The following is a 57,671-nucleotide window of genomic DNA, read 5'->3' on the forward strand; positions in this document are numbered from 1 at the left end:
CACATAGGACGGGCGCACCACCAACGGGTAGCCAATTTTGCTGGCCGCACGAATTGCTTCGTCTTCGCTGCGCACGGTGGCGTTTGGCGGCTGACGCAGGTTCAAGCGCTCAACCATTTGCTGGAAACGCTCACGGTCTTCTGCACGGTCGATGGCGTCCGGGCTGGTACCGATAATTGGCACACCAGCAGCTTCCAAGGCACGCGCCAGCTTCAGCGGAGTCTGGCCGCCGTACTGAACGATCACGCCTTTAGGCTTCTCGACACGCACGATTTCCAGCACGTCTTCCAGGGTCACCGGCTCGAAGTACAGACGATCAGAAGTATCGTAATCGGTGGAAACGGTTTCCGGGTTGCAGTTGACCATGATGGTCTCGTACCCGTCTTCGCGCAGGGCGAGAGCAGCGTGTACGCAGCAGTAGTCAAATTCGATGCCCTGGCCGATACGATTAGGACCGCCACCCAGGATCATGATCTTGTCGCGACCCGACGGCGCCGCTTCGCACTCTTCCTCGTAGGTGGAGTACAGATAAGCGGTGTCGGTGGAGAACTCGGCCGCGCAGGTATCCACGCGCTTGTAGACCGGGAAGATCTCCAGCTTGTGGCGATGAGTGCGCAGGTTCTTCTCGGTCACACCCAGCAACTTGGCCAGGCGCTGGTCGGAGAAGCCCTTGCGCTTGAGGCGGAACATCATGTCGCGGTCGATGCTGGCCAGACCCAGGGTCTTGACCTTCTCTTCTTCCTTGATCAGATCTTCGATCTGCACCAGGAACCACGGGTCGATCATGTTCATGCCGAAGATGTCTTCGACACTCAGGCCGGCACGGAACGCATCAGCGACGTACCAGATCCGCTCGGCACCCGGCACGGTCAGTTCGCGCTTGAGCACGCTCATGCTTTCCGGGTTGCTCAGATCGAGCTTCTCATCCAGGCCGCACACGCCGACTTCCAGGCCACGCAGGGCTTTCTGCAGCGACTCCTGGAAGGTCCGGCCGATGGCCATCACTTCGCCCACGGACTTCATCTGGGTAGTCAGGCGCGCATCCGCTTTGGCGAACTTCTCAAAAGCAAAGCGCGGCAGCTTGGTCACCACGTAGTCGATGGAAGGCTCGAAGGACGCTGGGGTCTTGCCGCCAGTGATGTCGTTCGACAGTTCATCCAAGGTATAACCCACGGCCAGTTTGGCAGCGACCTTGGCGATCGGGAAACCCGTGGCCTTAGAAGCCAGTGCCGACGAACGGGAAACACGCGGGTTCATTTCGATCACGACCATACGGCCAGTGTTCGGGCAGATCCCGAACTGAACGTTGGAACCGCCGGTTTCTACACCGATCTCGCGCAATACCGCCAGGGAGGCGTTACGCAGGATCTGATATTCCTTATCGGTCAGGGTCTGCGCTGGCGCCACGGTGATGGAGTCACCGGTGTGCACGCCCATCGGGTCGAAGTTTTCGATGGAGCAGACGATGATGCAGTTGTCTTTCTTATCGCGAACAACCTCCATCTCGTATTCTTTCCAACCGATCAAGGATTCGTCGATCAGCAGCTCTTTGGTCGGCGACAGGTCCAGACCACGGGCGCAGATTTCTTCGAATTCTTCACGGTTGTAGGCAATACCACCACCGGTGCCGCCCATGGTGAAGGACGGACGGATGATGCATGGGAAACCCAAGGTCTCGAGGACCGCATTGGCTTCCTCCATGCTGTGGGCGATACCGGAGCGCGGGCAGGCCAGGCCGATGGACTTCATGGCCTTGTCGAAGCGCGAGCGGTCTTCGGCTTTGTCGATGGTGTCGGCATTGGCGCCGATCATCTCTACGCCGAACTTCTCCAGAACGCCTTCGCGCTCCAGATCCAGGGCGCAGTTCAGGGCAGTCTGGCCACCCATGGTCGGCAGCAACGCGTCCGGACGCTCTTTCTCGATGATCTTGGCAACCGTCTGCCATTTGATCGGCTCGATGTAGGTCGCGTCAGCCATCGCCGGGTCGGTCATGATGGTGGCTGGGTTGGAGTTCACCAGGATGACGCGGTAGCCCTCTTCGCGCAGGGCTTTACAGGCCTGGGCGCCGGAGTAGTCGAACTCGCAGGCCTGGCCGATCACAATCGGGCCAGCGCCGAGAATCAGGATGCTTTTTATGTCTGTACGTTTTGGCATGGGTTTGTCACTCAAATCCGCAGGTCAGTCGGCAAGCCGTCTTGAACAATCTTTAGAGAGCCCGCGAGGGCCACCGGGTTTCGGGGCCGCCCGCAGGCTGCTCAGTCAGCGTCGCTTGGCCATCTCATTGATGAAACGGTCGAACAGCGGCGCTACGTCGTTCGGGCCCGGGCTGGCTTCAGGGTGGCCCTGGAAGCTGAACGCGCTCTTGTCGGTGCGCTCGATGCCTTGCAGGGAACCGTCAAACAGCGACTTATGAATCGCGCGGACGTTGGCCGGCAAGGTGGCTTCATCCACCGCAAAACCGTGGTTCTGGCTGGTGATCATCACGACACCAGTGTCCAAGTCCTGAACAGGGTGGTTGGCGCCGTGGTGGCCGTGCCCCATTTTCAGGGTTTTAGCACCGGAGGCCAGAGCCAGCAGTTGGTGGCCGAGGCAGATACCGAATACCGGAATCTCGGTTTCCAGTACTTCCTTAATGGCCTGGATGGCGTAGTCGCAAGGCTCAGGGTCACCCGGGCCGTTGGACAGGAACACGCCGTCCGGTTGCAGAGCAAGCACGTCGCTGGCTGGGGTTTGCGCAGGTACCACGGTCACGCGGCAGCCACGCTCGACCAGCATGCGCAGGATGTTGTACTTGACGCCGTAGTCGTAAGCGACCACGTGATAAGGCAACTCGGCAGCATCGATGGTCGCATGGCTATCTGTCTTCAAATCCCAGACCGTGGAGCGCCATTCGTACTTCTCTTTGACGCTGACAACTTTCGCCAGGTCCATGCCCTTCAGGCCAGGGAAGCCTTGTGCCGCGGCGATCGCCGCCTCTTCGGAAATATTGTCGCCGACCATGATGCAGCCGTTCTGCGAGCCTTTTTCACGCAGGATGCGCGTAAGGCGACGCGTATCGATACCAGCGATCGCCACCACATTGTTGGCTTTGAGGTAATCGGACAGTGACATCGTGTTGCGCCAGTTGCTCGCAACCAGTGGCAGATCACGAATCACCAGCCCCGCCGACCAGACACGATCAGACTCGACATCTTCCGGCGTAGTACCGGTGTTGCCGATATGTGGATAGGTCAGGGTAACGATCTGTTGGGCGTAGGAAGGATCGGTAAGGATTTCCTGATAGCCGGTCATGGCAGTGTTAAACACTACCTCTCCAACGGTTTGACCGTCGGCTCCAATGGCTTCGCCGCGAAAAATGCTGCCATCAGCAAGGGCGAGTATGGCTGGCTTAGTCAAGAAGACCTCCCGTAAATAAAGCCTGAAAGGGCGATCGCAGGTTGTAAAAAAGCGGAGTGACGTATGGACACGTCACCCCGCTTGTTCACTGAATTATTCTGCGCGCTTTTAGTGGACACACTAAAGCTGTAGCTTACAGAAAAAGGCTTTTTGGGTCCACCGCTAATGAGCCTTAAAGGCAGGGGAATGCGACAGGACGTCGCTTAGCGGGTAAAAACGGGGGCTCAGGATAATCCTGAGCCCCCGTTTTGGCTACTGATTAGTGCAGATCCAGCACGTCTCGCATGTCGTACAGGCCAGGCTCACGCCCCTCCAGCCAGAGCGCGGCACGGACCGCCCCCTTAGCAAACGTCATACGACTGGAAGCCTTATGCGTGATCTCCAGGCGTTCGCCTTCGGCCGCGAATAGCACGGTGTGATCACCAACGACGTCCCCACCACGAACAGTCGCGAAACCGATGGTGTCGCGCGCGCGCTCACCGGTATACCCCTCGCGCCCGTACACCGCGACTTTTGACAAGTCACGACCCAGCGCATCAGCGATAGCCTCGCCCATACGCAGCGCAGTACCCGAGGGCGCGTCGATTTTGTGACGATGGTGGGTCTCGATAATCTCGATATCCGCCTCATCACCCAGCACTCGCGCCGCCATGTCCAACAGCTTGAGCGACAGGTTCACACCGACACTGAAGTTGGCGGCAAACACCATAGGGATCTCATTGCCTGCCTCCACCAGCAACTGCTTTTGCTCGGCACTCAACCCCGTAGTGCCAATGACCATAGCCTTGCCTGCCTTGCGACAGAACGCCAGATTCTTGAGCATCACCTCGGGTAGCGTGAAATCGATCAACACATCGAACTCATCGGCTACCTGCTCCAGGCTGCCCGACAACGAAACGCCGATACGCCCCAATGAGGCCAACTCACCGGCATCCGCGCCGATCAAAGTGCTGCCCGGGCGAACGATCGCCGCCGTCAGCCCGGAGGCCGGAGAGCGCAACTGCACCGCTTCAACCAGCGTCTTGCCCATGCGCCCGGCAGCGCCCATTACGGCTATACGTCGCATACTCAATTCCTTACAGATCGCCGAAGAAGCGCTTCACGCCTTCGAAGAAACCAGTGGTTTTCGGCGAATGGGTATCATCGCCTTCCAGCGAGCTACGGAACTCTTCGAGCAGCTCACGCTGACGACGCCCCAGATTGACCGGTGTTTCCACCGCCACACGGCACATCAAGTCACCCGCACCGCCGCCACGTACCGGCGCAACGCCTTTGCCGCGAATACGGAACTGTTTACCGGTTTGCGTGCCTTCAGGGATCTTGAGCTTGACGCGACCATCCAGCGTCGGAATCTCCAACTCGCCACCCAGCGCCGCATCGACAAAACTGATCGGCACTTCGCAGAACAGATGCTTGCCGTCGCGCTGGAAGATCGCATGCTCACGCACGTTGATCACCACGTACAAGTCACCCGTTGGCCCTCCCTGGGTGCCAGCCTCACCCTCACCCGACAGGCGAATGCGATCACCGGTATCCACACCCGCCGGCACTTTCACCGACAAGGTTTTGTACTCTTCGACACGACCTTCGCCATGACAGGAATCGCATGGATCGGAGATGATCTTGCCCTGTCCATGGCAACGCGGGCACGTCTGCTGCACCGAGAAGAAGCCTTGTTGCATACGAACCTGGCCAATACCACCGCACGTAGGGCAGGTGATGGGCGAAGAGCCTTTCTTGGCGCCCGAACCGTCGCACGGCTTGCAGTTGACCAGCGTTGGCACACGAATATTGACGCTGGTACCGCGAACCGCTTCTTCCAGGTTCAGTTCCAGGGTGTAGCGCAAGTCGCTGCCGCGCTGCGCACCGCCACGCTGACCACCGCGGCCGCCGCCAAAGAAGTCGCTGAACACATCGCCGAAAATATCGGAGAAGTTCTGCCCACCAAAACCGGCGCCGCCGCCCCCCATGCTTGGGTCGACACCGGCATGGCCATACTGATCGTAGGCTGCACGCTTATTGGGATCACATAGGCATTCGTAGGCCTCATTGGCCTCTTTGAACATTTCTTCGGATTCTTTGTTATCCGGATTACGGTCCGGGTGGTGCTTCATCGCCAGACGACGGTAAGCCTTTTTCAGCTCCGCCTCGCTGGCACCACGCTCCACACCCAAAACTTCGTAATAGTCACGCTTTGCCATAAGTCTTTGCACTCTTAAGGACGTTCAGCCAGGCCCTCCTGAGCCTTGCCGAACTCGTTGAGCCCCAATACAGGCCCGGACCCAACTCACGTCAATTCAACGATCCTGGTCATCACTGCTTTCAGCCAGGCGCCCGGCCAAAAACGCGGCATTAAACCCTCGGAAAGCAGGAGCATCCCCGATCACACCGCCAGCATCCGACTGTTGTCGCACACTGTAAAAATTCGCATACCCCAGACACGCCAACGCGGGAGCTAGCTCCCGCGCGGCGACATCCTACCAGTCACCGCTTGAAAGCGGTCAACCGGGCGACCAAGTTACTTCTTCTGGTCTTCTTTAACTTCTTCGAACTCAGCATCGACAACGTCATCATGCTTGGCTTCTGGTTCTGCCTGTTGTGCAGCACCGTCTGCCGGCTGAGCTTGCTCGGCGTACATCTTCTGAGCCACTGGCGCAGAGACTTTCGACAACTCTTCAATCTTGGCTTCAATGGCGGCCTTGTCATCGCCTTTGACGGCGGCTTCCAGGGCAACCACGGCAGCCTCGATTGCAGCTTTCTCTTCAGCCGTTACTTTTTCGCCAGCATCCACGACCATTTTGCGGGTCGAGTGCACCAGAGCATCGCCCTGGTTACGAGCACCAGCCAACTCAGCAAACTTGGCATCGGCGTCAGCATTGGCTTCAGCATCACGAATCATCTGCTGAATTTCTTCATCAGACAGACCGGAGTTGGCCTTGATCGTGATCTTCTGCTCTTTGCCGGTCGCCTTGTCTTTCGCACCTACGTGCAGAATGCCGTTGGCGTCGATGTCGAAGGTCACTTCGATTTGTGGCACACCACGAGGCGCTGGTGGAATATCAGCCAGGTCGAACTTGCCCAGAGACTTGTTCTGAGAGGCTTGCTTACGCTCACCTTGCAGCACATGAATAGTCACGGCGCCCTGGTTGTCATCGGCAGTCGAGAACACCTGAGATTTCTTGGTAGGAATCGTGGTGTTTTTCTCGATCAGCGCGGTCATCACGCCACCCATGGTTTCGATACCCAGGGTCAGCGGGCTGACGTCCAGCAACAGCACGTCTTTCACATCACCGGCCAATACCGCGCCCTGAATCGCAGCACCCATGGCAACCGCTTCGTCCGGGTTGACGTCTTTACGTGCTTCTTTACCGAAGAACTCGGTGACTTTCTGCTGCACCAGCGGCATACGAGTCTGACCGCCCACCAGGATCACGTCGTTGATGGAGCCAACGTCGATGCCAGCGTCTTTCAATGCAATGCGGCAAGGTTCGATGGTACGCTGAACCAGGTCTTCAACCAGTGCCTCCAACTTGGCGCGAGAAATCTTCACGTTCAAGTGCTTAGGACCGGTAGCATCTGCTGTGATGTACGGCAGGTTAACGTCAGTCGACATGCTCGACGACAGCTCGATCTTGGCTTTCTCGGCAGCTTCTTTCAGACGCTGCATCGCCAGCGGATCACCTTTAAGGTTCATGCCGCTTTCTTTCTTGAATTCGTCAACGAGGTAGTCGATCAGACGAATGTCAAAGTCTTCACCACCCAAGAAGGTGTCACCGTTGGTAGCCAGCACTTCGAACTGGTGCTCGCCATCGACTTCGGCAATCTCGATCACCGATACGTCAAAGGTACCGCCACCCAGGTCATAAACGATCACGGTGTGATCGCCTTTGGCCTTGTCCATACCGTAAGCCAGAGCAGCAGCGGTCGGTTCGTTGATGATACGTTTTACGTCCAGACCTGCGATGCGGCCGGCATCTTTGGTCGCCTGACGCTGGCTGTCGTTGAAGTAAGCCGGAACGGTGATCACCGCCTCGGTCACAGCTTCACCCAGATAGTCTTCGGCAGTCTTCTTCATCTTTTTCAAGACTTCAGCCGAGATCTGCGGGGCGGACATTTTATTGCCGTTCACTTCAACCCAGGCGTCACCATTGTCAGCCTTGGCGATTTTGTAAGGCACCATCTTGATGTCTTTTTGCACGACTTCTTCGTCGAACTTACGACCGATCAGACGCTTTACCGCGTACAGAGTGTTATGCGGGTTAGTCACCGCCTGACGCTTGGCCGACTGACCGACCAGGATCTCGCCGTCATTGGCGTAAGCGATAATCGACGGCGTGGTACGCGCGCCTTCGGCGTTCTCAATAACTTTGGCCTTGCCGTTTTCCATGACCGAGACGCACGAGTTGGTGGTCCCCAGGTCGATACCGATAATTTTGCCCATGATTTACTCTCCCGAAACTTGAATTTTGTTGCCGCAGCAGTTTTGGCTAACTGCGGTAGCACTTAAACGCTTGACTTATAAATGGGGGCCTTGCGGCGGATTTCAAGCCTGCTCATCAATAGAAGGTGCAACGGGCGCTGGCGCCTTGCTTACCACCACCATTGCCGGGCGCAGCAAGCGACCGTTGAGCAGGTATCCTTTCTGGAACACCTTCAACACGCTGTTGGGCTCAAGGTCGTGGCTTTCTTGCATGGCCATAGCCTGATGATGCTCAGCGTTGAACGGCTCACCGCCTTGCGGATCGATAGCTTCCAACTGATACCGTTTGAGCGTGTCCTGAAACATCTTCAGGGTCAGCTCAATGCCTTCGCGCATCGCACGGATGTTTTCATCATCCGGATTGGACAGCTCCAGGCCGCGCTCCAGACTGTCGATAATCGGCAGCAGGTCGCTAGCGAATTTTTCCAGCGCGAATTTATGCGCTTTTTCTACATCCTGCTCGGCACGGCGGCGGACGTTCTGCAGATCAGCGGCAACACGCAAAGACTGATCCTGCGCAGCGGCCAATTGCTCTTCTAGCACTTGCACACGAGTTGCCAGTTCATCACCGACAGCCGAATTGGCGTCTGGAGTTTGCGTATCCTGCGTCTGTTCGTCAGCCATAGATTCTCTCCTTTCAAAATCATGCGCGAACTCAACTCGCGCTTCTGTTCCGGTATATGGGGCCACAATTTCCAGGTTCAAGGGCGCAAGCATGACCAAAAGTCACGCAGAGGGTCAGGATTAATTCCTGCCCGCAAATTCCCGATTGCGCTAAAAACAGTATGGATCCAAGCAAATCGAACTAAGCATCAGGATTGTCACCTCCTGACAAAACACTGTATAAATAACCAGACATAAAGCCTGGGAGCGGCCATCATGCTCGTGCACCTGTCCGTACATAACTACGCCATTGTTGAACATCTGGATCTCGAACTGGATCGCGGAATGAGCGTAATCACAGGCGAAACCGGCGCCGGCAAGTCGATCATGCTAGACGCCCTGGGCCTGACCCTGGGCGATCGCGCCGACAGCGGCGTAGTGCGCCCAGGCGCAGAAAAGGCCGATATCCTGGCCACTTTCGACTTGGCGGATATTCCAGAAGCTGAAACCTGGCTGGCTGAGCGCGACCTTAGCCATGAAGGACCGTGCATCCTGCGACGGGTCATCACTGCCGAAGGGCGCTCACGCGGCTATATCAACGGCACGCCCTGCCCGCTTGGCGACCTGAAAGCATTGGGTGAATTGCTGATCGATATCCACAGCCAGCACGAACATCAGTCTCTGCTTAAAACCGACACACATCGGCGCTTGCTCGACGAATACGCTGGCGCCACCGATCTATCCAGGCAAGTGCAGCTTGCTGCGCAACGCTGGCGCCAGACACGCCTGGAACTGGAACGACTCTCCAATTCCGGCGATGAGCAACGCGCTCGCCATCAGTTACTCAGCTATCAGTTCGAAGAGCTGGAGAGCCTGGGTCTTGGCGAAACGGAGCTGGAGCAGCTTGAACAGGAACACAAGAACCTCACCAATGCAGAAACCCTTCTGGGTATCTGCCGTCAGGTGGTGGAGCAATGCAGCGAAAGCGATTCCGGAAATGTGCTCAACGCGCTCACGGCCAGCCTCAACCGCCTGTCCAGCGTGAATAACGCCTCGGGTTCGCTGAGCGAAGCGACAACCCTGCTGACCAGTGCGCAGATCCAGGTTGAAGAAGCAGTCGGCGAGCTGAATAGGTTTCTGGACCACTTCGATGCCGATCCGGCGCGCCTGCAGGAAATAGAAGAACGACTGGACACTATTTATACCCTGGCCCGCAAACATCGAATCCAGCCCACTGAACTGGCGGCGATGCAGCAGAAATTGCTGGATGAAATCGAAACCCTGAATGCCAACGATGAATCCATTGAAAGACTGGGCGACGAACTGGCCTCCTATGCTCGGCATTATCAAGAGAAAGCCCGCGAACTGAGCGAGTTACGCCAGCACGCAGCCACAAATCTTGCTGGGGCTGTTGAGCAAGAAATTCAGCGCCTGGGCATGCCCGGCGGACGCTTCACTATTGAGTTGCGCACCAATACCAGTAACGAATTGCAGCCCCATGGCCTGGAACAGGTAGAACTGCTGGTCAGCGCCAACCCGGGGCAACCTCTCAAAGCGCTGGCAAAAGTCGCCTCCGGGGGCGAGCTGTCGCGAATCAGCCTGGCTATCCAAGTGATTACCGCACAGACCTCCAGAGTACCCACGCTGGTATTCGACGAGGTGGACGTAGGCATCGGCGGGCCAACGGCGGAAATTGTCGGCCAACTGTTGCGCCGCCTGGGAGAGCGAGGCCAGGTACTCACAGTGACGCACTTGCCGCAGGTCGCGGCGCAAGGGCATCAACATTTGTTTGTACACAAGGTCAGAGGCAGCGATGCAACACGTACAGCTGTGTCCAGATTGAACAAGTCAGAACGCGTGGAAGAAGTGGCTCGCATGCTGGGTGGGATAGACCTGACCAAAGAGTCTCTGGCGCATGCGAAGAAGATGGTCGTAGCCGCCAAGGCATGAACCGGAATTTTCTTGCAAACAGCACGAAGGCGACCCAAGGGTCGCCTTCGTGCTGTTTGCAAAGTACATCTGTAGCGTTTTTTTACTTTTTCTTACGGATGTACAACACAAGATTATGGTCAACCAGATCGAAGCCATGTTCTTCAGCGATTTCATGCTGAAGCTTCTCGATTGCCGGGCTGGTGAACTCAATAACCTCATTGGTATCGAGGTCCACCATATGGTCGTGATGACCACCGTCAGCCAGTTCGAACACTGCATGACCGCCGTCGAAATTATGACGAACCACCAGCCCTGCGGCTTCAAACTGGGTCAGCACACGGTAAACCGTGGCCAGGCCAACGTCCTCATTAGACTCCATCAGCGCCTTATAAACATCTTCAGCACTCATGTGGCGCTGCTCGGCAGAATCGAGCATTTGTAGAATCTTGACTCGTGGCAGAGTCACTTTGAGACCGGCTTTGCGTAGTTCGCTATTTTCAACCATGGTTAGCTTTCTCGCGGATGCTGCTTCGCAGCTTCTCTTAATACGGGTATGATCGGCGTTTACGTTGTCCCAGCCAAGATAGTGGAAGTCGCCCACCGATGCAAAACACCAAGCTCTTGCTAACCAGTTTCACCTTTGTGGGACTGCTCGCACTCGCCGGTTGTTCATTCCCCGGGGTTTACAAAATCGACATCCAGCAGGGCAATGTCGTCACGCAGGACATGATAGACCAGTTACGCCCCGGAATGACCCGACGGCAAGTACGGTTTATTATGGGCAACCCCCTGCTGACCGACACTTTCCATGCCGATCGCTGGGATTATCTCTACAGCATTCAGCCGGGTGGCGGTGAACGCCAGCAGGAGCGCGTCAGCGTCATTTTTAATGGCAATGACCAGCTTGTCAGCCTGTCCGGTGACTTCATGCCCGGCGTAAGCCGTGATGAAGCCTTATTGGGCAAAGACAACGACACGAATGTGACGGCTCCCGCGCAAGAAGGCGAAAAGCAGAAGTCGGAGGTCCCCGCAAAGCCGGGTTCCTTGCTGGACAGAATCCAGAAGGATGTCGACGGCGTGGAAACCGTTCCCGTCCCGACACCTCAGCCGCTGGACACCAGCCCACAATAAAACTGTGCGGCACACGAAAAAAAGCCCGGCATGCCGGGCTTTTTCGTATCTGCCGATTAGCGGAGCTAAGTATTCTGCTGCCTGGCAAGCGCTGCCTTGGCTGCACGCAACCTACGCACTTCCTTGGGATCAGCCAACAAGGGACGGTAAATCTCAACTCGATCGCCCGCTTGTACAACACGCACATCAGCGTCAGAAATAGCCTTACCGAATATCCCTAATGGACAAGTCGCCGGATCAATACCGGGGAACTGCTCCAGAACTCCCGAGAGCTGTACCGCCTTGCGCACACTCGTGCCCAAGGGCACGGCCACGGCAAGCAAGACCTGACGATCGACAGCGGCGTGCACCACTTCGATTTCAACCATGCAGCTGCTTAGCCCGCTGACAGAATGCATCCACCAAGGTATTGGCCGCCTGATTGAATAACGGCCCAAGCGTCGCTCGTACGATGGGTCCGGCATAATCAAACGACAAATCCAGGCTGATTTTGCAGGCCTTGTCCGTCAATGCTTTAAAAATCCATACGCCATGCAACTGGGTGAATGGGCCTTCCTGCAAATTCATTTCGATGGATTTACCCGGCACCAATACATTGCGCGTAACGAAGTGCTGACTAAGCCCCCCCTTGGCCACGCCCACGCTGGCGACCATGTGCTCAGCACTGCTTTCAAGCACTTCGGCAGTTGAGCACCAGGGCAGGAATTCCGGATAACGCGCCACGTCGTTGACCAGATCATAGAGCGCCTGTGCCGGATAGGGCAGCAGCGCCGAACGTTGAATATGCGTCGTCATGTGTGCGTTATTTCCACAGCTGAGCGGCAAACATCGCGAAGGAACAGCCCGATCCGCGAGAGAAAAAAACCAAAGAACTGCCCGCATTGTCCGGGATTCGTCCAACACGCTCAAGCACGCAGGTTGACCGTAGCCGCCAGGCTCGCAACTGCCTATAATGCCGCCCCTATGGCTAAACAAAAGAAACACCCCACAGGGACCATCGCGCAAAATAAAAAGGCGCGACACGATTACTTCATCGAACATCGTTTCGAGGCTGGTCTGGTCCTGGCCGGCTGGGAAGTAAAGAGTCTGCGTGCCAGCAAACTGCAGCTGGTCGACAGTTACGTACTGCTCAAGGATGGTGAAGCGTGGCTGCTGGGCAGTCATATCACCCCGCTGACCACCGCGAGTACTCATGTGATTGCCGACCCGGTACGCACCCGCAAGCTACTGCTCAACGCCCGCGAGCTGGACAAGCTTGCTGCGGCCGTGCAGCAGAAGGGCTATGCCTGCGTCTGCCTGTCCTGGTACTGGAGCAAGCACTTGGTCAAGTGCGAAATCGCACTGGGCAAGGGCAAGAAGGAATACGACAAGCGCGACACCGAACGCGAGCGCGACTCCAATCGCGAGCTGCATCGCGCGGTACGCAACAAGGGCAAGGAAGAATAACCTTGTAACGATGTAGCCTCGGCCAGCACCCGCGGCTACATCCCTTTGCGTCGCTCCGCACGTGCCACGCGCTGAACCTCCTGACGAACTTCCTCCAACACTTCCTGCACGTACAACAAGTGTCGTGTAGAAACCTCCCTTGCCTGCTCGGCCCGCCCCTCGATGATCGCTAGGTACAAATCCCGATGCTGATTGATCAGCATGTCACGGGTTTCTGTACGTTGCTGATACATGCCACCGATATTAGTCACCACGTTACGCTTGAGCAGATCGAACAAACCTCGAATCGTGTGCAGCAGCACCGCGTTATGACTGGCCTCGGCAATAGCCAGATGAAACCGAGCATCCGCCGCCCCCTCCTCGGCCCGGCTGACTTCATCGACGCGCGTGTAGCAGTCCTGCAAAGCTTCAAACGCGGTAGTCAGCCGTTCCCGGTCGACTTCGGTAGCACGCAACGCCGCGTAATACGCGCATGACGCCTCCAAAGTCTGGCGAAACTCCAGCAAGTCACGCTGGGCTTCTGGATTGTTCTCCAGTAGATGCAGGAGCGGATCGCTGAAAGTCGAACCCAAAGAGTCGACGACGTAGTTGCCGCCCCCCTGACGACTGACTAACAAACCTTTGGCCGCCAGCTTCTGGATAGCCTCGCGCAACGACGGACGCGAGACTCCGAACTGCTCAGCCAAGGCACGTTCAGCCGGCAACCGCTCGCCGGATTTCAACGTACCCTCAAGGATCATTCCTTCAAGCTGCTCAACAATATCGTCAGACAGACGGCGCTGCCGCACCTGATCAAACGCCATAACTCACTCTCCACCATCCCGACCACCCGCCGGGCCCTCTATTCTGGCCTATCGCCGCCGTTCCAGCACCCATCAGAGTGCCTTCGATTTTGCCGCTCAGATCCCCTCAGCCATCCCACTACGACCAAAGTTTTGCAGGCGGCAAATTGACACATCCCACGAAGGCTTTTAACCTAGCTCACATCGATTGTAAATTGGTATTACCAATTATCCATATCGACAAAAAAGTGCCTGACCAACAACAATTAGGGGCCACCCCATATGCAAACCTGGCAACAGCTTTACAGCCCACTCGGCAGCCTCGGCTTGTCCGCTCTCGCCGCAGTCATCCCGATCGTATTCTTCTTCCTGGCCCTGGCAGTGTTCCGCCTCAAAGGGCATGTGGCCGGCAGCATTACCCTGGCACTGTCGATCCTGGTGGCGATTTTTGCTTTCCAGATGCCGGTCGATATGGCTTTCGCCGCTGCCGGTTACGGGTTCGCCTACGGTCTGTGGCCTATCGCGTGGATCATCGTGGCGGCCGTGTTCCTCTACAAACTCACGGTCAAGAGCGGCCAATTCGAGATTATCCGTAGCTCGGTTCTGTCGATCACCGACGACCAACGCCTGCAAGTGCTGCTGATCGGCTTCTGCTTTGGCGCCTTTCTGGAGGGAGCAGCGGGTTTCGGCGCACCAGTGGCCATCACCGCCGCGCTGCTGGTCGGTCTGGGCTTCAACCCGCTTTATGCCGCTGGCCTATGCTTAATCGCTAACACCGCCCCCGTCGCATTTGGCGCACTGGGCATCCCCATCATCGTGGCCGGGCAAGTGACGGGCATCGATGCGTTCAAGATCGGCGCCATGACTGGCCGCCAACTGCCATTGCTGTCGCTATTCGTACCGTTTTGGCTGGTATTCATGATGGACGGTCTGCGCGGCGTGCGTGAAACCTGGCCAGCAGCCCTGGTTGCGGGTTTGAGCTTTGCAATCACCCAGTACTTCACCTCCAATTTCATCGGCCCGGAACTGCCAGACATCACTTCGGCGCTGGCCAGCCTGATTGCCCTGACGCTGTTCCTGAAAGTCTGGCAACCCAAGCGCACCGCTGGCGCGCAAATTGCCGGCGCCACCTCAAACACGGTAGTGACTGCAAGTGCCGGCGGCTTTGGCCAGCCGCGCAGCACGGTCGCATCGCCGTACAGCCTGGGGCAGATTTTCAAGGCGTGGTCGCCGTTCCTGATTCTCACGGTGTTGGTGACGATCTGGACCCTCAAACCGTTCAAGGCGATGTTCGCCGCCGGCGGCTCGATGTACAGCTGGGTGTTCAACTTCGCGATTCCACATCTGGATCAACTGGTGATCAAGGTCGCCCCCATCGTGACCAACCCCACCGCAATCCCGGCGGTGTTCAAGCTGGACCCGATTTCAGCCACCGGTACGGCGATTTTCTTCTCCGCGCTGATCTCGATGCTGGTGCTGAAGATCAACGCGAAAACTGGTCTGACCACTTTAAAAGAAACGTTTTACGAACTGCGTTGGCCAATCCTGTCCATCGGCATGGTGCTGGCATTTGCTTTTGTCACCAACTATTCCGGCATGTCGTCGACCATGGCGCTGGTATTGGCCGGGACAGGGGCAGCTTTCCCGTTCTTCTCGCCATTCCTCGGCTGGCTGGGGGTTTTCCTGACAGGCTCCGACACCTCGTCCAACGCACTGTTCAGCTCGCTGCAAGCCACCACTGCCCACCAGATCGGCGTCAACGACACGCTGTTGGTTGCCGCCAATACCAGCGGTGGCGTTACCGGCAAGATGATCTCGCCACAGTCGATCGCCGTGGCCTGCGCCGCTACCGGCCTAGTCGGCAAGGAATCCGACCTGTTCCGCTTCACCCTCAAGCACAGCCTGTTCTTTGCCACCATCGTGGGCTTGATCACGTTGGCACAGGCCTATTGGTTCACCGGTATGCTGGTGCACTGAGACCTGCACGTAATAGGGTAAGAACCGACGCCGGGTAACTATTCCGGCGTCCGCTATTTCTGGAGGACGAATGAGTCTGCCTGCCGCTTTCCTTAATGACGTCGCACAGCTGATCCCACCAAACCGACGCTTCGACGACCCGCTGTCCACCCTCGCGTTCGGAACCGACGCCAGCTTTTACCGATTGATCCCACAACTGGTGATCCGTGTAGAGTCCGAAGACGAAGTCGTGACGCTGCTGCAATGGGCCCAACGCGACCATGTACCCGTTACTTTTCGCGCCGCCGGCACCAGCCTGTCCGGGCAAGCGATCAGCGACTCGGTGCTGATCGTACTGGGCGACAACTGGAACGACCGCGAAATTCGTGGACAAGGCACGCAGATCCGTTTGCAGCCCGGCGTGATCGGCGCGCAGGCCAACGCCTGGCTCGCGCCGTTCGGGCGCAAGATCGGTCCGGACCCGGCATCCATCAACGCCTGCAAGATCGGCGGTATTGTTGCCAACAACGCCAGCGGTATGTGCTGCGGCACCGCACAGAACACTTACCACACCCTGGCGGGCATACGCTTGGTGTTGGCCGACGGTAGCCGTCTGGATACGGAAGACCCTGTCAGCGTCAGCGCTTTTCGCGCGCAACACGGCGCACTGCTGGAGCGCCTGGCAACACTGGGGCGCGAAACGCGGGCAAATACCGAGTTGGCGGCGAAAATTCGCCATAAGTACCGCCTGAAAAATACCACCGGCCTGTCACTTAACGCTTTGGTGGACTTTGACGACCCGCTGGAAATTCTCAGCCACCTGCTGGTGGGCTCCGAGGGTACGCTGGGTTTCATCAGTGCAGTGACCTACAACACCGTGGTCGATCATCCGAACAAGGCGTCGGCATTGATTGTGTTCCCGGATGTGGAGACCTGTTGCAACGCCGTCACCGTGCTGAAAACTCAGCCAGTCTCGGCCGTAGAGCTACTGGACCGCCGTAGCATGCGTTCGGTGCAGAACAAACCCGGCATGCCCGCGTTCGTACAACACCTATCGGAAAATGCCTGCGCACTGCTGATCGAATCCCGCGCGGCGACTTCCTCGCTACTGCAGGAACAACTGGCACTGATCATGGCGTCCCTGGCCCGTTTTCCTGTGGAAAAACAGGTCGACTTCACCGAAGACCCCGTGGAAAACGCCCGCCTGTGGGCCATTCGTAAAGACACCTTCCCCGCCGTCGGCGCCGTACGCAAGACCGGTACTACGGTGATCATCGAAGATGTGACCTTCCCGGTCGAGCAATTGGCTATCGGCGTAAACCGCCTGATCGAACTGTTCGACAAACATCACTATGACGAAGCGATCCTTTTCGGACACGCGCTGGAAGGCAATCTGCACTTCGTGTTCACTCAAGGCTTCAACAGCAGTGAGGAAGTCGCACGCTATCAAGCGTTTATGGATGACGTCGCGCAGTTGGTTGCAGTGGAGTTCGGCGGTTCGCTCAAGGCCGAACACGGCACCGGGCGTAATATGGCCCCATTCGTCGAGCTGGAATGGGGCAGCGATGCCTATCAGTTGATGTGGCAACTCAAGCGCCTGCTCGATCCCAACGGCATTCTCAACCCGGACGTGGTGCTCAGCGAAGACCCGCAGATCCACCTCAAGCACCTCAAGCCGCTGCCCGCCGCCGATGAGTTGGTGGATAAATGCATCGAGTGCGGATTCTGCGAGCCGGTGTGTCCATCCAAAGGGCTGACACTGAGCCCGCGCCAGCGCATTGTGATCTGGCGCGATATACAAGCCAAGAAACGCGCCGGGGTCGATACCACCGAACTGGAAACGGCATACCACTATCAAGGCATCGACACCTGCGCCGCAACCGGCCTCTGCGCCCAGCGCTGCCCTGTGGGAATCAATACCGGCGATCTGGTGAAAAAACTGCGCGCCAGGAACGCCGACCGTACGAAAACGGCCGAATGGCTGGCCACCCACTTCTCCACTGCGTTGCAAGGTGCGCGCTTTACCCTGCATGTGGCGAATGGCGCCCGCATGCTGCTGGGCGCGCCGCGCCTGGCCAAGCTGTCTGCCACAGCAACCCGTTTGTCGAAAGGGCAAATCCCTCAGTGGACCAATGCCATGCCCCAGCCGGAAAAAGCCATTCGCTTCAGTCCCCCCGTAACTGACGATCGGCCCCGCGTGGTCTACCTTGCGGCATGCGTGTCGCGGGCAATGGGCCCAGCTGCCAGCGATAAAGAGCAGATGTCGCTGTACGACAAAACCCGTGGCCTACTGGAAAAAGCCGGTTACCAAGTGGTTATCCCAGAGAATCAAGACAACCTGTGCTGCGGTCAGCCATTCGCTTCAAAAGGCTACGCCGAACAGGCCGAACACAAACGCCAGGAACTGATCGGCGCCCTGCTCCACGCCAGTCGCGGCGGCCTGGACCCCATCTACTGCGACACCAGCCCCTGCACCCTGCGCCTGGTGCAAGACCTGGGCGAAACCCGCTTGGACCTCTACGACCCGGTGCGGTTTATCCGCACCCATCTCATGGATCGACTGGATTTCACACCGCAGGAAGCACCGATCGCGGTGCACGTCACCTGCAGCACCCAACACCTGGGCGAAAGCCAGGCGCTGATTGAACTGGCCCGACGTTGCGCCAACACCGTGATCATCCCGGAAGGCATTCATTGCTGTGGTTTTGCCGGTGACAAGGGCTTTACCACGCCGGAACTCAATGCCCATTCGCTGCGCTCACTCAAGGACGCGGTGCAATTTTGCAGCGAAGGCATTTCCACCAGCCGCACCTGCGAGATCGGCCTGAGCCAACATGGCGGCATCGATTATCACGGACTGGTCTACCTGGTGGACCGGGTCACCCAGGCCCGTGCCCATTAACGCTGCAAAAAAACAGAACCCCTGCGCGTTGGCGTAGTCAGCTGAATAGGCCTCGACAATCGAGGCCCTCACTGATGTCGCTGGCAGCCGTACGCCAGCAGCGTCGAGCCCTTTTGCGCAAGGAGATACCCGATGAAGCGTTCCGCTCTAGCTGGCTTGTTCATGACTGCTGCGATGCTGGCCTCTCCCGCCTTTGCCGCCGGCGACAAAGACCTATGCCAGATCAACTTGGATAAAATCAATAACGGTAAAGCGTTACTCGCCACCGACTCCAGTGGCAAAAGCGGCGAAATCGACACCGCCGTGGCCCAGGCTAAAGCGGCCCACGCCGCAGGCGATGACAAGAAGTGCATCGAGATCACCTCCAAGACGCTGCAAGACCTGCAAAACAGCGAGAAAGGTGGCGAGTAAGCGTTAAGGCCAACCTTCGGGTTGGCCTTCCGTGACGGTTTGGCGTACACTGCACAGGCTTGTCACTCACTACGAAACAACGAGTTACAAGCACGGGGCCGTTTAGGATTCGACGCCGGTTGCGAAACTTTAGGTGCATGCCGAGTTGGTAACAGAACTCGTAAATCCACTGTTGCAACTTCTTATAGTTGCCAATGACGACCAATACGGTGCTGCTCTCGCTGCTTAATTGCAGCTGACATGCACTCCTGGTGCCTTCGGGCCCAGCAATCATCAGGGGATGTCTGTAAACCCAAAATGATTGTCATATAGAACAGAATCGCCGTGCAGTACGTTGTGGACGAAGCGGCTAAAACTTACACAACTCGCCCAAAGCACCCTGCCCGTCGGGTCGCCAAGGGTTAACTTAATAGACACGGCTACGCATGTAGTACCGACAGCGGAGTACTGGCGGACGGGGGTTCAAATCCCCCCGGCTCCACCACTTTTACATCTAAAGACGTCCACGGACGTCTTTTTTTGTGCCTGAAATCCAGTGAATACAGGGGTTTAGAGTCCACAAGCGTCCACCAGCATCCGTGACCATCTACGATTTCGTGTATTCCAAGTGGTATTCCAAGCCCTCACCTGCTATTTTTTGGAATACATAAACAGCACTGGAATACACCATGGGGGCCCAAGCCACGCGCCTTTCAGACGTAAAAGTCAAAGCCGCGAAGCCAAAGGAAAAGGACTACATACTCACCGATGGCAACGGCCTTCAGATGCGAGTGAGAATCAATGGATCTAAGCTATGGAATTTCAACTACATCCAACCTGTGACGAAAAAGCGGATAAACATGGGATTGGGCACCTTTCCTGAAGTGAGCCTAGCGCAAGCACGTAAGAGAACCGTTGAAGCGAGAGAGCTTGTCGCCCAGGGGCTGGACCCTAAAGAGAAACGCGACGCCGAGCGGCACGCGAAAAAAGCAGCCACGGAACACACTTTCGAAAATATCTCGGCAGCGTGGTTCGAGCTCAAAAAGGATTCAGTCACCCCTGCGTACGCCGAGGATATTTGGCGCTCTCTCACGCTGCATGTCTTCCCTGATCTGGCCACCACCCCAATCTCTGCTATCACGGCCCCTAAAGTCATAAATTTGCTTCGCCCCCTCGAGACGAAGGGCAGTCTCGAAACCGTTAAACGTCTAACCCAACGTCTCAATGAGATCATGACCTATGGTGTCAATTCGGGATTGATTCACGCGAATCCGCTCAGTGGAATCCGCTCCGTCTTCAAAAAGCCCAAAAAGAAAAACATGGCGGCCCTTGCGCCCGATGAGCTGAAAGAGCTCATGGTGGCAATTGCCAATGCCAGCATAAAAAGAACTACGCGCTGCCTAATTGAGTGGCAACTTCACACCATGACTCGGCCAGCCGAGGCTGCCACTTCCCGCTGGGCTGATATCGACTTTGAAAAGAAGATCTGGACGATACCGGCGGAGCGCATGAAGAAACGTCGGATACACATCATTCCGCTCACGGAGCAAGCTCTGGCGCTCTTGGAAGCGATTAAGCCCTATAGCGGACACCGGGAGTACGTCTTCCCTGCAGACCGAAACCCGCGCACCCACTGCAACAGCCAGACGGCCAATATGGCGCTGAAGCGTATGGGTTTCGAGGGGCGCCTGGTAAGTCACGGCATGCGCTCAATGGCGAGTACTATCCTCAATGAACACGGTTGGGATCCTGAGCTAATTGAGGTTGCGTTAGCCCACGTCGACAAAAATGAGGTACGGAGCGCGTATAATCGAGCGGACTATATCGATCGCAGACGGCCGATGATGGCCTGGTGGAGCGAACACATCCACGGTGCGGCCACCGGCAGCCTTTCGGTTTCAGCAACAAATGAAAATAGGGACCGAAAAGTCGTTTCTATACGCTGAAACTGGAACCGGTGGCAATCAAGAGCCTGGATTTTGGAACGTGAAGCGCCATCGGTCCTTCCATCACTTGCTGACCCTCTCAACATCAGATGTCATTTTTGCATACATCTTCTCGAGCAATGGCTCGACGATGAGCTCCGCCTCAGCCCAATGATCTTCCCGGAGCATTGAGTACGGCACATCTAGGTGGATCTCTTTGTCGAACGGAAAGTCCGTTTCGGTCTCTAATCCAACGATTAGCTGCATGTCATCTGGTAACTCTTTTGCGATGAACTGAAGCACCGCCGGCAGGTTGACGTCGTCCTGAGCCTGTTGGTTCGGCGAGTCGATCACCACCGGCACGTCGAAAGTCCCCGTTACACCTTGGCACGTTTGCCAGAGTGCTGCGTAGTAAGCCAAAATTGATCGAGGGCCTCCGCTTCCTGATAGATCTGGACGTCCAGCAAGCTTCATCTTAGATGCGTCTACTGCGGGAAGTTGCAACGCGACGCGCCCAGACAAGTAGTAGGATCTGAACTTTTCCAATATCGCTCTCGTTCTTTTCGGCGCACGGAGTAACTTCATTTTTTCATCTAGAGCATCCAAGGCCCCCAGGGCCTTATCGATCGCGCCTTGCAGAAGTTTACGCTCGGCTTCGAAAGCCGCGACTGCGCTTTCCGCTCCAATGCTCTCAACGACATCCTGAAACTTTAATTCTCCTTTGCGGGTATCCAGTAGCCTAGAAATTCGCTGATAGCTCTCGTCTAGGGTATGGAGCTTGGCTAACGTGGCGGCGTATCGATTCCGAACCTCGTTCGCGTCATCTCTGAGGCGCCCTGCGAGCTCTCGCAGCACGCGTGCATCCTCAGCGAATTGGAGCAAATCATGAAACGACTTAGTGTGTTCTGCATTACAGGTTGGGCAAATCAGAGGTTCCGCCCCTTCAGCCCGTAGGTATTTTGCGTCATGACCATATGCCGCCAGAGCGTCATCTGCCAATCGAATCTGTTGCTCAAGACTGGAAAGCAGATCTTGCTCACGAACGGCAGCACTCCGTAGCATCTCCTGCCTCTGATTAAGCTCAGTCACCTCGTGGGTCAGCAGCGCAATTTCATCGGCAAAGTTCTCAGGGTTGAGTTTGGGACCAGATAAGGGCAGCGTTCGACTGAACCGCTCCATAGTGCGCTCTAGAAGTTTGTATTCTCGCCGATGATCCTCAAGCGCTTTGGATTCTTGAACTCTCTCGGCTCTGGCCCGGTAGTACTCCGGCGGACATACGCCAGTGAAGTACTCCAAGATTGCACTCCAGGGAGAGCTGAACCTTTGAAGGCCGCTAAAGGTGTTCCAGCCGGACTGCCAACTGCCGTCCTGATTTACGTAGAACGGCAAAAAAAAACATGCGGGGTCCGCCGGTTTAATTGCCGACTCTCTTTTATCGGTAAACACCAAATTAAAATCAGTAATGCTGCAGAATGCCTCGGACCACTCTCCGAATTTAGAGGTGGCCACGATCATCTCCTGATTTGCGTTGAAAAGTGCGCGTCGCCCATTCTGGTGCAGTGCGAAGAAATGACACCCCCCAATGGAGAACTCCAGGAGAGAGGCGGCATTTTCATCCCACGACTCTAGCTTTCCCTGGGGCTTGGCACCAAGTGTCTCAAAAATGCTTCGAATCAGACTCGTCTTGCCAGTGTAGTTCCTCCCCCTCAACAGGTTTTTCTTCGGGTGGAAGCCCACGTGTCTCGCCTTCCTGTCGCGGTGCGAGAGCAGCCAGATGTTTTCGAATCGAAAGCTTTTCATAGTTCTTAGTTCTCAAGCTACGAACGAGGAGTCTCAGTTCGGGTCCACGCATTTTTTAATAGCCCTCATTGCAAAGCGCGCGAGTAGTTCGGCATCGCGAAAGCTAGTGAAATTCTTTTTCAGCTCGGCTAAACATGCCTCGAAGTACGGCCGCAAATGCGGTCCGGCCGCATTGACATCGAGCCAGCTGTCACAGAAATTGTGAACAGATCGCACATCGGGAGGTGTTGTGCCTGCTAGTTGCTCCCGAACCACGCGCGCAGCTTCCGCTCGCACCGCGGTAACCAACATGAAGTCCATTCCTTCGGTTTGTAGTTGCGTGAGCCAGACACTCAGATAGGCCGAATAATCTGGAATTGCCTCAAGTGCCCCCATTGCGGATACAAATTCATGCCTCGCGAACCCACGCTGCTTAATGAGCTCTCCGAAAGACGAACAAGTATCAGTGTGGCGACCTAGAGGCGAAATCTTCGTTACGAGGGATTCGACGAACGAAGCTGCTTGGCCCGCATGAGCAGGACTGCGCTGCATCAATAGTTCTAGCGCAACCTTGATGACGTAGCTACTGGGCTCATCAGGGTGGATAGCAACTCTCTTCAGCATAAGCTTCGTCAAATCCGGAGCAGGCGAGCCGCTCGCATTTAGCGAACTCAAAGCTTGAGACAACAAATCTGCATGATCAGGAGCAAAATCCGCGAGCGAGCAAGGCATCGACGTCGCTGCATTCCCCCCCGCTGCAAGGGGAATGTCACAGCCAGCGTTCGAGATAAAGAAGGCCTGAACAGGTAACTTATCGAAAGCTGCGAGGCTGAGCTGAAGCTTACCAAGGGCACTGTCGGCGACTTTTTCAAACTTAGGTAATACCGACTTCGCTGAAGCTGCTGGGTTCTTCTTTTTCGGAGGCAATGTTGTCCCAGTGAGTACGGACCAGCTCCACTCTCCCCGATCTTTCTTTTTTACCTGGTAAACGCGCGCACGCGACGGGGTGTCTGACGAGTCCAGCTCAGTGACATCCTGCACCGTTTCGAAAAGCAGCAAGAAATCAATCTCGCCCGCCTGCTCCAGCTCCACCATTCTGAGCACGGCCCACCACCGCTGAAAGTCCACACCTTTAGCACCGTGGCCACCACCTGCCTCTGTGAGGCCCGGTTTATTCGCGACGAGGAGTAACTCTGCGGCGCCAGCTGAAATGGTCAAGGCATGCTCCCTATGCACTTTCGCCACCTAGGATGGCACCTTGTCATCATCATTCACATTGCGGTCGCTGTAAAGGTGCCCGCCTTCTACTCCGCAAGATGTGTTGCCCGTTCGCTTACTCTTCGGTACTCGCTAACGAGAGGTGATTGACCGCAAGCGAGGTGCAAAATCCTCGAATGCAATTCGGCATAGATCGGGCACGCCTTCGGGAGGAAGGCGTGCCCGAGAAGGTCAATCTGCAAGTGATGCGCCAGCTTGCCGTTATCTGCAAGCTGGCGGTAGCTACTACCGTACTATTTGATAGCCGGACGAATCTCGCCGATTTACTTCCAAGCTTTCAAATTTAATACACGCAGCGACGTCAACATAAGTGCACTCATTTTTACTCATCATGGGTACTCGAAATCGCTGCTGCTTTACAGCACTTTTATAAACTCTGCGATAGCTATAACCGCCCCCTCCTCTTCCGGCTCAAGTACCAATGGTTGGTACTCCGGATTTAGTGGCTTGAGGGTAATACGCTCGTGCTGCCATTCACCGTCATCACTGGCAGTTTTTTCACTGGTATAAACCTTCAGAGTGTACTCACCAGCAGTTTCAGTGTCGGCCACACCAGCATGCCTGACCAGCAGCTTTCGGCCCTGGCGGCTACCAGCCGGCACCGGCCGGAACAGGCAGTAACTACCATCAGGCACCAAGGGTTCCATGGAGCGACCTTCCACCTGCGCCACAAACATGCCCGGCTCCAACTTGCCGTCATCCAACGCGACCCAATCTTCAGCATGTTCGGCCAGCGCAGTCAGCCCGCCCTGCTCTTGACTCCAGGCCCCAGCAGCGACCTGCAGGCCAACCAAGGGAACGCAGTTGTGGTATGGCACAAAGCCCGCGTCTTCCGGGGCTAGGGTTTTGAATGGCAATACTTTGGCACGGTATACAGCCGCTCCAGACTTTGGATCAGACGCCAAATCAAACCAGTCATCACTGGCCGCCAACTCCTTGGCCTTCGCCTTGCCGATCACTGCTCGCGCAATGCGGCGCATGTGCTCACGCATCACAGTCTTGTCATACAGCTCCTGGAACTGGATTTCGATCACCTCGTAATCTGTATTCAGCAACTCCTGACGGATCTGACGATCCTTGGCGGCTGTTAGGGCATTGCCGTGCAGGTGCTCGCTCATGCCATCTAAGTAGATGCAAACGCCCTCGTACTGATCGTTGGGCTCGTGGAAATACACGTCCGGACGGGTCGTGATGCCACCGAATAGCTGAATCGGCCGCTCAGTCTCAAACGCAGCCATGCCTGCCGCCTTCAGCATTGCCACCAGCTGTTGCTCAGGGGGATTACCCGGTTGCTGAGTCAGTGTTTCATCCGGCAATACAGGTGCCAATTCATGGGCAAAGTTCAGGGTGCTTCCCCAGTTGTTGAACACTTCAAGCGCGGTATGGCGATTCAGTTTGTCATGATAGAAAGAGTTGCGGAAATGCTGCAGACAGTCCACACAGGATGACTCACAGGCAGACGGACACTCCTCGGCCAAGCGCCTTGTCGCACTCACCACATCCGGCCAGTGCTCCAGCAACTGTTCCAGCAGGCCCGAGCCACCCGGCATGGGGTCATACAGCAACGCATCTACCGACTCACTGCCCGGTTTGCCAATCACCTGCACCTGCAGATCGGATATTTCCATATCCAGCACGTCGGCAGCCCCCTGACGCAGCGACTCCATGACGCTGTAGGCAGTTCCCTGGGAGGCGCAGTCCTGTAGTACTAGTGCATCGGCTACCACCTCGGCGTAGAAAGCGATGGTCTGAACGGGACGGCCACAGCGTTCGATATGATGCTCATTAAATTTATCCAGCTCCTGCTGGCTGCTCATGGCCGAGCGACTAGCACCACACACCAGGCACAGCGGATATCCCAGCAACGCCCCGGAACGCACTTGCGAAGCCGCGCCAACATTTATCAAGCGCATGTGCATGCCATGCTTTAGTTGCAACTGCGCTTTGCCCCACTCATAGACTTTACCGCCGGAGTGCCGCCCTTGGTCTTGGGCAAAGACTGCCACCGACATCTGGAAGCGGTAGTCCTCATCGTCCGAAATGTAGGAATGATGGGGTGCATCCACATCGCAGATGGCTACACCCGGAATTTGCGTGACCGACATGGAGCTGGCTTCACTGCCAGCCTTAGTGTTCGGGCCAGTTTCCTGGACTGACTCACTTGCCACATCCACAGCAAATACCAGAGGCTCTTCCGGGACTAGATGAAAGTGACGGGGCACAAATTTGTGCGCATTGGCGTAGATCAGGTTACCAGGCACATATTCGCGAACAGCCAGAGCAGTGTTACGGCGTAACTCCCAGTCACTGATATCGCTGCTGTGACGAGGCGCTACATGGGTCAGGGTTACCGCACCGCTATCCAGTCCATAACCCGGCAAAAAGCCCTCAGCCGCCAATACGCCATAGGTATTGGTGTCATCAAAACCCTCTGCTTGGCTACGATTGCGCTTGGCCTCGCCTTTTAGTTTTTTTACCAACCGTTCGCAGCGGGCGCGCAAGGCCTCTTCATCGGCGTCCAGTGCGCCCTTGCCAGCGGCCACCTTGCGCAACCGCTCCAACTGCCCCAAAGCCCACTGCAGGCGCTGGAATAGACGATTGATTACCCCCTGGAGCTGCTCAGCAAAACTACCAATGAGCACCTCCAACTGGCCACAGCTTACTACCTCGCGGTCACTGGTCGGCCACCCCTGGTGGAAGGCTTTGATCACAGCATTTAAGAGTACTGCTTTATGCTGCGCTATCTGCTGGCTCAATGCTTCAACCGTTAGAGGCTCAGCCCTCACCATGCCATCAGAGGTAAACAGATAGGGTCTGATTTGAGGTGGCAAGCAGGCAGACAAGGCCTCCTGTAGCGCAGCGGCCTGTTGTCCAGGCAGACAGTTACTACGCAGCATCTGCAGCAGCGTGGTCAGTACCGTAGCATTCACGTGCTTGGCAACCATGACGGGGTTGCGCAGGTTGAAGCTTGGGGGCTCCACCAACCCCTCGAGCATCTTCAGCGGTTGATTGAAGTAGGCTCGGTCGTGACTGGTTGTGCGTGCATAGGTCAGATCCAGCGCCATGCGGAACTGACGCCCAGCACGACCAGCCCGCTGCCAGTAATTGGCCGGTAAAGGCGGTACGTTGCGCATCAAGACTGCATCCAGCGAGCCGATGTTCACGCCCATCTCAAGCGTGGGTGTACACACCAGGGTATTGATGCGCTCGCTCTCGCCCTTGAAGGCGTTTTCGATGCGTTCACGCTCCGGCCCCGGAATCTGCGCAGAGTGCTCACGGGCACGGAGCATGGAAAACTCCTGATCCAGCAGCAGCAGGTCGTAGTTATCCGGATTTTCGGCCTCGAATACCAGCTTGCCACTACAGCGCCAGGCCATACAGGTCATACCGGGGTTGACCCGGGCATGCAGCCGCCGGCAGGTCTGGCAGCGATACATGCCTGACGCAGGCAACAGCATCATGTGATCCACATGCATCTGCGTGGCTCCGTGACAGCCTGGCAGGTTATTTCCGCGCGCGCCCTTGAACTGCACCTGCGTCAACAACTCCAGCTCATCGGTACAGAGCCGCCAAACATCATCCAGAAACGACTGAACGTGATCTGGATCCACTCCCCAACTCACAGCCGCCTGTTTGGCGGAACTGTCGTAACTGCTGAACCACTGCTTGATACGTCCTTTGTCATGCTGACCATCGCGCTCAAACACCAAGCCTTCCGGCACACCACGCATGATCGGCAGATAACCGCGCAGTACTTCCTTTTCACCGTCCAGCCAGAATTTGGAAAACATGCGGGTCACAGGATCAAACAGCATGCGCCTGGAACGAGCTGCATCCAGCAACGAGGCAATACCGTCGCGCAAGTCCGCCGGTGAGCAGCCCAACGCCCTTGCCCACTTCTGAATAACCGGCAGTGCTTCATCCAACCCCAGATACTGGATCTTCAAACGCCCCAACGGTTCCAGACCGGTGCTTTGCCGCGCTCCTAACGTCAGCTCACGCAGCACCTGGGCACGCAAAAACCACTTGCGCTCCTCGGCATGCGCCAGACTGGTTTCCGATTTGGGTTCAACCCGCCAGACTTCCGGGATCAACGCCCGGGACAGTTCATCATCGGCATCCAGAAACTTGTCCAACCACAACACCAGGTCACTGACCGAGACGGCACCTTCGCGCAGTTTCTTGTAGATCAGCTCCCTGAGACGATAACGACGAGAGCGATCCTGCATCCACCCGGCCTGGAAAGCGGCATCCTGGCGGTTGTCTGCGAACACCAGCAGGCGCTTGCGCTCGGCACGGTGGATCATGCTTTGGGCCAGTACATGCACATCAGCCACGCCCGTCGCGCGTACTGGACGGGCCGGTTCGCGGTAACTGCCGCTCACCCGGCGACCATGGGCGCCGCAGGATACACAGCGGGTCAAACGTCCAATGTGTTCTTCTTTCTGCTGTACGAAATGCAATGCTTTGAGGGTCTTATTGCGGCCACAACCAACACACTCAGGACCCTGCCGGTCATGCGTGGTGCCGCAATAACGGCAGACGAAGAGCACCTCAGTGCGCGAGGGCTCTTCCTCACCATCGGAGCCTACCTGATGATCCAATGAGACAGCACGCACGCCCCCCAACGGAATGTCCTGCGCACGCCACACACGACTCTTGCCCTCGGCCGAGCCACCGCCAGGCGCATCACCGGTGTAATTGAAGTCCTCCAGCCCATGCTCGAAGTAGTGCTGGCCACATGTCGTGCAGCTCGACAGTGGGAAGGTTTTCAGTTCCGGATCACGCCCGTCACTCGCAGCCAGTGCATCCTCAGCCGACAGCCACAGTCTACCCAGCTGCCCTAGCCCTTCTTCAAAGGTCACTACCGCGCCGCTAACGCCGCGCACAAACCCGTGTACCACCGGTCGCAGCAACGGCCGGTCGCCATTACGGGCCGCAGCCCCCAGAGCCAGCCAAATGAGGATTTCCTCTTCGGTGATCGGGCGTCCCAGTTTGTCGTTCAGCTCTTCCAGCAAGGTAGCCACGGCTCGCGGACGGCGCAGCACATCGGCGATTTGAAACACCACCTCGTTATGGCTGAGCCACTGGTTCAGCGCCTCACGCCAGTTGTCACCGGCCATGCGCATGCCGCTGGTGGTCTGGAACCAGATGCGGAACGCCTGCAAGTCGGCGGGCTCGACCTCGGTTCGGTCCAGCGTGCCGAGCATTTCCAGCACGGTTTTCAGCTGCATGGCCTGATCGCCATTGAAGGGCGCGCTGACAGTGCGCGGCTCGCCCCAGATGTCCTCTTCGTAGGCTTCGCCGATCAGCTCGACATTCTGGCCATCAACGCCAAAGAAGCGACTAGCAAACTCGCGGCCGGCTTCGATACCGCGGCGCGGGTCAGCAATGGTGGCGGAGGTGGCGACACAGGTGGTGCTGTTTTCGTCCTTGCCGCAATAGGCACGCAAACGGCGAATCAGGCAGGCGGTTTCGGCGCCACCAGCACCGGTAAAGGTATGCGCCTCGTCGAATACCATGAACTCCAGCAGTGAATTGTCGAACAGTTCCAGGTCCTGCTGTCGGGTCAGCAGCAGCTCCAGCTGCTTGACGTTGGTCAGCAGAATGCGCGGCTGCTGGCCTGGTGTGCGCATGGCCTCACGGCTCACCCGCTCCTCGGCCGGATGCAAGGCGACATCCATTTTCTGCTGCTGCATTTGCTGTAGCTTGCTGCGGTAATCAGCCACCGTGCTGCCTGACGGGAGGCGAACGCCATTGATATCCGCCTCCGTGCGCGGGGTCTTGCCCACATACATGCCAAAGGTCACACCGGTGCCCACCAGTAGCTCGCGCATACGCTGTAACTGGTCTTCAGCTAGGGCGTTCATGGGGTAAACGATTACCGCCGTCACTCCCGCCTCGGCCCCCTCGTCCCGTAAGTGCAGGCAACGGCTGATGATCGGCAGTAGAAAGGATTCAGTCTTGCCCGAACCTGTACCGGTGGCCACCAGCGTGGTGCGGCCGGCCTTGATGGAGCGGAAGGCCTTTTCCTGGTGCAGGTAGGCGCCCGGATAGGGAGACAACTGCCGGATGTGCGGGTGCAACACGCCTTCGTTGACCAAATGCTCCAGACTGGCGCCTTTCATAAAGGTGCGCGACAGGGAGATAAATGGCCCTTTCATCAACGGCGTATTGCGGGTGTGCTCAAGGTTGAGCAGTTCACGCATCTGCCGGTACAGACTCTCATCGGCAAAAGCATAGGTGCTGAGCTGGTAGCGCAGAAAGTCGCTTACGACGTCTTCGGTATAAGTAATGGGATTCAGCATCAGAACAGTGCTCTCTGCGGTGATTCTGTTTTATATGGCGCCCGCTCATCAGCAACCCCGTCGGCGTGCTCCGGTTGCGGCAATGGCACGATGCGGCGGATCAGTTCGGCATGGGCCGCACACTCCTGCCAGGAATGCTCCACATCTTCGCTCATCTGCCAGTCGAAAAAACGCGGCCCAAGGCGCGAGGTCACTGGCTGGTATTCCTGCGCGCGATCATCGTGGCCCAAGCCATAGTCGGCCAGGCGCAACTGTTCGGGGATCATCCAGCCTTCGCCATCGTTCTGCGCGAGGAAGGCATCTAGCCCTTTTTCCTGCAGATCGTGGAAGGCGACCAGCGACAGAATGGTGTGGCGCAGTTCGGGATCTCTGTCTTTGTCTATGCGCCAGAAACCTTTGGGGTTGAGCTGTGCCGTGAAAGCGTCGGTAAGCGACCGTTGGGGATGGTCACAATCAGCCAAGATGTAAACAAGCTCATCACTGGAAAGGGCTAAGGCGCTCGTAACCAAGGCTTCAGATATACACCGCTGACGTATGCGTTCCGCCGGCGTCAAAGCAAAATTCCTCGGATGATCTTCAAGTGCAAAGCTGAAAATCCTGAGATGACCGATCAAGGCTTGGCCAATTCCAGCCAGAAAGGGCGCTACTGCCTTTTCAGGAAGAACCGACTCCTCAACCACAAACCAATTCAGGTGCAAGCCACCACATCGTGCTCTTGCAACGAAGTCATAAACGAAGGAGTTCATAGCCGTTGCGAGCGCAAACACACTTTGCTGGGAGCCCAGCACGGCAGACGTGTTGCCGCATGGGAAAAATGGAGTACAGGTGGCTCGCGCAGTTCTCGCGTTGGTTGCCGACGTCACATCGATAAAAGTGACCTTTGGCACAGGACGCCATTTTGGCTGACCGGCCATCTCTCCAGACTTGTATTTTTTCGAAGCGGCATCTTCGAGGCCGATCAAATACTGAGGATCAAGCTCCTCGCTGTCCGAGGTGATTTCTCGCCAAACGGCCGAACGTCCTTTCCCAGAAACCCACCCTTTTGAGGAAACTTGGAACTGATCGATGATGTTGCCTTCGAGAAGCGGTAACGCCACATCCTCAATCGCCTCCACCCGAATCGCCTGCCGCCCATCCCGCGACAGCACCAAACCCGGTTCGCGCTCCAGAATAGGCATCGGGCCCTCGTGGTCGCGCCAGGCGCCTTTCAGCCAGTGGCCGTACTCGTCGGGGCGATAGCCCTTTTCCTCCCATTTGGGACGCGGCGGGAACAGCTTGGAGTCGTTGGTCATGTGGAATTCGGTGGCGTACTTGATGCCCCAGCCGTTTTCGCTCTGGTCACCCAACAGCACGCCGTTGGCGTAAATTTTCTGCAGTACGTGAAGGTCTTGCACGCTGCGGATTTCCAGAATGGCCTTGGAATACGGCGAAAACTCCTCCACCCGCGCCCGCGGGTAGGCCAGCACATGTCGCTCGGCCTGCTCCCAATCGTCCACATTGCGGTGCATAAAGCCGACGCGGATGGCCCGGGTTGCACCGCCCTTCTGCACGATCAGTGGGCAGAATTTGAAGGAACGATGGATATCGAAAATGCCTGCACGGTTCTCAAAGCCAAACAGCCACTGCCAGTCGCACTGGCTCAGGAACAGCTCGCGCAGGTCGGTGGTGCCCTTGTCGGTATAAATACCGCTGGGCACGATCATGCCCAAGCGCCCCTGCCCACGCAGCAACGCATGGCTTAACTCCAGGAAGAGCTTATAGGTATTCAAGTCGGCCGAGCCCTGATGCAGGAAAGGGTGCGCGGTATCGGCAAAACCTTTGTGCTTCTTGCGTTGCTGCAGCCATTTTTTGTGTGCGACCGCCGAGGCGTCGAAGCTGTTTCGGCCACTACCTAAATTCAGGTCGTGCTTTTTCTTGCCATTCTTGTCTTCGGTAACGCGGTCGCCAAAGGGCTTGCCCACGTACTTTGCCCAGTTGGACATACCTTTAAGGTCAGAGTTGTAGGCAATCCAGTCGTGCTCCAGTTGCGGCCAGGAGCGGAAGTACTCCAGTTGCTTGGCCAGTGCATCCTGCTTGCCATAGGCGCGGTAGAGCGGGTCGTTGTTGGAGAAAAACTCTTTGGAGTTGGGTTTCTGGATTTCCCACGGCGGGTTGCCCAGCAGCGCATCAAAACCGTCCTGGGTGGCGGTGAACACATCAGGGAACTCCAGCTCCCAGTGGAAAAAGCGCTGGCGACGAGCCACGTCGGCGGCAATGGCCAGCGCCTGTGCATTGGGGTTGACAAAGTCGAGCGGCAGCGGTGCCACTTCGATCTGCTCGCCTGGCCAGAACCACAGCGCGCACCACAGATCCATGCGTGCTTTCAGGGCATGGTAGTGGGGGTTGTTAAGCACCTCGTTGCGATAGACCTCGGCGCGCTTTTCACTTTCGTGTACAGGCAGGCGGTGCAGTTTGCGGAACACCTTGAGCAATTCGTCGTGCACATTGCCCGCATCCAGAGCGCCATCCAAAGCCATCTGACCGCTGAGCAGCGCCTGCAGTTGCTCGGGCACTGCCTTACTGCGGGCCTTTATCGCATCGGTAAAGACGTCCCCCTTGCGCTTGCCCTTCGCGTCTTGGTACCAGTGGTTGATCAGGCCCTCAGGCTTGTTCTTCTGATAGTCCTTGTCGCCGCCTTCCCGTTCCCAGGCCATGGCCGGATAGTCGCGGTAGGTGTCAAACCAGGTGCCCACCAGGGCGTTGCCGACCTTGAGCTTGTGATCAAGGAAGCCAAAGGGCAGATCGCGGTCCATGGTCTCCACCCACAGCGCCATACGCCCCAGTTCCACTGCCAGCGGGTCAAGATCCACGCCGTACAGGCAGTTTTCCACAATGTGACGCTTGAGCTGGGCGCGCAAGGCCTCTTCAAAGCCATCATCTTTGGGATTGAGTTTGGTCAGCTCATCGCTGAGCAGTTCCGCCAACTTGCCGTCAGCCATGCGCGGCACACCGCCGTCTTCGCTACGCTCGATCAGCTTATGTTGGAACAGCGACTGGGTCAGTGCTTCGGTGAGGTAACGCAGGGCACCCGCCAGGAAAGAGCCGGAGCCCATGGCCGGGTCGCACACTTTCAGGGCCAGAATCTGCTCGGGCTTTTTCGGTGCCCACTCCACTACGGAGTCCAGCCCGGTGCGCGAATCGATTTCGATGCGCACGGCCTCATAGGCCAATGGTTGCAGGGTGCGGCGCACAGTGGGCGCGGCCAGTTGCGGCCGGGTGTAGAAGGTGCCAGCACCTTTACGGGTACCACCCCAGCGCACCAGGAAGAATTGGCCGGGGGCGACCATACGAGCGCACAGCTGTTTGCCGGCTTTTTCCAGTGCCCGTTGTTCTTCATCACCGGTGGCATTGGCTTTGCGGCCACGGGGCTTCTTTACCAGCCCGGCAATCTGCGCGGCACGCTGCAGCCAGGCATTGGCCCGGACTAGATGGTCTTCGCTAAGGGTCAGCTCTTCTGCGCTGTCGTCGCTGGCGACAATTTCTTCCTCGCTGTCGTCCTCAACGGACTCTACTTCGTCGTTGGTGCTGTCTTCGCCGTCATCGGTATCTGCGGCTTCCTCAGCTTCTTCCTCACTTTCGTCGCCACTGTCATCACCGGCCTTGTCTTTTTTCTTCAGAGCTTCGAACAGCTGCTTGATGGCTTTGTCGTCCATCGCCTCCAACTGCGACAAAGTCAGGGCCGGCTGGTTGCCTACGGCGAGAAAGATCACCGGGTCGTTGTCGGCAGCCTGTTTGAGTTCGAAATCGAGCAAGCCTTCGTAAAGGATGCCGATGTATTCCGAAGACAGGGTGGAGAAATCCACCGGGGCATCGACCCAGCGGCTGCCGCGGCCCTGGCGCACCTTCATTTTGGTGCGGGTGAGCAGGCGCAGCAGTTTGTGCACCTGCAGATCGCTGACCAGGTTCTGACTGCTTTCCAGCAGCGCCAGTGCACGAGAAATGCCATCGGCGCTGCCAGGATGTCCCGGCTCGAATAGCGCACCGCCATAACGGGGTACGGTGAGGCGCTCGTGGGCGGAGCCTTCATGGATCAGGTTGAACAGGCCAATCAGGCGCGGCCAGGCGCTGCGGCCCTGGCTAAGACGTTCGTTGCCGCGGCCACCGGCGCGGCGGTCCATTTGATGGCGCAACCCTTCCAGGCTGTAGGCCTGCTGATAGATGGGATTGTCGACCGGCATTAGGCCGCGGGCTTCGGCAAACAGGGTAATGATGCAGCGCATGATGATGCGCGAGCCTGCGACATACAGATCTTTGTAATCGTGCGCCTGCCCTTGCTGTTGAGCCTGCTCGATGGCGACATGGGAAGCGGTGATCAGCTCTTCCACACCCTGCCGCACGCGCTCGCCCAGCACGTTGGAGAGCTCAGCCTGGCCCTTGCGGGAGGCGCTGATGGCTTGCAGCAGGAGGCTCTGACCCTGTTCCGCTAACAGCGTGCTGCGGTTGAGCAGTGTGCGCCAAACCACTGTCTGCGCTGAGGGTTGGCCTTCGTTGAACCAGAGGTCGATATCCCATTCACACCAGGCGTCGTAATCACTACCGGCGTGCACCAGGCGCCATTGGCGGCCATTAGTTACCAGCGCCACCGCCTGCCCGGTACGGCGCAACCACTCCACCACGCGCCCCAACAACTGTCGTGAGCGCCCTACCCCCAAGCGGCTGGCGAACTGACGCGAGCCGCCATCATCAGGTACGAACACGGCTAGGGTTTCGCCGTTTGGCCCCAGCCACAGGCGGCGCGGTTTGATCTGGGCGCCGGTAAAGCTACGCACGGCCCAGCGACTGTCGACGCCCTGGGCCTTTTGCCATTCATCTGCGGGCAGGCCTGAAAGATCCTGCAGGATGTAATCCAGAAGGCTGCTCAGGCTTTCATTACTGCCGTCAAACGCCGTGAGCGCACGACGGAGTTTTTCGGCCGCAAATTCCCTCATGACGGGTGCGGGTGCCGGGAAACATTCATCCAGCTTGGCCGGAGAAATCAGCAGGCCGCCGTGCTTGAGCTGCGCCCATCCTTCCGCATGCAGGCTCATACACCCACCTCCGGGAAACGAATTTCAATGGTTACCGGAAAGACCTGAGCTTCGCCACGCAGGGTAAAGCGGCGCGGCAAAACCTGCTCGAGGATACGACGCTTCTCTTCGGTCAGACGTTCTTGCAGGTCACCAAACTGGTTCTGGCGGCGCTTGAGCTCGTCCTCCAGATCACGCAAACGCTTTTCGGCCAGTGCGTCGGCATCATCGAATAGTTGCTGCTGGATGCTGGCCACCCGCTGTTGCTCTATTTCTCGTTTTAGCTTGTCGATGCTCTGTGCCTTTTGTAGGGCAGCAACTTCACGAATGCGCTGCTCGAAGGCTTCCTTTTCATGATCCTTCGCTTGCTCGTACGCACTCTTGAGCTGGGTACTAAGGATCTGGGTCAACTCAGCTCGGTAACTGCCCAATAAGGTTTTAATCTTGTCTTCCAGCTCGTCCCATAGGTCGCGTGCGGCGGATACATCGGCTGAACTTTGCTGGCCAAGCAAGCCATGGTGCGGCCCGCTATAAGGCAAGGGTTCACCCAGGGTATTGTTTTGCACCGGCAGGGCCAGGGTGCGGGTCCAGTGGTGGAAGGTTTCGCGTAGATCGTTAACGGCCATTTCCTCCACTGTGAACAGCACCAGCGCTTCAGCGCCAGCCGGCACCTGACCTCGGCTTACCAGCCAGCGGCTAGGCGGCTGAAAGTCGGTCTGCCCGCCCGGAAAGCGCAAGCGTGCAAAGGCATTGAGCGATTGACGCAGCAACGGATGGCCCAGGTGCAGCAGCACGGTGTCCGGAGAGGGGCGGAATACCGGACGACCATTGACGTTGTGGATAAAGAAGTGGTTATCGAACACCAGCCAGGGCATGGCGCCGCTGACACCTTTCTGTGAAGGCAAGCGCAGGCTGTCATCGACCACGGCCTGCCAACGCATAGGTAGCGGCGTACGCAAGCGCATGCGGCCCTGGGCATCGGGACCATCCAGCACTTCGCGCGCGGCACCCAGCCCCATGGCAATGCCGAGTGTTTCTTTGAGGGTACTGGGATTAAGGTCTAGATCGTCCAGCAGCTGTTGCAACCGTTGTTTTTCGTCTTCGCCGCGTTCCTCTGTGCGAACCTGAGCATCTTCGGTTGCACTTCTGCGACTGCTGATCTGCAGGTCCAGGTCACCCAACACGTCGCGGTCTTCGTTCATCTCCATCATGCGACGCTGAAAAGCGGCATCAAACACCTCACCCACCGAACCTAGATCCTCGCGGATGTCGTTGACCTTGCTCAGTACGCGGGCGACAAACTGCAGGTCACTGTCATCTTCGCTGGTGAAGTGAAAGATGGTGACATCCCGCGATTGACCATGACGGTCGATACGACCGTTACGCTGCTCCAGACGCGAGGGGTTCCACGGAATCTCGTAGTGCATCAACAAGCGGGCGGTGTGCTGCAGGTTAAGGCCTTCAGAAGCAGCGTCGGTCGCAACCAGAATACGTACCGGCGCGTCCGGATCGTTGAAGGCGCGCTTTACCGCCTCGCGCTCGTCCTCATGCATGCCGCCATAGAGCATGCAGATGCTGCCGGGTTCAGCGCCATACTCGTCATTCAAGCGGTTGACCAAATAGTCGAGCGTGGTTTTGTACTCGGTGAAAATGATCAGTCGCTCATCATTTTTCCACTGTTCAGCGTTACGCAGCTCCTTGCCAATCAGCTCACGCAGGCGATCAAAGCGGGCATCCGATTTCGGCTTGGCCTTAACCACGGGCTGTTTGTCTAGCCCCAAAGACTTCAGCGCGGCATCAATTGCGTCAATCTCTGGTTGCAGTACATCCACGTAGGGGTGCATCCAGGCGCCGACGACCTGCGCGGCATGCCGGCTGCGGCTCTCGCGTTCCTGATCATCATCGATATCTTCTTCACTGGCACGACGGGCGGCAGCCACTTCAGCTGCCTGCAAAGCCTCTTTGGCAGCCAGGCCCTCCTTGAAGCGCAACCAGCTGTCGGCAAAGGCCACCGGACACGACAGCAACCGCTTGCGCAAAATCTCAATGGCGAAATTGAGCACCATCCGTGCTTCGGGAGCGGTGCGGATAATGCCTTTCAACTGCGTGCAAAACTTGCGAACGGCAGCCGCCAGCTCCTGCTCCGGCTTAAACATATACAGCGGCAACGGTTCCAGATAGCGCTTGGCGAAACGCGGCACTCGGCCCGCCTGGCGATCCTGATCGTTGATCTCGCTTTTCAGCCTCCGGATCAGCACATCGCCGATCATCTTGCGCTCTTTGTCCGTGAAATCCGGCGTTTGGGTAAAGCGCACCGGATCTAGCTGTTCCAGCAGACCAGAGAAGCAGCGGGTATGGCCGTTGTGTGGTGTGGCTGTCAGGAACAGGCGGTGCTCAAAATACGGCGTCAGAATCCGCAGCATCTTGGCCAGATCGCTGTCTTCGCCGAAGTTGGACGGCATCAAGTTGTGGGCTTCATCGACAATCAACAGATCCCAAGGCAGCTGTGCACCACCCCGCTGCTTGATGGATTCGCAATTGGCGATGAACTGCTCCAGCACATCCGGCTGACGCAAGTAGTGGTAAGACGTGATGATGCGCGGCAGTGCACGCCAAGGGTTGGCATCCAGCCCCATCTCCTTTTGCAGCTTGTGCGTGGCGGCTTTGTCGACGATATCAAAGCCGAGGGAGAACTTTTCCTCCATCTCCTGCTGCCACTGGGTGCGCAGGGCTGCAGGAGTGATGATTAGCACCCGACGAATGCGTCGCTTACGAATCAGCTCGGCCAGAATCAGGCCGGCCTCAACGGTTTTACCCAAACCCACATCATCGGCCAACAGCAAAGAAACACGCGGCATACGCATGGCCCGGGCGAGCGGCACCAACTGGAAGTCGTCGACACTGACAGCACCGTAGACAGGGGCAGTGGGCACTGGCTCTGAACGTTCCTGCGGATTGCTGGCCGACAGGAACGGCGTGAGCGCGCTCCAGCGAGCTGCGCGTTGCAAGGCCAGAAACTCATCCTGCTGCATCGGAGCTTCGCGATCTATTTTGGGCAGCGCGTTCGGCTCCAATACCACCGGGCCGCGCTCACGTTCCCACAGCAGGGATTCTTCTGCATCACCATCGGTATCGCTGAACTCGATGGTAACCAGGTGCAGCAAGGCAGAGGTCTTGCTATCGCTGAAGGGCTCTACAGAAGAGATTACACCGCGGCGGTTACGCACAGTTGCTAGCATGCCGACGCGGGGAAGGTGATTGGCCGTAGGGTGTGAATTATTCATTGGTGATTCCGTTCAGATCGGATGTGAATCGACGAAAAGGCTGTAAGTAAACAGAATTCTCAGCTCCGCCCGAAAAATTGTATTGACCATAAGAAAAAGATGGCTTAATGCCGCTACTGAACCTTACCTGGCTGGAGGGGATAGAGCTAGAGCATGTCGATTATGCCCTACATGCTGCTTGCGGTTAGTCGAGGTTGAAACCCCTTTGGTAATGGCGTCGCAGTGCCGCCAGCATTGCCGTCTGATGAGCATCGGCCGAGGCATCCCCCCACTCATTTTCCGAATAGATCAAGTCCATTTTCAAGGAGTCAGGCCGCTTCTCGAGCGCCCGCTTGTTAAGGAATCGCTGGCGCTTTTCGTTGTAGGGAAGATTGCCGTACTCTGAGTTGATACTGCGCGAGACAAGCGCGAGATTGCCGAAGCGGTCCAGCCAATCCTTCGAGACCTTGTTGGTGTCGGTCGCTTGTGGATTCTGCGGCGAAATATGCTCTACCGAGTTCTTTGCGGTAAAACGGAAATTGCCCCATAACTCATGGTCACGTTGCTGTTCATGCCAGAGCACAAAGTCCAGCTTGTAGAACCAGTAATGCGCAAAATCAACGCCGTGGCTCCACGGCAGCACATCCTCGAACTGGAGTGCAGATGCGGTGCGCCAGGGATCGTCCATGAACGAGCGGGTACGCGCGACCAGCGGTTTGTTGGTAGCCTCCCCCAGCAACTGGTTATCCAACTGACACAGGAAGCCGTAATAGCGCTCCACCTCGCCGCCGCCGCCACCACGCACGGTGTGCGCATGCTTGTGGATGAAGTAGAGAAATGGCGTCAGCCAGTAATGAGTGGTGATCTCCTGCGAGTGATACAGCATGCTCTGCAGCAACGACAGGCCCTGATGCAGGGAATTGTCACGACTGCGATTGATGTAACGCTTGTCATCACTGGCAGAAATCGAGGTATGGCAAACCTGGTGGATCTCTTCATCGCCTTGATCGACCCACTTGATGACGTACTCATCCCACAGCACGCGCATACGCCAGAGCAGATCGATGAATCCCTGCGCCCTCGCCGTACGCTGTATTGACTCCGACGGCACCAGCAAGTGCGCCTCGAACAAAGCGAGCAACTGGCGATCTAGCACGCGGGGCAGATCCGCCTGCCCTTGCTCCTTCAACCAAATGCGCAGCACATGAAGCAAGAAGAGCGGAAAGCCGATAATGCTTCGCGCCCAGGACGTTTCTCCATCATCCACGGCGATGGCTGTCGGATCCGTGCCGATATCGGTAAGCCCGCCGTCAACGATAGCTTGTAAGGTCAGTCGCTCGTCGCCTTCCGCTTGCGCGGCGTCAACCTTTCGGCTCAGCAGCCCGTGCACGGCGCCTGCATGCAGCAGTTGCCCCTTGTTATAGAGATCACCCAGCCGATGCGCCTCCAGTTGGGTTTCCAGGCAAAGATTGCGCTCGACAAAACCACTCATGTCGGCACAGGCATTCCACAATGCCGCGTAGCGGGAACGGCTTTCTGCGGGGATGTCACGCAGCAGCCTGGCCTTGAGAATCTCGTGGTGCTGTAGCTGGATGCCACGATTATTGATGACTTCGAACAGCTTATTCAAGTCCATGCCCTCGGGCACCTGTGTGAGCACCAGCGAGACGTTGCGATAAACAAAGCCGGCCAGCGCCTTGAGATATTCATCATCCACAGGCCCGCCGTCCGCACGCTTGTAGGTCTGCGCGAAGGAGGTCATCAATTGCTGTGCCTCTCTCATGCTCTGGGTGTCGATGGCTTCGCTGGTCGTCGCTCTACTTCCCAGCATCATGCTGGCAAGAAAGTCGTTCACCTGCTCTCGGATCGAGAAGTGCAGGCGCGGAATCGCACCGTCCTTCAGCACAACCCTGCTGAAGTCCCCCATCACCTGGCTCCATACCGCCACCGTGCTGAGCATCCACAGCGTGGTGAAACGCTGCTGCCCGTCGATCAGGTCGAAGCGGCGCACGCCCTGATGGCGGTCTTCCTCGGCGGTTTTCTCCACCAACAGCGTGCCACCCAGGAAAAACTGCGTGTCGCGTCGATCGAAGGCATTAGCCATATCAGTCAGCAGCGTCTTGATCTGGTCATCACCCCACACGTACAAGCGCTGGTAGATTGGCACATTAAAGCACCAGGCGGCGTCTTGCTTGTTGACCAACTGTTCCAGAGTGCAGAGGCTGGAATCAATTTTCATGGCGATCTTCCTGGAAAGCCTTCAGGAACGCCTCGATCCATTGCGATTTGCCCGCAAGGCTGCGGCATTCAGAATCCGCTTGCCCCCGATAGAACTCCAGGACAGCCCTTTTGTATCGCCCCTGCACACCATTCCCCACTTCAATCGTTTCATTGGCATACAACGACGCCACGGCCTGTTGCCGTTGCTGCAGAAAATCCAGCACCTGTTTCGGGTGGTAACTCTGTGCAATCACATCCAGCAGGTTCAGCTCGGCCAGCCTGAAAAAGTTGGCGGAGGTCTCCTGTTTGACCTGTTTTTTCTCCAGACGAATCGCGCCCAGCAGAAACTCCAGGCGCAGGGCAAACGCAGTCAGTTGCTCAACTTCGAACTGATCCACGTACACCAAGCTGCAGAGCATAAAGATCTCGCGCAGATACTCCTGGTTGTTGCGCAGCAGCTGTCGATAGATAACGCGGAACGAACTCACGTGCCTGCATGGCTCAAGATCGTTCATCAGCCTTTGTAGCAGCGCGGAGTACTTATCTGTGTAGAGAAAGAATCCCACACCCGCATGAATGGGCTGGCGCACCGCCATCGGCAAGTTTGCGGGGTTGTGGCTTACACGCAGTTGACTGCCCTGCAGTACGTACTCGCCGTCGCCCGCCAGCGTCAGCGCGGTCGCCAGCCGATTGTGCCGGGTGGCGTAGAGAGGCACGCTATCGATACGACTGCGGCTGTCTGCAACATGGGGCCAAGTGTCGCGCTGGAACTCGGCCAGTAGCGCCTCGTGCCTGCCCGCAGGCGTTTGCGATCCGCGCCAACGCCGCGCACGCCAGAGAAAACGATTGAATAGGTTGGGTGCGAAATCCTGACCTGGAGAAAGTATCGCGGGGTGGCGTTGCAGTGACTCCCAACGCTCAGCGCAGTGCTGCTGCAGTGCTGTCTTGAGCCTGCCCTCACCATCTGCATGATCGATCGCACGCAGGTGATAAGCCTTGAGCAGGTCGGTGGCCTCTAGGCGCACTCCGCGGTTGTTCTGGGTATCGAAAAAGGTGAAGGCAAGATCGGTGCAGTCCACTTCGATCACCGTCAGACGAAGTTTTTCGATAACCTCCCGCGCAATCGGCTCTAGCTGCTTCAAAGCCTGCAATCCTTCAGAAATATGCCGCGCGGATTGCCCCGAATAGCTGAGCGCCTGGCCCGCTGGCAGCATGCCGGTAGCGCGGTAGTACAACAGCGACAGCGCTGTTATGCGTTGCTGACCATCGATGATGAACCGTCTCGACTGGTATGCATCGCGATGCAGCAACACCACACCCATGTAGTAAGGCAGGGTGTTGTCCGCCTGCTCTGCAAATTCTGCGAGGTCACTGGCCAGTTGCATCAGTTTGTCCGGGCCCCAGACGAAGCCGCGCTGATAGCTGTCCAGTGCCAATGGCCAGTCACTTGCCTTCAGCACATCGGCGAATGACAGGGTACTGACCCGAACAAGAGATTCCTGCGTCATGGATCGAGCTCCCCTGCTCAGCTCTCCTCCCAGCGTTTACGCAACGTCCTGATCCGGGCATCACCCCGCAGCGCACGCCGATCTGGCCCACATAGTGCGACTGACCCTTCCGGCAACCCAAAGACTTCTTCGATCGCTGCCCGAATGCTGCTTACCTTCGCATCCGAACGTGCGGCACGATACCGCGCCGCCTTCCGGCTGGCAGTGACAACGGCCAGGTCTTCATCCTGCTCGTCCGAAGAGTCCAGCTCCTCGACATCCCAGACCTCGTCCTCCTCATCCTCCTCGATAGGCTCGGCATCGTCACTGCCCTCTTCGGCCTCTTCGGCTTCAGCTGTCAGGTCTGCCAGACTCTGGCCGTGGGAATACCAGGTGCAGGCGTCCTCTTGCTCCCATACCAAACCATCCTCGACATGGAACGTGCGCAGGGCTGCAGAAGACGAAATGTAATCACTAAACCGCGACTTCACCGTCGACAACTGCTCAAAGCCGGCGCCCAAGGCAAGCAGAACTTTCTTGGGACCTGCAACCAACAAGAATTCAGACCAGCACGGCTCGTGGAAATTGACGCTAACAGAACCGTACATGTAGAGGGTCGCCCGCAGTGATGCGTCCTGTTCGGCCAACCGGGTCAGTACCTGCATCACGGTGCGGTAGATGCTGAAGCCAGCATTCTCGATGGACTGCGAATCAACCTCGACGGTGGGCAGCGGGGACCCACTATTGACGAACGCGAGCTCCGATACCAATTTCTTGATCATTGCATTCATTCCTTGAACAGGTCTTGGGCGGGCACGTCGCCGTTTGCGGCAAAGTGATGAGCTGGTTTGCAAATCCTTTCGACCGAGTGTGATGAGGTCACGCCCGATAATGGCAAGGGGATGGCTAATTGCGCAGATGGTGCCGGGATACTGCAGTGGCAGCAAGCCCCAAAATCATACCGGGTCGCTCCCCCGATAGATCATTGCCACCGCCCGACACTATCAGCGTCGACACTGTCAAAGCCCTCCATACCTAACCCGAGCGGCGGAGAGCGTGTAGTTATCGTCATAGACCGTGCAATACCGTGCGAAATTAGTCACAGGCCTGCTGACCGGCTCGTTGTCGGTAACGTCACCGTCGCGCCGGGCTATGTAAAAGTGCTCGACTCTCTTGATCGAGTGACTGAGCTAGGACACGCGGATTTTGGTGAATTCATTGAGCTAGCGCGTCAGCAACGCGCACTCGATTTCCAGCTCCCGGTCCCCCTGTAACACCTGGAACATCTCGACTTTCTGCCTGATTTCAACTCGTTGCTGCTTGAAATCCCAATCAAAAAAATTTCAAACCTATATCACCTCTGTGAACGCCCACCGCATCGACTGCGGTAGGGATTTGGCGTGCCTGCTTTTTAGCTCAGCACGCTCATCACTTGAGAGGACCTGCGTATGTATACCCCTTGCCCAAGCTGTAACTCTGGACGCGTCGTCACAAAAAATATCGGTAAGCAAACAGGTGGATTAATTGGTGCGGCAGGCGGTGCCGCCAGTGGTGCCGCCGGCGCCCTGTCAGGTGCAGAAGCCGGCGCGGTGCTGGGAGTAATCGGCGGCCCCGTCGGCATCGCAGTGGGCGGTATTGCCGGTGCCCTACTCGGTGGTCTGTTTGGCGGCGTCGCCGGTGGTCTCGCCGGCGCGACGATTGGCGAACAGATTGATGACAAGGTTCTGGACAACTACCAATGCGTGGAGTGCGGTCATCGCTTTAGCGTAAGGCGTTAAGTCGTTATGAACCGGCAGCGTTTTCGCAGAAACGCTGCCTTTATCGATTATTTGCCAGGAATCATTCCCATGGCTCATCTTGTTGAAAAAATGGCTTACGTTGGCACCACGCCTTGGCATGGCCTGGGCAGTCGCCTCTCCCCCAAACAACCCCTCGAAGTCTGGCAACATGAAGCGGGTATGGACTGGAAGATCCAGGACAGCCCAGTGCATTTCAAATCTGAGAACATCGGTGCTCTTGGATCGAATCACTCTTTCCCTGAACAGAAGGTGCTGTATCGCTCTGACACCAAGTCTCCACTGTCAGTGGTTTCCAACCGCTACCAGGTTGTGCAGCCCCGTGAAGTGCTGGAGTTTTACCGGGATCTGACTGAGGTCTCGGGCTACGAACTGGAAACAGCAGGAGTGCTCAAAGGCGGTCGCAAGTTCTGGGCTCTGGCCCGTACTGGCCAATCCACTGCTTTGAAAGGCAACGATCAGATCAATGGCTACCTACTGCTGGCCACCTCCTGTGACGGCACCTTGGCCACCACCGCAACACCCACCACGGTGCGAGTGGTCTGCAATAACACGTTGACCATCGCTCTGGATGGTACGGCCCGGGCAATCAAAGTGCCGCACAACGCCCGCTTTGATCCGCAAGCGGTGAAGAAGCAGCTAGGTATCGCCGTCTCGCAATGGGACGACTTCATGCACCGCATGCGAATGCTGTCTGAACGCAAGGTTCAATGGCATGAGGCCTTGGGGTTTTTCATGAGCGTATTGTGTGATGCCAGCCCCAACAGTCCACTACCAGCAGTACTTCCTAACGAGCGGGCGCTGCGCAAGGTGCAGAGCCTGTATGAAGGTCAGGGGCGTGGCGCCACACTGGTGTCGGCTCAAGGAACCGCCTGGGGCTTGCTCAATGCTGTGACCGAATACGTTGATCACGAGCGGCGTGCCCGAAGTACCGAATACCGCATGGACTCGGCCTGGTTTGGCCAAGGTGCTGCCCTCAAACAACGCGCCCTGCAGGCCGCACTGCAACTCGCCGCCTAACCCCACTCACTTACTCAATCATTAAAGCGCCTGGTCAGCTTCTGCTGGCCGGGCGTTTTTTATGCCGCACAGGAAAACATCATGGGCACACAAACTCTGCAACAACCCAGCAGCAAACCCCGTCCTGCCTTACGTCTGGTGGGGACTAAACAACTGCCGCGCGAGGACTGGTTGGCCGTGCGCAAACAAGGTATCGGCAGCTCGGATGCCGCCGCTGCTGTGGGCCTAAATCCTTACAAATCCCAGCTGGAGCTGTGGCTGGAGAAAACCGGGCGTGATAGCTCCCTGCCCAAGATCGATCCACAGGATGAAGAGAGCCCTGCTTATTGGGGCAATATCCTGGAGCCGATTGTCGCAACACATTATACCCGGCGCAGTGGTCACCGGGTGCGCCGGGTCAATGCGGTGCTGCAGCATCCTGATCCCAAACTGCCCTGGATGTTGGCCAACATCGACCGTGAGGTGATCGGCGCCTCAGACGTGCAGATTCTCGAATGCAAAACCGCCGGCATAAACGGCGCACGCCTCTGGAAAGAGGGTGTGCCTGAGTATGTGCAGTTGCAAGTCATGCACCAGCTCGCCGTCACCGGCAAGCAGGTCGCTGATGTGGCGGTATTGCTCGGCGGTCAGCACTTGGAGATCCATCGCATTGAACGCGACGAGTCACTGATTGCTCGACTGGTCGACTTCGAGCGACTGTTCTGGGATTACGTGGTCAGTGATACCCCGCCGCCGGCTGACGGATCTGCCTCAGCGGAACAAGCGTTGCGCTGTCTGTATCCACAGGACAGTGGGCAGAGTGTGGACTTCAGCCAGGACATGCGGCTCTGTACGACCTTTACCGCATTGCAGAAAGTGCGCGAGTCAATTGCACAGCAGGAGAAGCTGGAAGCTCAACTCAAGCACACATTACAACAGGCCATGGGCGATGCCAGTCGGGCGACCTTTGCCAGCGGCTGCATCACGTGGAAGAAAGCCAAAGACAGCGTGGCCCTGGATATCCCCCGTCTGCTGAAAGAAAAGCCCTATTTGCAAGTGCGCTATTCGACCACCAAAACCGGCAGCCGGCGTTTTCTGCTGGTCTGAACGCTCGTTCGCTCTTCCCTTATTACAAAGCCCTTTCTCTCCAACGCCACCCTGGCCGCTTACGCAGTCTCGGTGGCGTTTTTATTTCAGACACAGGAGAACTCCCATGCTCAAAGGTTTAGCAATTACCCCACCGGTGCTCGGGCGCATATCCATCGGCAAGATCGTTGAAAAGAACGGCAAGCGTCTGCCGGAAAAGGACGATCAATTCACCCTCACCTCCCAAGTACAGAGCCGTGACGGCTGGTTGCTGCACCCACTCAATGAGGAGCTCCGCAATGGCCAGGACGGCAAGCTGCGCAGCGTTCCGATCCGCTTACTGTTCAACGAGCCTGATCTCAACTTTCGCGCGGACTACAGCCTGTTCGATCGTACCACCGGCCGGCCGCTGTGCGTCGGCAATGGTGAGACCTGCAAGCGTTTAACCAAGGACGGCATCCAGTCGTTGCCCTGCCCTTCACCCGATGGCTGCTCACTGGCTCAAGGCAATGCCTGCAAGCCTTACGGCCGGCTGAACGTGGTGATTGGCGATGACGATCCGTTGGGCACCTTTGTCTTTCGTACCACCGGGTTTAACAGCATTCGCACTCTGGCGGCACGCCTGCACTACCTGCAAGCCATCTCAGGCAACCGCTTGGCCTGTCTGCCGCTGGAGTTGCGTCTGCGCGGTAAATCCACCCGGCAGAGCCATGGCACACCGATTTTCTACGTCGATATCACGGTACGCAGTGGGCTGAGCCTAGAAGACGCCTTACTGGCAGCCAAGCAACTGGAGGAAACCCGGCAAGCCTCGGGCCTTGACCAGAGCGCCTTGGATCACGCGGCCCGGCAGGGCTTTAACAATGGGGCCTTTGAAGACAGCGAGGAGGACACAGTTGCCATCGTCGAAGAGTTCTTCCCCGCCATTGGAGATCAGCCCAGCCCGATAGCTCCCCATGCCCAACTGGCAGCACCTGCCAAACCCTCACTCGCCCAAAAGCTGGAGTCGCAAGCCGTCCGGCACCAAAGCAGGCCTTCGGCACAGTAACCGCGCTCTTCAGCCCCTTTCATTTCTTCGCATTCAAATAGGAAGTCCACCATGAAATATCACAAGCTCATAGCCGGTGAAACGACCGGCACCTATGTCATGGAATCCCCCGTCACCGAAGCTGACATCCTGCGTATGGCGCAACAACTGGCAATGAGTCGTCTTTCTAAAGGCCGGGCATTGACTGAGCCAAAGCAGGTTTTTAGTCACCTGCAAACACTGCTGCAGTACCACGAGTACGAAGTCTTTGCGCTACTAATGCTCGACAGCAAACACCGTGTTATTGCTTTCAGGGAGCTATTCAGGGGCACGCTGGATGGTGCCAGCGTGTACCCGCGAGAAGTGGTCAAGATTGCGTTGGAGCACAATGCGGCAGCGGTGATTCTGGTACATAACCATCCATCCGGCGATCCTGAACCCAGCCAGGCCGATCGCACGCTAACCCTGGCGCTCAAGAACGCCCTCAGCATGATTGGCACCCAGACGCTGGATCACATTGTTGTAGGTCATGAAGGCTGCGTATCGCTGGCTGAACGAGGTTACCTTTAATTCCTATGTTCACACCGTCCGATGGACTGCCCTTGGCGTTGCCAGGGCAGTCATCGGCAAGGTGCCCTTTTTTATTTTTTTGTCGTGATTCTGCGTTGTGCTCAGCTTCTGCTGCATCCGAAACCATGGGAACCATCCCCAAAAACCTTCGTGCTCGACTTACACAGATAGCTCGCACGACGGAAGAAGGCGGCCTGTCCGGCTATCTCGTCGCGATACAAGTGATAGTAAGGATTTTGTGGAATCTCGACCAACCCCCTGACAGCCTCTACTGACAACCCTAAAGCACTTGCCCAGGCTCCTTCCAAACGATTGAACATGTTGTCTCTGCCTGATTCGAGCTTACCCAGTGCATTGAAGGCATCGTAGTTCAGCAAGATCGCAAAGTGATGATGTGGCCGCCCGTGCTGCCCTTGCTCCCTGGCCCAGACGTAACGAACCTTGGTGTCGTGTGCATACTTATTCACAAGTTTCGCCATTTGGCGATTGTGCTTGATCTTGGCTTTAAAGGATTCGATGAAACGGTCAACAACCTCGTTCGTGAAAGCGTAATCGGGCAATTGAATGTTAGCTGGTAGCCGTAGGTCAAACCTGAGTGCAAATACACGAGGGTACTGATTAAGCGCTCGAGATACCGTCTGATGAAGACGGTTTAGGTACTCTTGAATAAAAGGCCCCTTATCCACTTGCACGGCCAAGCCTTGATAAGAGCCTTCGTAATGAAGGGTTAAGTTCGTGTTGCCTGAATGTCTAGCCATGATGGAGCTCCGAGCATTGAGTTTCATATAGTCAGGACCCCAAGTACATTTTTACCTTATATCTAAGAATGCGGAGCACAATATTGCTCAGCTTAGAGAGACCACCTCCCCTCCAATACACCCCCTACACTTAACTAATAAAGATAAGCCAACCCCATAACAGAGATGCTTTATAAGCATATTACCAATACCGAAAAGCTCTGACGGCACCACACCAAATAAAACACCCACAAACCCTTTTAAAATGCAACATTACAGAGACCACAATCACTCTGGAAAAACACCATCAAGGAACTTATCCTTGATGGTGTTAACTTAACTTAGCCAATCAAGCTTCAAAGCCAACCACAGCAGAACCTCAACTACTCCTACTCACCAATTGATCCCGCTCTTTAACTTTATCCAGAATCCAATCGTGAACTTCACTTTCCAGCCAACCTACGCAACGGTCCCCCAAGGGAATAGGCTTTGGAAACAAGTCGCCCGAAATAAACTTGTAAATCGTAGATCTAGCAAGGCCAGTGAGATCCATGACCTCTTTCAATCGAATTATCCTCATGAACGCAGCTCCTGTATTCGTCCAGAGGATTGGCAAGCCCAGTAGAAATTAACGTGCTACCGACTTTACCCCTCATACAGGGGAAGGAGCCTGGCGAGGCAACCGTGGCAGTAAAGCGCACCAAATGTAACCAGACGCAAAAGCTGCCTGTAAAACGAAGCGACCCCATCTCGCCAGATCGCTGCCACAAACAGGTATCTCCCCAGTAAAGACTGATAACAGAAAAAATCCTATCTACTAGAGATCATCTTGATTGACACCTAAAAAATGGTAGAGTACACCTAGATTTTTACTTGAATCGCGCTAGAAGGACCCTACAGTGGCACTACACCTAGAAGACGATCTTTCCCAGATTCTCGGCGAAACGGAATACAAAAACCGCCACGACATATGGCTGTGGTACACACTTGTATTTTTCGAAACTACATTTAACCCAAATGACTACTTCGATACTGGCATGAGAGACAAAATGGCCAGATACCTACAAACTAGGCCATGGAGAGTCGGCGAATTACTGAAAGAAAGATGCAAACAACTAGTCCACAAAAAAGAAATTGAATGGATAACAGAAGACCGTCGTGTAACAGAATGGACTACAAGAGAAATTCAAATTTTGACCGAACACAGCCAACTCAACTACTACTTTGACCTCACAGAAAAAGATCTCCCTATAGCGATCCTCGACGTATGGCAAAAAGATATAACTCAGAAAACAAAATTACTAAGAGATCTTGAACAAAGATGGAAAAGCCACAAAACAAACGACAAAGTGTATGCTTGGTTTAAAGACGACGACCAGAAAAGCCAATTCGCTTGGGACTGGCTAACAAAGAACTCCTTCGCCGCCACACTTGGATCAACCCCCTTCGAAACATTCGAAGACATCTTGATTTTTTTTGACAAAACGAATTACTCACGAGAACAAAAAGAACTTTATATAGGAAAAATAAAAAAAGGATGGGCCCAACGAAAATACAGGGAAAATCTAAAAGGAAAAGCTCAGTACAACTTCGTTCTTTCAGACAAGGCAATTGAAAGCCTCGAAAAATTGGCAAGCCGCTATGAAGTTAGCCGAGCAAGGCTCTTAGAAATATTGATAGAAATGGAAGCAGAAAAAAATGACCACATACCTGAAAGAATCAGAACATCACAACTACTAAAAATCTCATAACTAAAAAACAGTACCCCACCTTCTTGGGCTCGCCCGTAACCGAGTGGCTCACCGAGGCAGCGCAAGGGTGTGCTGGAGGTTGGGAGACCGGCGAGGTACAGCTTTCCCACTTGCTCAAAGTTTGGCGACGCTTGCAGCGGGCGGGAAAAAGCGAGACTCAGCTACACCAGTCTCGCAAACAACTGATCTCAGCTCTTTTCGCGTGGAGAGATGGCGCGCTGTCGCTAAATGAGTGGCTGACCTCCCTAGCTAAGGCCGTTCTGGACGACATGCTTTGTGACGAGCCAGGTCTGAGCGACGAGATCGATAACCTTAATGAGCTTATCGAAGCTGCCGCTGAAGGTGGGGTGCTTGAAGACTTCACCATCCAGATTTTTGGCAATCAGGGAAAGAGCCCCGATCAGATTAACCTCATGACGCTTCACAGCTCAAAAGGCTTAGAGTATCAGGCCGTGATCATGCTTGGACTGGAAGAAGGCGTGGTCCCGAGCAAATACGTTAAGACGCGCGAAGCATATGAGGAGACCGCGCGCCTGTTTTATGTGGGTGTGACCCGCGCCAAGGCCCAGGTACATTTAGCGTTCGATAGGGTCGAGTCCCCCTTTATCACCACAATCCGAACGGCGACCTGGATGCGCTGACGATCTTCTGAACCTGGGGCGCACATACGCGACAGCAATAAGGCACGTGCTGACTCGCCAGAGCGAGTGAAGGTATGAACAAGCACCAGCAAGTGCTATCAGAAGCCGTTGGTCGCGCTCAAAAGCGAGAACCGAAGTACAGCTATGGAATCGAGCTCTGGTCGACGTAAAGACGGGAATCTAAGAAGATTCGCGGATGGTATTCCAAAAGGTATTCCAATAAAAAGCTTAACCGAAAATAATCTATTAAAATCATCACCTTAAAGAATCAGTTCAGATTACCCCGGCCCACCATTTGATCAACTAAAGACGTCCACGGACGTCTTTTTTTGTGCCTGAAAACCAGTGAAATCAAGGGTTTCAGGGCCATTGACGTCCGTAGAGGCTTTTTGAGTTCCAGGCGTTTTGGTATCCCAAGCTTTGGGAATACCAAAACGATGTCAGAGGTGGCCCGCATGCCCACCAATGCTTCCCACCACTCCCTTCTGCCAAACCAAGGCAACGAAGACAGCAGAAAACGACGTCATCCTCACTGACGATGACTAGCCTTGGCGTAGGATCAAGACCCATAAAGCCGCACTCAACGCGACTTCATCATTCTAAAAACTCCCCGTCTACACCCTCAAACTTACCAATCACATTTATTCTCACCACACACTTAATAAGCTAGCCACCTATCTAATTTAAAACAACCGTCTGAACTCAACCCCATCTGATAACACCTCTCTTTAACCAACCACACCGCCCTGTTTTTTATTTCACAGGTATTTCACATACCCTTACTTATGCTAATGTCATTACGACATCACCGCTATCAAACCCGGATCGGGAGTGTGTATGACAGGTCTTCTGGCTTCCGTTAACAGCCGTACGCAACTGGTCGGGCAAAACCGCCTGGAATTGCTTTTATTCCGGTTCAACGATCACCAGCTGTACGGCATCAATGTGTTCAAAGTGCGGGAGGTTATTCGCTGCCCCAAGTTATCTGTACTACCAAAGTCTAATAACAACATTTGTGGCGTAGCGAACATCAGAGGCTCTTCTATCCCTGTTCTAGACCTTGCAATGGCCACTGGGTTGCCGGGTATTACCGATAAGGAGAGCGCTTTTATAATACTAACGGAGTACAACAATCGCGTTCAGGGCTTTCTGGTTTATGCAGTTGAGCACATCGTCAATTTGAATTGGGAGGACATCCATCCTCCGCCCAAGGGCAGTGGCGATAATAATTATCTGACTGCTGTGACCCATGCGGATGATCGGTTGGTGGAGATCATCGATGTGGAAAAGGTGCTGACGGAAATTTCTCCGACGTCGGAGGAGATTTCCAACGGTGTGGTGGATCAACAGGTGACTCAGTGGGCGCGGCACCTGCGCGTGCTCACGGTCGATGACTCGATGGTCGCCCGCAAGCAGGTGACGCGTTGCCTGGAAACCGTCGGGGTGGAGGTGGTTGCGCTGAACGATGGGCGTCAGGCTCTGGATTATCTTCGCGCCATGCTCGATGAAGGGCGCGATCCGCAGGAAGAGTTTTTGATGATGATCTCGGACATTGAGATGCCCGAGATGGATGGCTACACCCTGACCGCTGAAGTACGCAGCGATCCGCGCCTGGCGAAGTTGCATATTGTGTTGCACACCTCGCTGTCGGGCGGGTTTAACCAGGCCATGGTGAAGAAAGTCGGGGCCGATGACTTCCTGGCGAAGTTCCGCCCGGATGACTTGGCCGGTCGGGTCGTCACTCGCATCAAGGCGGCCAACGCCAACTGATCCATTCAACCACCACACCATTCACGCCAGGGAGGCTGAGCGGCAATACATAAAAAGAAGAAACAGTAGAGGCCATATCATGACCAAGTGTAATGAGCTCTATCATCAGGCTCCAGACGGCGAAGCAAGGCCTTTCTGGAAGGGCACGCTGGATACCTGCACATCGGGCTGCGCAACCACGTCGCCTAATTCCGCATGCGAACCCGGCACCACAACCACGCCCATCTCCCCTACCTCAATGAAAGACGAGCTGATCGCCGCCCAGGCGGTGTGCACCCGAGCCAAAGCCGCAGTCGTCGAAATGTTCAGCCATGCGCGCATGGGCCGTGCGCTGGAGCTTGAGCCCATCAGCTCGCTAGTGGATGACATTTCCAGCTCGATCGCCCGCCACCCAGACGCTTTTATCAGCCTGGCACGCCTTAAAAGCATCGACGATTACACATATATGCACTCGGTGGCGGTGTGTGCACTGATGATCGCGCTGGGCGTACAACTCAAGCTGCCGCCCGCGCTCATTCGTCGCGCGGGGCTGGCCGGCCTGCTGCACGACATCGGCAAGATGGCTATTCCAAACGCCATCCTTAATAAACCCGGGCGTTTGAGCAGCGATGAATTGCAAGTGGTCCGCCGCCATCCCCTGGAAGGCGAAAAAACCCTGATGGGCACCGCCCAGATGTGCGACATGGTGGTGGACGTATGCCTGCATCACCACGAGAGAGTCGACGGCAATGGCTACCCTCACGGGCTGGCGGGTGAGCAAATCAGTGTTTTTTCACGCATGGCCGCAGTGTGCGACGTCTATGACGCGGTGACTTCCGACCGCTCCTACAACCAAGGCTGGGACCCAGCCGTGGCCATTCAGCAGATGTCCACATGGCAGGGGCATTTTGACGATGAAGTATTTCGGGCCTTCCTAAAAGCCGTCGGCATTTACCCCGTGGGCTCTATCGTTCAAATGAAAAGTGGCACGATCGGCGTGGTCATTGAACAACATACTGATTCGCTGTTGACGCCCAAGGTCAAGTTATTCTTCTTACCGGTTCTTAATATTTATATCACCCCGAAAGTTGTCGATTTGAGTGACCCAGCTCAAACCGATCGCATCATCGCACGGGTGCCGCCGCAACGTTATGGCTTTAAAAACACCGAGCACTTGTGGCTCGATGATAATGAGTCCAACTGAGCAGCGATAACTGTCATGCAGTATTGACCGATGAAACGATAAGCATCGGCGCTACTGCCTAAGCAGCCCATGATTAAGCCTTAAGTCTTGTGTGCACAAAAACATTGGAATGCCAGTATCCGGCGGTATTGGTAACTATCAGCGCGGGCAGGAATCATCATGAAATTCAACTCATTGCAGACTCGAATTTGCTTTACTGCAGGACTCTGCTTATTCATCTCTTGCGCCAGCCTGGTTTTATATGGGCTGTACTCTTCAAATGCGAATCAAACTTATGTGGGCCGCGAAGTTTCTACGCTGATCGAAAATTCGACCATCCGCGAAGTGCAGAACCTTGCCGAATCGCGCGCAAATGCCATCCAAGCCAAATTGCAGAACGCCCTGGACTCAGCTCGCACAATGGCCAACACCATGAGCGCCAGTAAAAGTGCGCAAAGCCCGCTCGCTCTGGGCCGGGAGCAAATCAACACAATGTTGCTCAGCGTGCTCAAGGACAACCCGGATTTCAACGGCACCTACTCGTGCTGGGAGCCGGATGCCCTCGACGCTCAGGATCAAGCCTCTCGTAACAATGAGGGCGGTAACAACCCGCTGACGGGTCGCTTTACCCCCTATTGGACCCGCAGCTCGGACGGCCATATCGCCGTGCAACCGCTGGTGGAATACGACTCCGACGCGCGTCACCCCAATGGTGTCCTTAAAGGCGGCTGGTACTCCGGCCCCCGCGACACTCAGAAAGAGAGCGTGTTGGACCCGATCCCCTACGTGGTTCAAGGCAAAAACGTATGGCTGACGACGCTCTCGGTGCCCATCACCGCCAATGGCAAGTTCTACGGTGTGGTCGGTGCTGACTTCGATATTTCGTTTATTCAGAAACTCAGTGAGCAAATGTCCGCCGCCCTGTATGACGGCAAAGGTTCGGTGACGATATTGAGCCATCAAGGCTTGGTGGTGGCCAACAGTAAACGCCCCGAACTAATCGGCCAGCCATTGAAGGCATTGCTGCCCGACACCTGGGAAAAAGTGTTGGCCAACGTGCAGAAAGGCCAGGGTGACAGTCGGATGAACCAGGAAGCTGAGGAGATCGAGGTGCAAATGCCGATCACCCTGGGCCGCACCGGCAAACCCTGGGCGATCCTGATCCATTTGCCCAAGGCCGTGGTGATGAGCCAGGCGATTGCGCTGGAGCAGGAGCTGAAGTCCCGCGGGCTGAGCAGCAGCATCTGGCAGGTGGGCGTCGGGCTCAGTATTTCTGTGCTGGCCTTGATGGTGTTGTGGTTTGCCACCGCGAAAATCGTCGGCCCGATCCGTGAGGCCGCGACCCTGGCCGCGACCATCAGTCTTGGGGATTTTTCCCAGCGTCTGGTTCAGAAATCCGAAGATGAAGTCGGGCAGTTGTCTTTTGCCCTGAACGAAATGTCGGACAGCCTGCAACGTCAGGTCAAAGTCGCCGAACGCATCTCCGAAGGCGACCTGGACCTTGAGGTTCGTCTGTCGTCCCCCAACGACACCTTGGGCAAGGCGCTGGAAAAAATGGTCGGCAACTTGAACAACCTGATCTCCCAGGTTCAGGTCAGCGCCACCGAGATCACCGGCAGTTCGGGCCAGGTCACAGAGTTGAGTCAGTCGTTGTCCGAGGGTGCGGCCAACTCCGCGTCGTCCATTACCGAGATCAGTGCGGTCATGACGCAAATGGCCGCGCAAACCACCGACAACGCGGCCAACGCTAAGAAGGCCGATGAGCAGTCACAGGCATCACGCGCGGACGCGGGGGAAAGTGACCAGTTGATGAGCGAGCTGATCGCTGCCATGGCCGAGATCGACAACTCGGGCAAAGACATCACGGCCATCATCACTACCATCGACAATATTGCCGCCCAGACCAACCTGCTGGCCTTGAACGCCGCCATTGAAGCGGCGCGTGCCGGCGAACTCGGCCGTGGTTTTGCCGTGGTGGCCGACGAAGTGCGTAGCCTCGCCGCACGCAGTGCCGAAGCCGCCCAGCAAACCGCGGCGCTGATCGCCGACTCGTCAACCAAGACCCAGCGCGGCATGGTCATCGCCGGACGCACCGCCGATTCGCTGCGCAATATCGTTAATGGCACCACGGCGGTTTCGAGCTTGGTGTCCCTGATCTACCAGGCTTCGAGCGAACAAGCCTCCGGGTTGCAGCAAGCCAGTATCGGCTTGGAGCAGATCGATGAAGTGACTCAGCAAAATCAGCACAACTCCCAGCAATGCGCGGTGGCGGCCAAGAACTTGTCGGAACGGGCTAACGCCATGCAGCAAGGGCTGAGCCGTTTCAAAGTCAAAACCAGCTAGCCCGGCGGCCCGGCCGGGGGCGGTCAACCGCTGCCCTCGGTCCCTTTCATCAACCGCTGGTTCATTCACGAAATGTTAAGAATCGCCTCCCTATACTGACCGACTGCGAGCCGCTCCCCCGAGCGGCGCCCTGCCCCGGTATCCACACCCCATGACGCGCCCCGCCTCTCTGCTGCTCCTGCTTGCTGGCCTGTTGTTTTTCTTTGCTTTGGGTAACCACGAACTGCAAGGCTCCACCGAAGCCCGCGTCGCCGGGATCGCCATGGCGATGCACCTGGACAACGACTGGGTGGTGCCGCAGTTGTTTCGCGAGCCGTTCCTGGAAAAACCACCCCTGAGCCTGTGGCTGGACGCCGGCGCGATTCGCGTGTTCGGCGGCACCACCTGGGCGGTGCGCCTGGCGTCGGCCTTTGCTGGGTTGTTCAGCGTGATGCTGCTGTACGGGATGCTGCGCAAGTTCGGACGCCCGCAGACCCTGGCGTTCAGTGCGGCGTTGATCCTGGCGACCATGGCCAGTTACTGGAGCAATGTGCGGGGTGTCGGCGAGGATGCGTTGCTCAGCCTGGGCGTGACCACCGCCCTGTTGGCGTTCTACCAGGCGGTGCGGCCGGATCGTCAAGGTTCGGCAACCGGCGCCTGGGCGTTGTTTACCGCCGGGATGATGATCGCTACGTTGAGCAAAGGCGTGCTGGGCCTGGCGATGCCCGGCGTGGTGATCTTTGTGTACTTGGTCAGCACCAGCCTGATGGATAAACGCCTGCACCTCGGGGACTGGCTCAAGCCGGCGGCGTTTACCCTGCTGGCCCTGATTCCATTGCTGATCTGGCTGACATTCCTATTCCAACGCGGCGGCCTGCAGGCCGTGGGCGAAGTGCTGTGGACCAATAGCGTCGGACGCTTCAGCGGCGAATTCGTCGAGGCTGGGCATTACGAGCCGTTCTATTACTACCTGCTGAAGCTGCCGCAAGCGTTTTTACCGTGGAACATCCTCGTGTACCTGGGGCTGTGGCATTTCCGCAAAAGCCTGGTACGTAATCGTTACCGGTTATTTTTCAGCGTTTGGCTGGTGGCGCAGTTCACGTTGCTGACGTTGGCCTCAAGCAAGCGCACGGTATACCTGATGGCCCTGACACCCGCCGCCGCAGTGCTGGCCGCCGAGTATGGGCGGGTCATCCTGGAGTGGCTGAAGGCGCATAAGCCGTCACTCTACAAGTACCACAGGCGTCTGGTCGGCGGCGTGTTCACGCTAGCGGTGGCGTGTTACCTGACGGCCGCGTTCTGGTTTGCGCCCAAAGCCGATGTGCGTCAGTCGTTCGTGCCGGTGATCCGCCAGGTTCAGGCACTGCAAGCCGAAGGCAAGGAAGTGGTGTTGTTTCAACCCAACGAACGTATCGCCGGGGCCAGCGTGTTTTATTTGCAGAGCTACTTGAAGATCTTGCAGACAGACGCGCAACTGCACAGTTATC

39 protein-coding genes and 1 other RNA gene (2 of these 40 cut by a window edge) are annotated in these 57,671 nt (G+C 56.5%); 20 read left to right on the plus strand and 20 right to left on the minus strand.

Features of this window, described 5'->3' with window-relative positions; all coding sequences use genetic code 11:
* The 6 genes from carB to grpE all read right to left on the minus strand — a co-directional run.
* A protein-coding gene (gene carB / locus ACFZPT_RS21115) for a carbamoyl-phosphate synthase large subunit (RefSeq protein WP_034100733.1) crosses the window boundary here: on the minus strand, nucleotides 1-2,154 show its 5' portion. The gene continues 1,068 nt to the left of window position 1, outside the view; only the first 2,154 of its 3,222 coding nucleotides appear in the window; the start codon lies at nucleotides 2,152-2,154; the stop codon falls past the left edge of the window.
* A gap of 105 nt (nucleotides 2,155-2,259) precedes the next feature.
* Nucleotides 2,260-3,396 carry a glutamine-hydrolyzing carbamoyl-phosphate synthase small subunit gene (gene carA / locus ACFZPT_RS21120; protein ID WP_034100735.1) on the minus strand — a complete coding sequence of 379 codons (1,137 nt, stop codon included), beginning with the start codon at nucleotides 3,394-3,396 and terminating at the stop codon, nucleotides 2,260-2,262.
* 259 nt (nucleotides 3,397-3,655) lie between these two features.
* Nucleotides 3,656-4,462, minus strand: a complete 807-nt coding sequence (gene dapB, locus ACFZPT_RS21125) for a 4-hydroxy-tetrahydrodipicolinate reductase (RefSeq protein WP_040265425.1) — start codon at nucleotides 4,460-4,462, stop codon at nucleotides 3,656-3,658.
* Between the two features lie 10 nt (nucleotides 4,463-4,472).
* Nucleotides 4,473-5,597 (minus strand): molecular chaperone DnaJ, encoded by a 1,125-nt coding sequence (gene dnaJ / locus ACFZPT_RS21130; protein WP_034100739.1) that lies wholly within the window; start codon nucleotides 5,595-5,597, stop codon nucleotides 4,473-4,475.
* A 317-nt stretch (nucleotides 5,598-5,914) separates the two neighbouring features.
* Nucleotides 5,915-7,837 (minus strand): molecular chaperone DnaK, encoded by a 1,923-nt coding sequence (dnaK, locus tag ACFZPT_RS21135; protein WP_034100742.1) that lies wholly within the window; start codon nucleotides 7,835-7,837, stop codon nucleotides 5,915-5,917.
* A 102-nt stretch (nucleotides 7,838-7,939) separates the two neighbouring features.
* Nucleotides 7,940-8,593 (minus strand): nucleotide exchange factor GrpE, encoded by a 654-nt coding sequence (gene grpE, locus ACFZPT_RS21140; RefSeq protein WP_256203856.1) that lies wholly within the window; start codon nucleotides 8,591-8,593, stop codon nucleotides 7,940-7,942.
* Nucleotides 8,594-8,755: 162 nt separating this feature from the next.
* Here grpE and recN point away from each other — a divergent pair, with 162 nt between their 5' ends.
* Nucleotides 8,756-10,429 (plus strand): DNA repair protein RecN, encoded by a 1,674-nt coding sequence (recN, locus tag ACFZPT_RS21145; RefSeq protein ID WP_034115108.1) that lies wholly within the window; start codon nucleotides 8,756-8,758, stop codon nucleotides 10,427-10,429.
* A gap of 82 nt (nucleotides 10,430-10,511) precedes the next feature.
* Here recN and fur read toward each other — a convergent pair whose 3' ends face one another.
* On the minus strand, nucleotides 10,512-10,916 hold the full coding sequence (fur, locus tag ACFZPT_RS21150) for a ferric iron uptake transcriptional regulator (protein ID WP_010562662.1): 405 nt from the start codon (nucleotides 10,914-10,916) through the stop codon (nucleotides 10,512-10,514).
* Between the two features lie 98 nt (nucleotides 10,917-11,014).
* On the opposite strand from fur, the gene ACFZPT_RS21155 reads away from it, so the two are divergent.
* On the plus strand, nucleotides 11,015-11,542 hold the full coding sequence (locus ACFZPT_RS21155) for an outer membrane protein assembly factor BamE (RefSeq protein WP_034115109.1): 528 nt from the start codon (nucleotides 11,015-11,017) through the stop codon (nucleotides 11,540-11,542).
* A 65-nt stretch (nucleotides 11,543-11,607) separates the two neighbouring features.
* Here the strand turns inward: ACFZPT_RS21155 and ACFZPT_RS21160 are convergent, their stop codons facing one another.
* Together ACFZPT_RS21160 and ACFZPT_RS21165 are read right to left on the minus strand one after the other, a co-directional pair.
* Nucleotides 11,608-11,910, minus strand: coding sequence for an RnfH family protein (locus tag ACFZPT_RS21160; protein ID WP_034115110.1), 303 nt, complete (start codon nucleotides 11,908-11,910; stop codon nucleotides 11,608-11,610).
* Nucleotides 11,903-12,337 carry a type II toxin-antitoxin system RatA family toxin gene (locus ACFZPT_RS21165; protein ID WP_034100754.1) on the minus strand — a complete coding sequence of 145 codons (435 nt, stop codon included), beginning with the start codon at nucleotides 12,335-12,337 and terminating at the stop codon, nucleotides 11,903-11,905. The genes ACFZPT_RS21160 and ACFZPT_RS21165 overlap by 8 nt, the downstream gene beginning before the upstream one ends.
* 168 nt (nucleotides 12,338-12,505) lie before the next feature.
* Between ACFZPT_RS21165 and smpB the strand changes: the two genes are divergently transcribed.
* Entirely contained in the window at nucleotides 12,506-12,988 is a 483-nt protein-coding gene (gene smpB / locus ACFZPT_RS21170; protein ID WP_024077453.1) for an SsrA-binding protein SmpB, read from the plus strand.
* Between the two features lie 35 nt (nucleotides 12,989-13,023).
* Here the strand turns inward: smpB and ACFZPT_RS21175 are convergent, their stop codons facing one another.
* Nucleotides 13,024-13,791, minus strand: a complete 768-nt coding sequence (locus ACFZPT_RS21175; protein ID WP_034115111.1) for a GntR family transcriptional regulator — start codon at nucleotides 13,789-13,791, stop codon at nucleotides 13,024-13,026.
* A 261-nt stretch (nucleotides 13,792-14,052) separates the two neighbouring features.
* On the opposite strand from ACFZPT_RS21175, the gene ACFZPT_RS21180 reads away from it, so the two are divergent.
* The 5 genes from ACFZPT_RS21180 to ACFZPT_RS21200 all read left to right on the plus strand — a co-directional run bounded on the left by ACFZPT_RS21180 (nucleotide 14,053) and on the right by ACFZPT_RS21200 (nucleotide 20,964).
* Nucleotides 14,053-15,747, plus strand: coding sequence for a lactate permease LctP family transporter (locus ACFZPT_RS21180; protein ID WP_034115112.1), 1,695 nt, complete (start codon nucleotides 14,053-14,055; stop codon nucleotides 15,745-15,747).
* 70 nt (nucleotides 15,748-15,817) lie between these two features.
* Entirely contained in the window at nucleotides 15,818-18,628 is a 2,811-nt protein-coding gene (locus tag ACFZPT_RS21185; RefSeq protein ID WP_034115113.1) for an FAD-binding and (Fe-S)-binding domain-containing protein, read from the plus strand.
* Between the two features lie 132 nt (nucleotides 18,629-18,760).
* Entirely contained in the window at nucleotides 18,761-19,039 is a 279-nt protein-coding gene (locus ACFZPT_RS21190; RefSeq protein ID WP_034115114.1) for a hypothetical protein, read from the plus strand.
* A 94-nt stretch (nucleotides 19,040-19,133) separates the two neighbouring features.
* Nucleotides 19,134-19,523, plus strand: a transfer-messenger RNA (tmRNA) gene (gene ssrA, locus ACFZPT_RS21195).
* A 184-nt stretch (nucleotides 19,524-19,707) separates the two neighbouring features.
* On the plus strand, nucleotides 19,708-20,964 hold the full coding sequence (locus ACFZPT_RS21200; RefSeq protein ID WP_379555634.1) for an integrase domain-containing protein: 1,257 nt from the start codon (nucleotides 19,708-19,710) through the stop codon (nucleotides 20,962-20,964).
* Between the two features lie 63 nt (nucleotides 20,965-21,027).
* Here the strand turns inward: ACFZPT_RS21200 and ACFZPT_RS21205 are convergent, their stop codons facing one another.
* Together ACFZPT_RS21205 and ACFZPT_RS21210 are read right to left on the minus strand one after the other, a co-directional pair.
* On the minus strand, nucleotides 21,028-22,743 hold the full coding sequence (locus ACFZPT_RS21205; protein WP_379555632.1) for a hypothetical protein: 1,716 nt from the start codon (nucleotides 22,741-22,743) through the stop codon (nucleotides 21,028-21,030).
* Between the two features lie 33 nt (nucleotides 22,744-22,776).
* Nucleotides 22,777-23,940 (minus strand): dsDNA nuclease domain-containing protein, encoded by a 1,164-nt coding sequence (locus ACFZPT_RS21210; protein ID WP_216574296.1) that lies wholly within the window; start codon nucleotides 23,938-23,940, stop codon nucleotides 22,777-22,779.
* 146 nt (nucleotides 23,941-24,086) lie between these two features.
* On the opposite strand from ACFZPT_RS21210, the gene ACFZPT_RS21215 reads away from it, so the two are divergent.
* Nucleotides 24,087-24,287 (plus strand): hypothetical protein, encoded by a 201-nt coding sequence (locus ACFZPT_RS21215; RefSeq protein ID WP_379555631.1) that lies wholly within the window; start codon nucleotides 24,087-24,089, stop codon nucleotides 24,285-24,287.
* 69 nt (nucleotides 24,288-24,356) lie between these two features.
* Here ACFZPT_RS21215 and ACFZPT_RS21220 read toward each other — a convergent pair whose 3' ends face one another.
* From ACFZPT_RS21220 to ACFZPT_RS21245, 6 genes are all read right to left on the minus strand, one after another.
* Nucleotides 24,357-30,308: a DEAD/DEAH box helicase gene (locus ACFZPT_RS21220; RefSeq protein WP_379555630.1), complete on the minus strand. Its 5,952-nt coding sequence runs from the start codon at nucleotides 30,306-30,308 to the stop codon at nucleotides 24,357-24,359.
* The gene (locus tag ACFZPT_RS21225; protein ID WP_379555629.1) at nucleotides 30,308-35,374 is read right to left on the minus strand and encodes an Eco57I restriction-modification methylase domain-containing protein; all 5,067 of its coding nucleotides are present in this window, start codon (nucleotides 35,372-35,374) and stop codon (nucleotides 30,308-30,310) included. Before ACFZPT_RS21225 ends, ACFZPT_RS21220 begins: the two co-directional genes overlap by 1 nt.
* The gene (drmD, locus tag ACFZPT_RS21230; protein ID WP_379556271.1) at nucleotides 35,371-38,637 is read right to left on the minus strand and encodes a DISARM system SNF2-like helicase DrmD; all 3,267 of its coding nucleotides are present in this window, start codon (nucleotides 38,635-38,637) and stop codon (nucleotides 35,371-35,373) included. The genes ACFZPT_RS21225 and drmD overlap by 4 nt, the downstream gene beginning before the upstream one ends.
* A 184-nt stretch (nucleotides 38,638-38,821) precedes the next feature.
* Nucleotides 38,822-40,855 (minus strand): DUF262 domain-containing protein, encoded by a 2,034-nt coding sequence (locus tag ACFZPT_RS21235; protein ID WP_379555628.1) that lies wholly within the window; start codon nucleotides 40,853-40,855, stop codon nucleotides 38,822-38,824.
* A complete protein-coding gene (locus ACFZPT_RS21240; protein ID WP_379555627.1) occupies nucleotides 40,845-42,344 on the minus strand; it encodes a DUF262 domain-containing protein in 1,500 nt (499 codons plus the stop codon). The genes ACFZPT_RS21235 and ACFZPT_RS21240 overlap by 11 nt, the downstream gene beginning before the upstream one ends.
* Before the next feature lie 17 nt (nucleotides 42,345-42,361).
* Nucleotides 42,362-43,105 carry a hypothetical protein gene (locus ACFZPT_RS21245; RefSeq protein WP_122800086.1) on the minus strand — a complete coding sequence of 248 codons (744 nt, stop codon included), beginning with the start codon at nucleotides 43,103-43,105 and terminating at the stop codon, nucleotides 42,362-42,364.
* Between the two features lie 666 nt (nucleotides 43,106-43,771).
* Between ACFZPT_RS21245 and ACFZPT_RS21250 the strand changes: the two genes are divergently transcribed.
* The 5 genes from ACFZPT_RS21250 to radC all read left to right on the plus strand — a co-directional run bounded on the left by ACFZPT_RS21250 (nucleotide 43,772) and on the right by radC (nucleotide 47,801).
* Nucleotides 43,772-44,101: a hypothetical protein gene (locus ACFZPT_RS21250; protein ID WP_379555625.1), complete on the plus strand. Its 330-nt coding sequence runs from the start codon at nucleotides 43,772-43,774 to the stop codon at nucleotides 44,099-44,101.
* A gap of 69 nt (nucleotides 44,102-44,170) precedes the next feature.
* Nucleotides 44,171-45,139 (plus strand): DUF932 domain-containing protein, encoded by a 969-nt coding sequence (locus ACFZPT_RS21255; RefSeq protein ID WP_379555637.1) that lies wholly within the window; start codon nucleotides 44,171-44,173, stop codon nucleotides 45,137-45,139.
* A gap of 81 nt (nucleotides 45,140-45,220) precedes the next feature.
* Nucleotides 45,221-46,225 carry a YqaJ viral recombinase family protein gene (locus tag ACFZPT_RS21260; RefSeq protein ID WP_379555624.1) on the plus strand — a complete coding sequence of 335 codons (1,005 nt, stop codon included), beginning with the start codon at nucleotides 45,221-45,223 and terminating at the stop codon, nucleotides 46,223-46,225.
* 106 nt (nucleotides 46,226-46,331) lie between these two features.
* Entirely contained in the window at nucleotides 46,332-47,252 is a 921-nt protein-coding gene (locus ACFZPT_RS21265; protein WP_379555622.1) for a hydrolase or metal-binding protein, read from the plus strand.
* Nucleotides 47,253-47,303: 51 nt separating this feature from the next.
* Nucleotides 47,304-47,801, plus strand: a complete 498-nt coding sequence (radC, locus tag ACFZPT_RS21270) for a DNA repair protein RadC (RefSeq protein ID WP_379555620.1) — start codon at nucleotides 47,304-47,306, stop codon at nucleotides 47,799-47,801.
* 101 nt (nucleotides 47,802-47,902) lie between these two features.
* Here the strand turns inward: radC and ACFZPT_RS21275 are convergent, their stop codons facing one another.
* On the minus strand, nucleotides 47,903-48,559 hold the full coding sequence (locus ACFZPT_RS21275; RefSeq protein WP_379555618.1) for an inovirus Gp2 family protein: 657 nt from the start codon (nucleotides 48,557-48,559) through the stop codon (nucleotides 47,903-47,905).
* Between the two features lie 358 nt (nucleotides 48,560-48,917).
* Nucleotides 48,918-49,118 carry an AlpA family transcriptional regulator gene (locus ACFZPT_RS21280; RefSeq protein ID WP_122800081.1) on the minus strand — a complete coding sequence of 67 codons (201 nt, stop codon included), beginning with the start codon at nucleotides 49,116-49,118 and terminating at the stop codon, nucleotides 48,918-48,920.
* Between the two features lie 319 nt (nucleotides 49,119-49,437).
* Here ACFZPT_RS21280 and ACFZPT_RS21285 point away from each other — a divergent pair, with 319 nt between their 5' ends.
* The 6 genes from ACFZPT_RS21285 to ACFZPT_RS21310 all read left to right on the plus strand — a co-directional run.
* Complete coding sequence (locus ACFZPT_RS21285) at nucleotides 49,438-50,289, plus strand: hypothetical protein (protein ID WP_379555617.1); 852 nt, start codon at nucleotides 49,438-49,440, stop codon at nucleotides 50,287-50,289.
* Between the two features lie 23 nt (nucleotides 50,290-50,312).
* On the plus strand, nucleotides 50,313-50,930 hold the full coding sequence (locus ACFZPT_RS21290) for a 3'-5' exonuclease (RefSeq protein WP_379555616.1): 618 nt from the start codon (nucleotides 50,313-50,315) through the stop codon (nucleotides 50,928-50,930).
* A gap of 837 nt (nucleotides 50,931-51,767) precedes the next feature.
* A complete protein-coding gene (locus tag ACFZPT_RS21295) occupies nucleotides 51,768-52,700 on the plus strand; it encodes a chemotaxis protein CheV (RefSeq protein ID WP_034115155.1) in 933 nt (310 codons plus the stop codon).
* Between the two features lie 79 nt (nucleotides 52,701-52,779).
* Nucleotides 52,780-53,883, plus strand: coding sequence for an HD-GYP domain-containing protein (locus tag ACFZPT_RS21300; protein ID WP_080758791.1), 1,104 nt, complete (start codon nucleotides 52,780-52,782; stop codon nucleotides 53,881-53,883).
* A gap of 297 nt (nucleotides 53,884-54,180) precedes the next feature.
* Complete coding sequence (locus tag ACFZPT_RS21305) at nucleotides 54,181-56,205, plus strand: methyl-accepting chemotaxis protein (protein ID WP_371918474.1); 2,025 nt, start codon at nucleotides 54,181-54,183, stop codon at nucleotides 56,203-56,205.
* Nucleotides 56,206-56,356: 151 nt separating this feature from the next.
* Nucleotides 56,357-57,671 carry the 5' portion of a glycosyltransferase family 39 protein gene (locus ACFZPT_RS21310; protein WP_034115157.1) on the plus strand. It continues 119 nt past the right edge of the window, so the window shows 1,315 of its 1,434 coding nt (coding positions 1-1,315); the start codon lies at nucleotides 56,357-56,359; its stop codon lies beyond the right edge, outside the window.

Source organism: Pseudomonas sp. MD330_10 (assembly GCF_042610415.1).
Lineage (GTDB): Bacteria > Pseudomonadota > Gammaproteobacteria > Pseudomonadales > Pseudomonadaceae > Aquipseudomonas > Aquipseudomonas rhodesiae.

Excerpts from the sequence above, each read along its gene's own strand:
- grpE (WP_256203856.1), bottom strand. The coding sequence starts at position 8,593 with ATGCTTGCGCCCTTGAACCTGGAAATTGTGGCCCCATATACCGGAACA.
- dnaK (WP_034100742.1), bottom strand. The coding sequence starts at position 7,837 with ATGGGCAAAATTATCGGTATCGACCTGGGGACCACCAACTCGTGCGTC.
- ACFZPT_RS21160 (WP_034115110.1), bottom strand. The coding sequence starts at position 11,910 with ATGGTTGAAATCGAAGTGGTGCACGCCGCTGTCGATCGTCAGGTCTTG.
- ACFZPT_RS21190 (WP_034115114.1), top strand. The coding sequence starts at position 18,761 with ATGAAGCGTTCCGCTCTAGCTGGCTTGTTCATGACTGCTGCGATGCTG.
- ACFZPT_RS21220 (WP_379555630.1), bottom strand. The coding sequence starts at position 30,308 with ATGCTGAATCCCATTACTTATACCGAAGACGTCGTAAGCGACTTTCTG.
- ACFZPT_RS21225 (WP_379555629.1), bottom strand. The coding sequence starts at position 35,374 with ATGAGCCTGCATGCGGAAGGATGGGCGCAGCTCAAGCACGGCGGCCTG.
- ACFZPT_RS21155 (WP_034115109.1), top strand. The coding sequence starts at position 11,015 with ATGCAAAACACCAAGCTCTTGCTAACCAGTTTCACCTTTGTGGGACTG.
- ACFZPT_RS21295 (WP_034115155.1), top strand. The coding sequence starts at position 51,768 with ATGACAGGTCTTCTGGCTTCCGTTAACAGCCGTACGCAACTGGTCGGG.
- ACFZPT_RS21255 (WP_379555637.1), top strand. The coding sequence starts at position 44,171 with ATGGCTCATCTTGTTGAAAAAATGGCTTACGTTGGCACCACGCCTTGG.
- ACFZPT_RS21300 (WP_080758791.1), top strand. The coding sequence starts at position 52,780 with ATGACCAAGTGTAATGAGCTCTATCATCAGGCTCCAGACGGCGAAGCA.
- dnaJ (WP_034100739.1), bottom strand. The coding sequence starts at position 5,597 with ATGGCAAAGCGTGACTATTACGAAGTTTTGGGTGTGGAGCGTGGTGCC.
- ACFZPT_RS21200 (WP_379555634.1), top strand. The coding sequence starts at position 19,708 with ATGGGGGCCCAAGCCACGCGCCTTTCAGACGTAAAAGTCAAAGCCGCG.
- ACFZPT_RS21245 (WP_122800086.1), bottom strand. The coding sequence starts at position 43,105 with ATGATCAAGAAATTGGTATCGGAGCTCGCGTTCGTCAATAGTGGGTCC.
- drmD (WP_379556271.1), bottom strand. The coding sequence starts at position 38,637 with ATGAATAATTCACACCCTACGGCCAATCACCTTCCCCGCGTCGGCATG.
- ACFZPT_RS21165 (WP_034100754.1), bottom strand. The coding sequence starts at position 12,337 with ATGACGACGCATATTCAACGTTCGGCGCTGCTGCCCTATCCGGCACAG.
- ACFZPT_RS21205 (WP_379555632.1), bottom strand. The coding sequence starts at position 22,743 with ATGAAAAGCTTTCGATTCGAAAACATCTGGCTGCTCTCGCACCGCGAC.
- ACFZPT_RS21240 (WP_379555627.1), bottom strand. The coding sequence starts at position 42,344 with ATGACGCAGGAATCTCTTGTTCGGGTCAGTACCCTGTCATTCGCCGAT.
- smpB (WP_024077453.1), top strand. The coding sequence starts at position 12,506 with ATGGCTAAACAAAAGAAACACCCCACAGGGACCATCGCGCAAAATAAA.
- ACFZPT_RS21250 (WP_379555625.1), top strand. The coding sequence starts at position 43,772 with ATGTATACCCCTTGCCCAAGCTGTAACTCTGGACGCGTCGTCACAAAA.
- recN (WP_034115108.1), top strand. The coding sequence starts at position 8,756 with ATGCTCGTGCACCTGTCCGTACATAACTACGCCATTGTTGAACATCTG.
- radC (WP_379555620.1), top strand. The coding sequence starts at position 47,304 with ATGAAATATCACAAGCTCATAGCCGGTGAAACGACCGGCACCTATGTC.
- ACFZPT_RS21185 (WP_034115113.1), top strand. The coding sequence starts at position 15,818 with ATGAGTCTGCCTGCCGCTTTCCTTAATGACGTCGCACAGCTGATCCCA.
- ACFZPT_RS21275 (WP_379555618.1), bottom strand. The coding sequence starts at position 48,559 with ATGGCTAGACATTCAGGCAACACGAACTTAACCCTTCATTACGAAGGC.
- ACFZPT_RS21265 (WP_379555622.1), top strand. The coding sequence starts at position 46,332 with ATGCTCAAAGGTTTAGCAATTACCCCACCGGTGCTCGGGCGCATATCC.
- dapB (WP_040265425.1), bottom strand. The coding sequence starts at position 4,462 with ATGCGACGTATAGCCGTAATGGGCGCTGCCGGGCGCATGGGCAAGACG.
- ACFZPT_RS21175 (WP_034115111.1), bottom strand. The coding sequence starts at position 13,791 with ATGGCGTTTGATCAGGTGCGGCAGCGCCGTCTGTCTGACGATATTGTT.
- ACFZPT_RS21235 (WP_379555628.1), bottom strand. The coding sequence starts at position 40,855 with ATGAAAATTGATTCCAGCCTCTGCACTCTGGAACAGTTGGTCAACAAG.
- ACFZPT_RS21180 (WP_034115112.1), top strand. The coding sequence starts at position 14,053 with ATGCAAACCTGGCAACAGCTTTACAGCCCACTCGGCAGCCTCGGCTTG.
- ACFZPT_RS21260 (WP_379555624.1), top strand. The coding sequence starts at position 45,221 with ATGGGCACACAAACTCTGCAACAACCCAGCAGCAAACCCCGTCCTGCC.
- fur (WP_010562662.1), bottom strand. The coding sequence starts at position 10,916 with ATGGTTGAAAATAGCGAACTACGCAAAGCCGGTCTCAAAGTGACTCTG.
- ACFZPT_RS21280 (WP_122800081.1), bottom strand. The coding sequence starts at position 49,118 with ATGAGGATAATTCGATTGAAAGAGGTCATGGATCTCACTGGCCTTGCT.